The organism is Limnospira sp. PMC 1279.21 (assembly GCF_032349615.1).
Lineage (GTDB): Bacteria > Cyanobacteriota > Cyanobacteriia > Cyanobacteriales > Microcoleaceae > Limnospira > Limnospira fusiformis.
The window spans coordinates 1-57,671 of sequence record NZ_JARPLU010000003.1 but is presented as its reverse complement, the minus strand read 5'-3'; the positions used below and the strand labels follow the sequence as shown (position 1 = coordinate 57,671).

Below are 57,671 nucleotides of genomic sequence, written 5' to 3'. Positions count from 1 at the left end.
AAATAGGTCCTGGTGATTGTAGTTTATCCATAGAAGTCGCTCAACGAGTCAAACGAGTTTACGCAGTTGATGTATCAACTGAAATTACTAAACTACCGAATATTCCCGATAATATGGAAATTTTTATTTCCGATGGTTGTAATATTCCCGTCCCTAAAAATACAGTTAATTTAGCCTATAGTCATCAATTAATGGAGCATTTACATCCTGATGATGCCCTAGAACAGCTTGAAAATATCTACAATACTTTAGCTGCAAATGGTAAGTATATTTGTATCACACCTAATTGGTATTCAGGTCCCCATGATGTTTCTCGCCACTTTGATCAGCAAGCTACTGGCTTTCATTTAAAAGAATATAAACTCAGTGAAATGTATGATATTTTTAAGAAAGTAGGTTTTTCTAAGATAATTTGGGTGAAGTCTAACGGCAAAATTTACTTAGAAATTCCCATCAATAGTATATCAATTAATGTGATTAAGTTGGTAGAATATTTATTAAACATTTTTCCTTATAAATTGAGACAAAAATTAGCCAACACCCCCCTGTTATTTAGAGGTATGACTATCATCGGATATAGATAAATTTAGGGGGATAAAATAACCGTGAAAAATTACCCACAAAAATTGATGCTGTTTGACCTTTCGATTCGAGGTCATCATCCCAGTTATATTCGTCATTTAATTGAATATTGGCAAATCCATAAAATCCCCAAAAATCTGGAAATTGTGGTGTCTTGCCGATTTCTGGATGAACATCAGGATGTAGTTGAATTGAGTCAAGGTGATCATCATCAAGACATCCATTTTGTGCCAATTACCCAAGCCGAAGAAGAACATCTTAACTCCCGAAAATCTAAGTTAAAAAGACTAAGTCGCAATTTTAAAGAGTGGGAAATTTTCTGCAAGTATGCCACCAACTTGAGACCAGATCATTGTCTGATTATGTATTTTGATACCTGTCAAATTCCCCTAGCCTTTGGGGCAAAATCACCCTGCAAATTTTCGGGGATTTATTTTCGGCCGACCTTTCACTATCACCAATTAGATCATTACGATCGCACTTGGAAAAATTACCTGCAACAGTTACGCGAAAAAATAGCCCTAAAACGCATTTTGGCTAATCCTCAACTCCAAACAGTTTTTTGCCTTGATCCTTTCGCCGTCCCCCAACTTAATCAGTTTCCTAAGTTTCCGAGTCAACCTAAAGCTGTCTACCTTCCTGATCCGGTCAAATTGGATAATTTCAAACCAATTATAATAGATGATTGGCGCAAGAGTCTCCAAATTGATTCTCAGCGGCGAGTATTTTTATTATTTGGTGCTTTAACAGCACGTAAAGGCATCTATCAGCTACTGGATAGCATTGCTAGTTTACCAGCAGATTTGTGTCAAAAACTGTGTATTCTCCTGGTAGGAGAGTCTAGCATTGCTAATTCCCTAGACAGCCAAATTAGCGAAATTTGTCAAACTAAGCCAATTCAAATTATTAGATATTATCAATTTGTGCCGGAGTCAGAAGTTATGGCTTATTTTCAAATTGCCGATGTAGTTTTAGCACCGTATCAGCGCCATGTGGGGATGAGTGGTATTCTCTTATTGGCGGCGGCAGCTAACAAACCTGTACTATGTTCTAATTATGGATTAATGGGAGAAATGGTGCGACGGTATCATCTGGGATTAACTGTTGATTCTAGCCAACCCCAAGAAATTGCTAAGGGATTAATTAAGTTTTTAGAAATTTCTAATCCCCTGGAATTTGGCGATCCGCTGCCAATGCAAAATTGGGTTAAACAAAACTCAGCATCCGAGTTTTCCCGGATTATTTTTGAAAAAGTATAGTTAATATTTCGCCACCTGAACGCTGAGGTTAAACAGATGTCTGCCATCCTGATTTTACTTACACTTATATTTCTGTTTCTGATATTCCGTCAAACCGGACAAGGTTGGCGGAGTGGGATTTTATCAACTGGACTAACCTGGGGAACTTTAGTAGTATTAATTACAGAAGTACTTGGTTTGTTTGGTTCGCTAAAATTTACGCCATTATTTATGGTATTGATTATAGTTAATCTTATCTTAGGTTTTACCGTTATTAAAATTCTGATTAAAGGTCAAATTAGGTGGGTTAATTGGCAATTTTATGATATTTCAGTGTTTATCAAATTGGCGATCGCCAGCGTCACAGTTATTATACTCATAATTGGTCTAACTGCCGCGATCGCCCCTCCTAATAACTGGGACTCTATGACCTATCACATGAGTCGAGTAGTTCACTGGATGCAAAATGGTAGCGTTAATCACTATCCCACCTCAATTACTAGGCAAATATCCCTTGGTCCTTGGTCGGGTTTTGCTGTCACAAATCTGCAAATTCTTAGTGGTGGCGATCGCCTAGCTAATTTCGTTCAATGGGCTAGTATGGTAGGGAGTATTGTCGGAATATCGTTAGTTGCTAAACAACTAGGTGGGGGACTGCGATCACAAGTATTTTCCGCCGTTTTTTGTGCCACAATTCCCATGGGTATTTTACAAGCATCTAGCACTCAAACCGACTATGTTGGTGCATTTTGGATGGTCACTTTTGTCTATTATACACTCCTTTCTATTCAAGATAAAAAACGAGTTTCCTATCCCTTAGCCATTGGTGCAAGTTTAGGTTTAGCCGTATTAACTAAAGGAACTGCCTATTTTTATCTTTTTCCCTTCGGATTATGGTTTGGCTTAGTTAGTATCCAGCAATGTGGCTGGAAAGTATCGCGACATTTTATCGTTATTGGTGTCATCGCTTTAGCCATGAATTTAGGTCATTTTCAGCGAAATTATGAGGTATTTGGTTCAATTTTGGGAACCTCTGGAGACTACAAACTAGAAATTTTTAGCATACCCATTTTAATTTCTAATACCATCCGAAATATAGCCCTACACTTCAGCACTTTTTCTCGAGATATTAATCTACTGTTAATTAAGATTATTGCAGCCGTTCACAAATTTATTGGAGTTGATATTAACGACCCAAGAACCACTTTCCCCCCGGGTCAAAACTTTGATGTTCATACATTAATAAATCATGAAGATTTAGCAGGCAATACTATTCATATAGTATTATTTATGTGCTTATCTATTTTATTTATCATAAAATCCCATAAATTTACCAAACCACATCGCTACTATTTAGCCATTTATATGCTGTCGATTATAGTGAGCTTCTTGTTGTTCTGTAGCTTGATTGCTTGGTCCCCTTGGCGCAGTCGTCTACATTTACCCATCTTCGTTTTATCCTCAGCATTTATAGGAGTGATGATGGATAAATTACTCCAACCTAAAATAGCCAATTCAGTAGCAATAATTATGATTATTGCTTCCGGGTTTTTTCTGATGTTTAATGAATCAAGGCCTCTAATTTTTAACAGTAAAATTTTTTTAGAAAATCAGGTAAATAATCTTTGGAATCTTAGCCGTCAAGACCAATATTTTATTAATATCCCAGAACTGCAAGCACCCTATAGTCAATCAGTAGATTTTGTCCTAACTGAAAACTGTACAGATGTCGGATTGATTATTGGAGGTGACACCTGGGAATATCCTTTTTGGGTACTGTTTAAGCAAAAAAGCGATCGCCCTATCACCCTTAGACATATTATGATAGATAATGAATCTGCCATCAAAGCCAATATCTCCCCCCATCAAGACTTTTCTCCCTGCGCTATTATCGCCAGTGGTGTAGCAGAAATGAACAACCCTGAAATCATTATTGACCAACAAGTTTATCAACCCCAATGGTCAAAAGAGATGGTCACAGTTTTTCTTAAACAAAATTAATCAACATTCAATAACCATAAACTTATGACCAAGGTAATTATTCAAATCCCCTGTTTTAACGAAGCACCAACTCTCGGACTTACCCTATCAGAACTTCCTCGCCAAATTCCCGGCATTGATTGTGTAGAATGGCTAATTATTAATGATGGTAGTGTTGATAATACTGTAGAAGTTGCTAAAGCCTGTGGTGTTGATTATGTGGTAAATTTTGACCATAATCAAGGTTTGGCTAAAGCATTTATGGCAGGAATTGAAGCATCATTAAAAGCCGGAGCCGATATTATTGTTAACACCGATGCCGATAACCAATACTGCGCCCAAGATATACCGAAACTCATCGAACCAATTTTATTAGGTTATGCCGAAGTAGTCATCGGAGCCAGACCAATTCAGAATATTCAACACTTTTCTCCTACTAAAAAGTTCCTGCAAAAACTCGGTAGTCGTGTTGTGCGACTTGCCAGTAGCACTAAGATCGCCGATGCTCCCAGTGGTTTTAGAGCTTTTAGTCGCCAAGCAGCCATGCAGCTTAATGTTTTTAATGAATATACTTATACCTTAGAAACCATTATTCAAGCAGGTCAAAAAGGTATCGCTATTACATCCGTACCTATCCGTACTAATTCCTATTTACGACCTTCCCGATTAGTTAAAAGTATTCCTTCCTATATCCAGCGGTCAATTTTTACCATTTTTAGAATTTTCATGACCTATAGACCGCTGCGATTATTCACTTTTCTAGGAAGTTTTCCCCTGAGTTTAGGACTGATATTATGTATCCGTTGGTTAGTGCTATTTGTGGGAGAACCTACCCGCGCTCGCGCTCCTAGTTTAATTTTAGCAGCTATCCTAATTTTAATTGGTTTTCAGTTGTGGATGTTCGGTTTAATTGCTGATTTAATGGCAGTCAATCGAAAAATGCTAGAAGACATTCAACTGCGCCTGCGTAGGATGGAATATGACCATCACAAAGACAACTAAATTTTAGCCAGAGGATTCTTATCTATGAAGCGATTTATTTCCATTACAGTTAGCATGATTATCCTGTCAATTATTTATTCTAAAATTGACCTGCAAGCATTAGCAGATATCTTTCTCAATTCCCATCGTTTTTGGATGCCTGTAAGTTTAGCTATGGTAATTCCTATTACTTTATTTACCGCTTGGCGACTACAACAACTTATGCCCAAAAGCACCTATCTCGGATTTTGGGAAGCTAATCGCCTGATTCTAGCTGCTAGTGTTTTAAATATGGTTTTACCCTCAAAAATGGGAGATATTGCTAAAGCGTATTTTATGCGAGAACGGGGACATTTAAGCGGTTCTCTTTCCCTTTCATTGGTGGTATTTGAGAAATCATGTGATTTACTATCTTTATTGTTATGGTGTGTATTCGGTCTATTTTTATACCCTCGAAAAGATGTGATTTTTCTGACAATGACTTTGGGTGTAACCACGGGTTTAATTATCGGAATTTTGATTTTGAGTTCTCGGAATTTTGCAGATTTTTTGTTTTTCATTTTAGAGAAAATTACTCCGAAAACTATCGGAAAAAAAATCGCAAAGTTGCAGGAATCTTGGACAGCAATGCACGAACATTTTTGGAGTGATAAGCGCCAGCTTCTCAAAATTAGTGCTACTTCAATTTTTATTTGGTTTTTGCATTTACTACAAATTTGGTTTTTTATCCTTGCACTTAATGCCTGGGTTCCTTTTATTACGAATCTTGCTCTCTCTCCCTTAGCTATTTTAGCTGGATTAATGCCTTTAACTTTTGCGGGGGTGGGTACGAGGGATGCAGCCTTAGTGATTTTCTATGAACCTTATTTTAATGCTACAGTGGCAGCAGGGTTAGGGTTATTATGCACTGCTCGCTACTTTCTCCCGGCTGTAGGAGGCTTGCCATTTTTAAGCCAATATTTAACTACAGTCAGAAATCTGAAACAATCTGATATATAGAAAATCGAAAAATCATGAAAAATCTCCGTGTGGCTTGGTTACTTACTTCGGCTTTTTACTACTGGCAACCTTCCCTAAGTTGCTATAGTAAACAATTCCCGGATACTACGGTTTTCACCAGTCGCTGGCATGGTTTCGCACCGGGACTAGAGGATAGTTTTCGAGTGGAAATTTTAGGCGATCGCCAAATTATTTCTCTGAGAAAATCTACCAATAGCTATGGGGATAACTTTACCTATCTTCCCCTAAATATTGTCAAGCGATTACTCAAGTTTAAACCAGATTTAATTTTTTCTAACTCCTTTGGCGTGTGGACAATTTTAGCAATTGTATTTAAACCTATAGGAGGTTGGCGAGTTGTCATCGCCTACGAAGGAAGTTCTCCCGGTGTAGACTATCGTAACTCCCCCCTACGTCTAGCTATTAGACGAGTTATGGTGAAAGCGGCTGATGCTTGTATTACCAACTCTCACGGTGGCAAAAACTATCTAATAGAGGTTCTAAATGCCCAAGAAAATCAAGTTTTTGTTCATCCCTATGAGGTACCTTGGGTGCAGTCTTTGGGTACTCCTAATCGGGATTTTAAATCCACATCTTCTCAACAGCTAACCTTTTTATTTGTGGGGGGAATTATTCCTCGCAAAGGCCTGAGCTATCTTTTAGAAGCCTGTGCTATACTACAACAACAGGGAGAAACCAATTATCAGTTATGGGTGGTGGGTGATGGCCATCAACGACCGGAGCTAGAAACTTTTTGTCAACAAAATCAACTCACCAATTATGTGCGTTGGTTCGGTCGGGTAGAATACCATCAATTAGCCACTTATTTCACCCAAGCTGATGTTTTTGTATTACCAACTTTGGAGGATACTTGGGGAATGGTAGTATTAGAGGCAATGGTTTTGGGGCGACCTGTTTTGTGTTCTGAATTGGCGGGAGCATCTGAATTAATTACTGATGGAGAAAACGGTTATTGTTTTCATCCCCAACAGCCGGAATATTTAGCAGAATTGATGGCCAGGTTTATTCAAAATCCCGAATTAGCTAAGTTAATGGGAATGCGATCGCAAAAACTAATGGATAATTACACCCCAGAAGCCGCAGCTAATTTTCTCAATCAGGTTACATCTTTTATATTTCCGAATTACTAGAGCAAAGGAGGAGGCGTGGAACCTTTAAATATTCTAATTTCAGCCTACGCCTGTCGTCCTGGAGAAGGTTCAGAACCAGGCGTGGGTTGGAATACCATTCAGGAAGTAGCAAAATATCATAATGTTTGGGTTCTCACCCGACAAAATAACCGCCCAACCATTGAAGCCGAACTCAAGCAAAACCCCATAATTAAACTACAGGTAATTTACTGCGAACCTCCCTCCTGGGTGCGACCACTAAATCTCAAACAAAGGGTAGTTTACCTGCACTATTATTTATGGCAAATAGCAGCTTATTTTGTTGCCAAACAACTCCAGGAAACCATCAATTTTGATGTAGTGCATCATGTCACCTATGTTCGCCACTCAACCCCCAGTTTTTTAGCACTTCTTCCTATACCTTTTTTATGGGGATCTGTAGGCGGTGGAGAATCGGCTCCAAAAGCCTTCTGGCTAGACTTCGGTTGGCGGGGGATTATGTATGAAATAATGCGAGATATAGCCCGGAATTTAGGAGAATTAGACCCCTTCGTTAAACTCACCGCGCAACGCAGTGTTTTAGCCAGGGGAACCACAGCAGAAACCACCCAGAGACTCAGAAAATTAGGGGCGAAAAATGTAGAGGTTTTATCTCAATTAGGATTATCTGATTTAGAAATAACTCAACTCAGCCAGTTGGCTGACTCTCAACCTCAAGGGGTTAAATTTATCAGTATCGGTCGTCTGTTACACTGGAAAGGGTTTCATCTCGGACTCAAAGCCTTCGCCGAAGCGAAATTGCCTCCAGATGCCGAATATTGGATCGTCGGAGATGGGGCACAAAGGAGTAGATTAGAGACTTTAGCTAAACAGTTAAAAATTGACGATCAAGTGATATTTCACAATCAATTATCTCGACCAGAAACGTTGACAAAACTATCAGAATGTGTATCATTAGTTCATCCTAGCCTACATGAATCAGGGGGGTTAGTTTGTTTGGAGGCAATGGCAGCAGGTCGCCCGGTTATTTGTTTAAATTTAGGGGGACCAGCATTAATTGTTTCTGAGGATGCCGGCTTTAAAGTTGAGCCAAATAACCCCGATCAAGTTATCAATGATTTAGCTAATGCCATGACTATTGTAGCTAATGATAAGCATCTGTGGAAACAAAAAAGCGATCGCTCTCGCGCCAGAGTTAAAAACTTGTATAGTTGGCAAAAAAAAGGGCAAGAACTAGCTAACTTATATGCAACAATCCACAATTCTAATAATTCGGTATAATTACAGTGAATATCATTATTTTTAATAGTCTACTGCTTCCTCCCTCCCAAACCTTTATCCGAGATCCCGCCGAAAAAATTGAGAAATTTACCCCTTATTATGTAGGTTGTCGGCGGGTTAAGGGGTTAGATTTACCTGAAAAACGTACTTTAGTTATTAATCAAGGAAGACCTATAGATAAAGTAGCAGAACAGCTTTTTAAAATAACTGGATTTGCGCCGGAAATTTATGGAAAAGTCCAAAAATTAAATCCGCTGCTGATTCATGCTCAATTTGGCTTGAGTGGGGCGCTAGTGTTGCCTTGGGTGGTGCGGCTAAAAATTCCGCTTATCGTCCATTATAGGGGCGCTGATGCCACGGTAAAGGAACAATCATCTCGCTATAGCTCCCTCAACCATTGGGTTTATTTTCAGCGCCTAGCAACCTTGAAACAACAGACCACATTATTTTTAACTGTTTCTAAGTTTATTGAAAAAAAACTGCTAGAACAGGGATTTCCACCCGATAAAATTAAGACCCATTATCATGGTGTTGATGTTCATCAATTTACGCCTGATTTGGCTATTCAACGGGAGCCAATTGTTTTATTTGTAGGTCGGCTAACCGAAAAAAAAGGCTGTGAATATTTAATTCAAGCTATGGCTAAAATACAATCCCAACAACCTGCTCTCAAATTAGTGATCATCGGTGATGGCCCCCTACGAACCGCCCTCGAAACCTCCGCCGCCAATACCCTCAAAAATTATCAATTTTTGGGTGTACAATCTCCAGAAATAGTCAAAAATTGGATGAACCGCGCCCAAATTATGGCGACTCCCAGCATCACCGGAACCCAGGGAGACTCAGAGGGTTTACCGAATGTGGTTTTAGAAGCACAGGCGATGGGTCTCCCTGTGGTCAGCACCTACCACGCAGGTATCCCAGAAGCGGTGATTGATGGAGAAACTGGCTTTCTTTGTCCAGAAAGAGATATAGATGGTTTAGCTAACTCAATACAGCAATTATTAACTAATTTGGAAATGTGGCAAAAATTTAGTCAACAAGGGCGAAAATATATGCAGTCCAATTTTAATCGCGATCGCCAAACGCGAAGATTAGAAGAAATTTATACAACCGTTTTAGCGCCGCCTGAATTAGGGAAAGGAACATAGCCAGCATAATGAGAAAGTTTACGGTATAATGACTATAACAATTTACTGAGGTACTAACTCAATCTCAATGCGTATTTTGTCTATTCATAACAATTATCAAATTCGAGGCGGGGAAGACGAATCAACCCAAGCCGAAGCTAATTTGCTCAAAGCAAATGGTAATCAAGTTGATATTTATCAAGATAGCAATGAGCGAGTTGCCAGCCTTAATCGAGTACATTTAGCTTCTACAACCATTTGGTCTACAGAAGCCTACAAAATAGTTAAACAAAAGTTGCGAACCCACCCCACAGATATTGTTCATGTTCAAAACTTTTTCCCCTTAATCTCTCCATCAGTATATTATGCGGCTAAATCTGAGGGAGTCCCAGTAGTTCAAACCCTCCGAAATTACCGATTAATTTGCCCTAATGGATTGTTTTTTCGCTCCGATCGCATTTGTGAAGACTGTCTAGGTAAATTTGTACCCTATCCCGGAGTTATTCACGCCTGTTATCGAGAAAATCGAGCCGCCAGTGCCATAACTGCAACCATGTTAACCCTACACCGTATGGCTCGCACTTGGGTAAATCAGGTAGATATATTTATTACCCTCAGCCAATTTGCTCGCCAGAAATTTATTGAAGCCGGGTGGTCAGAAGACCGAATAATAGTTAAACCTAACTTTGTCTATCCCGATCCAGGAGTCGGCAGCGGGGAAGGGGGATATGCGCTATTTGTAGGTAGATTATCTGTAGAAAAAGGCTTAGATGTGCTGATTGATGCTTGGCAAAATCTCCGTCAACCAGTACCCTTAAAAATTGTGGGGGATGGTCCTTTAGTCCCCCGTGTCCAAGCCGCTGCTGAGAAATTACCTCACATTCAATGGTTAGGACGTAGACCCCTCCCAGAAGTGTATAAATTGATGGGAGAAGCCATGGTTTTAATTTTCCCTTCTAAATGGTATGAAACCTTTGGTAGAGTCGCTGTAGAAGCCTTTGCTAAGGGTACTCCTGTAATTGCTTCTAACTTAGGTGCGATCGCCGAATTAGTCGAACATGGTCGCACGGGACTGCAATTTAAACCCAGCGATCCCATCAGTCTTGCCGAACAAGTTGAATCCCTAATTTCCCATCCTGAAAAACTCCCTCAAATGCGCCGAGAAGCCAGGGCAGAATTTGAAGCCAAATATACAGCACAACAAAATTATGAGCAACTGAAATCAATTTACCAGTTAGTTTTGAGTAAACCCTAGTAGATTACATGATTAATGGAAACATACCCCAATCAATCAAGATTAATTAAACCTAAAAAGGGATATATTAAACTCTCGACACTGACTCTATTTGCCTTCATTTGCGCATTTTTTTCCCGCGTACTTCAGCTTTTAAAATTTCCCTCGATTGTTAACTTAGTGCATCTGGCAATAGTTCCCTGGCTGTTTGCTTTTGCTCTGTGGAAAACCAAGATCAAAGACCGACAACAAATTACCATCATTAAAGAAATGGTAGTGGCTCTATTTATTTTTCTGATTATTTCCGTAGCCAGTGCCTTATTAAATGCCGCTGGTTTAATTAATATTGCCGTTAATTTCTTGTTGTTATGTGAACATTTTTTATTTATTGTTATTATTCTGACTGTCCCGATTACTTTGGACAAGTTAAACCAATTGCGTGGCTATATTGTTTTTGCATCCTTCACTAATCTAGCATTTGCCTATGTGCAACAGTATGTTCTGCATCTCCATCTACGCCAGGGATTAGAAGACAATATAAAAGGTGTTTTTATTGCTCAAGGTGCGGGTCATGTCATCGGTGCTTCTGTATCATTAACCTTTGGTATTTACTATTTTTTGGCAGCTAAAAATCTGCCTATATGGTTGCGGGCTGCCGTGGTATTAGCAACTTTTTGGCACATGGTTATTTCTGATGCTAAACAGGTAATTTTAGTGTTTGGTATTGCTGGGGGATTTCTGCTATTAACTAAATTTAAAAATATGGCTGATGCTATTAAATTTGTAATTATTTTTGGGATATTATCTTATGTGTTTTGGTGGGCGATTCATAATGTACCTGAGATGAGTGCTTTTCAAACTTGGATGCGGCCGGAAATTTATGGGCCGGAAGGAGAAGCTACTTTACTGAAATCTGCTACTTTTCGCATTGTTCCGGCTTTCTATGAGTCTCCCCTTCATCCTTTGCTAGGCTTAGGTCCTGGTCACACTGTAGGAAGACTAGGAGGCTGGATGCTACGGGAATATGCGTTTATTTTAAGACCCCTTGGGGCTACTTCCCACCCCGCTACTAATACCATTTGGCAAGCGGTAGGAGCTAGTTGGTTAGGAGATCAATCGAGTATGTTTTCTCCCCTGTTTGGTTGGGCGGGAATTTGGGGAGATGTCGGATTTTTGGGACTGGCATCATTTTTGTATATTTGGTTTGTGGTTTGGCGTAGACTCTGTTTTGATGATATTTCTAAGTTTCTGGTTTTATGTCCCTTGTCTTTTGGGTTGATTTTTACTCAGATGGAGGAACCAGGTTATATGATTTATCTGGCTTGTATTGTGGTTTTGCGATGGCAAGAATATCACTTTAGTCGTCAATCTACTGAGATTCCTCAACCGCCACGATTAACTATTAAGACTCTTCTGAGACCTCAAGTTTTACTCCGCGCTTTATTGCTAATAGGATAGTGGGGTAATTATTACGGGATTATGATTAACTTAACTTTGAGATAATCTGGGGACTGATTGACCGCCTAGCAGTTGATGGGTTTCTCGCAATAATTGGGGGATTTTATCGGCGTGGGGACTATTTTTTAAACAGTCACTTAAATCTACTTGGTCAATAGTGGCGGCGTTTTGTCCGGGGAACCAATGACCACCATTTCCCAGTAAGTTATAGCGCATTTTACCATATTCGGTCATATCGTATGCGATCGCTAAATTTCTTAACCAGAGAATGATGGGAATATTAATATTATTGGGTGTATCTTCTGGGTTAGGTAAACCCTGATTCCATGTCTTGAACCAATCTTCCCCTAGGGCTTCTATAGCGGTTTTCTCTAGCTTTTCTAAAATGGGGGGTAAGATTTCATCCCAACGGTCTAGGAGGTCCATAGCCTGTAAATGTTCATCAAAATCTGTAGGTTTCGATGCGCCTAAACTGAGGGTATGAACTTGGGGATGAGATAAACAAAATAAGTTGTTAAATACAATGGGACTAATGGGAGAACATAGGTCTACTAACTTTTGAGGCGGATCATATAATTTCCCCCCTTTATCAGAAGGACTGATGATAAACACTCCCATATCATGACGGTTGGCGGCTTCAATGGCGCGCCAATTTAGTTGATTGATATAATACCAGTGTAGGTTAACATAGTCGAATTTATCAGTAGCGATCGCATTAACAATAACATCCGTTGGCGCGTGGGTGGAAAAGCCAATAAATCTGACTTTTCCTTCTTTTTGTAATTCTTGAGCGACTTCTAAACAGCCACCGGGTCGAATCGAATATTCTAACAGTTCCGGGGTATTAATCCCATGCAGACCCAATAAATCCACATAGTCTAACTGTAAATATTTCAGAGATTTGTCAAAGTCACGGCGAAACTCAGCCGGGTCTGGTTTTGGGGAAACTTTGGTTTGAATAATTAGCCTTTCGCGGGGTAGTTTTGGTAAAATCCAACCCAGTTGCATCTCCGATGTACCATAACCCCTAGCGGTTTCAATATGGTTAATTCCCGACTCTAGGGAACGGCGAATTACCGCTTCTAAATTCCGCTGACTTTCGGGGGGTATTTTTTCAGGAGAGGCATCTTGCCACTGATATTGATACCGCATTCCACCACAGGATAATACAGGCATCGGCAGTTCAGTTCGTCCAAACCTTCTATAGTGCATCATCAGCTATTTATATGGCAACAATTAGGGGAAACAGAAACCAGTGTTTGGGTTTCTATCCCCCAGTTTTTTTTGAGGATTAGGAAATCTCGCGGACAACAGGTTGACCGTCTTTGATTTCTCCCACTAGGATAACATCAGCCACACCCACAAACAAACCATTTTCTAAAACCCCAGGAATATTGTTGAGGGTTTTTTCTAATTCGGCGGGATTATCGATCGCATCAAATTTGACATCAATCACCATATTTCCCTGGTCTGTAATCACAGGTCCAGCTTTTTTGACTCCCATTCTCAGGGTAGGTTTACCCCCAAGTTTGGTAATGGCAGCCATTACCGGAGTCATCGCCATTGGCATAACTTCCACGGGTAATAAAAATGTAGAACCCAGACGATCTACGATTTTAGAACCATCTACAACTACAATAAACTGATCTGCTAAACAGTCTACAATTTTTTCGCGAGTGTGAGCGGCACCACCACCTTTGATTAAATTTTTGTGAGGATCAACCTCATCAGCACCATCAATGGCGATATCAATATGGTCAATTTCATCTAAAGTGGTGAGGGGAATGCCATATTCCTTGGCAAGTACAGAGGCTTGGAATGAGGTGGGAACGCCTTTAATATCTTTGATTTCCCCACTTTTGAGGCGTTCTCCTAAAAATTGAATTGTGTATGCTGTGGTTGACCCCGTTCCCAGTCCGACAATGGAACCGGACTTAACCCGGTCTGCTGCCGCTTTGCCAACCTGTTGCTTCATTAACTTAACGGGGTCTTGTTCTGGACTCATGCTAAATACTCCTAAAGGACAGTTTTGGATAACTGTAGTTTGATCAACAATTTTTACTTTATCGCGTTTTGTACCTTGGCAAACATCATATTTGAGTCAACACCAAAATTATCTGGGGTTGGATAAGTCGCCCTGGTGTTGTATTATATCATAGCAGAGCGGTGGTTTGAATAAGTGATAATTTGGGGTAACTGTTGGACGGTTGCCAATTCTACCTAATACGCTGACAGATTATTATTAGTTGTATCAACACGCATTTGAGGAAAGTTAGTGAATTCAGAGCAGATTAAGGTTTATTGTTGTCAGGGCCAGGTTTTTTTTAGTCGGGGTGATTATCCAGCTAGTATTGAGGCTTATATGAAGGCTTTAGAACTGGATATTAAAAATGCCGATGTTTATATCATGTTGGCAGAATCATATATTTATAATCAGGAAATTGATGCAGCTATTTCGGCTTTAGAAAAGGCTTTAAAATTACAGCCTGATTTGGCTGGGGCTTATATGCGAGTTGGCAATGCTCTGCAAATGTGTAATTGTCTGGATTTGGCTATTTGGGCTTATACTCAAGGGTTGGAAATTGAGCCAAATTATAGCATAGCTTATAGTAATTTGGGTGGTGTTTATTATCAGCAACAGAGATGGCATGAGGCGATTAATTGTTATCAGAAATGCCTGGGAATTGATCCTGATTTGGCGATTGTTCATTGGATGCTAGGAAATGCTTTGATTAAATCAGGGGATATGGCGGGCGCTATTACCTGTTATCAGCGGGCGATTAACCTACAAGACAGACCGGATTTTTATCGCAAACTGGCGGAAGCGCTAGAGAAAAATGGTCAGATTAATGAGGCGATCGCCAATTATAAAACCGCCCTCAAACTTGATGCTAATAATAGTGATATTATCGGGAAAATTGCCGAATTAAAATCCCGGCTAGAAACTCCGGTTTCCGGGTCTATCAGTGAATCGATGAATTTTATAGAAGATGCTACCGATAGTTTTGATGAACAGGGGGTAGATTTTTCGGGTCAAGTCTTAGAAGGGGAATTACACTATCAGGAAGAAACCCAGGAATCAGAGGATTTAGTTACCCCTCCCACTGAACAGTTATTAATTCAAGCAGATGCAAAATTTTGGGCACAAAAGCCGATAAATCCCAGGGTATTATCCTTACAAAAACAAGCAGAATTATATTTATCTCAGGGCAAATTAGAGGAAACTGTTGCCACCTGTCAGCAAATCTTAAAACTCGATCCTAATTTTTTATTTGTCTATGTAGTCCTGGGTAATGCCTTACATTTTCAAGGCAAAATATCCTCAGCCATTCGCGCCTACAATCAAGCCTTAGAAATTCATCCCGATTTTGCGGAAGTTCATGCTAATCTAGCGACCATGTATCTGCAAAATGGGCAGGTAAATGAAGCGATCGCCGCTTATCAAAAGTCCATTGAGATTAAACCGGACTTGGCGGCGGTACATTGGAATTTAGGGAGAGTTTATCAACAATTAGGAAATACAGAAGCCGCCATTAATTCCTGGAAAATCGCCTTAGAATTAAAACCCGATTTAGTAGAAGCCGACTTTCACTTTGAGTTAGGCAATATTCTGGCGCGACGGGGTGAATATGAACCAGCGATCGCCAGTTATAAACGGGCAATTTCCCGGAAACCCAATTGGGCGGAACCCTATGCTAATATCGGCTGTTTACGGGTGCAGCAAGACCGCTTAAAAGAGGCTTTAGACCAGTTACAAAAAGCCATTGCTCTCAGCCCCAAAATGCCGGAACTGTATCTACACACCGCCCGCATTTTTACCAAACTCCGCCGCCACCAAGATGCCATTAATCACTATCAAAAAGTAATTGAACTCCAACCCAATTTTCCCGATGCCTATGCTAATTTAGCGAATATGCAGGCAATCCTTGGACAACTACCAGAGGCGATCGCTAACTATCAAAAAACCCTACAATTAAAACCAGAATGGGCAGAAGTTTACTGTCGTCTCGCCCATATTCAAAAACAAAAGGAACCCAAAGAAGCCGTAGCCAACCTAGAAAAAGCGCTGGAACTTAAACCAGATTTTGCCGAAGCCTATCAACAACTCTGTGATCTTCTCAGCCATTCCACCAATTTAGGAAAAGCCAGAAAAGTAGCCGATCGCTACTGGGAAAACTGCGGTAAAACTCTACCCGTCTTATGCGCGATCGCCTATATTTTTTCCTATACTCAATCAGGCGCTTGTGAACAGGCATTAGCCAAACTAGAACACTTAGAAACCATCTGCAATAACAGCATGGCAACCCTCACAGAAATCGAAATCAGGCTAATTTATGAAATCATTTTATTTACAGTTCCCCACCTCCGGGATAACTTAGAAGGAAACGCCCAATTTTATCAGATAATTTGTCAATCTTATTACCAAGAACCCATAGCCACTCCCCCGTCTATTTATGCCGAACCGCGTTCCCCTTTAAAAATCGGTTTTCTTTCCAAACATTTTCGCCGCCATTCCGTGGGTTGGTGTGCCGAAGGAGTCATCAAAGAAATGTCCGCAATTACCCCCCATATTAATTTATATATTAGTGGCATACTGCACCCCGATGAGGTAACAGCCAGATATGAACAAACCGTCGCTAAATGCTATTGGCCGAAATCCTATCCCAATGGTTTTGCCTCCGCAGAAGAATTAAGTCAAGAAATCCGAAGCGATCGCATTGATGTATTAGTTGATCTCGACTCAGTAACCATTCCTGTAAACGTGCAAGTTTTGCATAAATCCCCCGCCCCAGTTTGTGTAACTTGGTTAGGATTTGATGCCCCCTATCTCACCAGTAACCATTATCTAATTTGTGACCAACATACTCACCCACCCGGAATAGAAAAACATTATCTCGAACGCCTAGTTAGGCTACCAGATACCGCCGTAGCCATAGCCGGACTTCCCACCCGTCCCGTAGATAGAAACATGGTGAGACAACAGTTAAATATCCCCCCAAATGCCGTAGCTTATCTATGCGTTGCGCCGGGGCGAAAAACCAATGGGGAGATGATCAAAGCCCAGGTTAATATTCTGCGATCGGTTCCCAATAGTGTATTAATTCGCAAAGGTCAAGGGGATGCCCAACTACTGCGAGAAATGTATAACCAAGCCTGCGAAGACCTAGGAGTTGACATCAATCGTTTAATCTTTTTAGGACTCACCAAAACCGAAGAAGAACACCGGGCGATTTATAAAGTTGCGGATGTCATGTTAGATTCCTACCCCTACAATGGAGGAACCCATAACCTAGAGGCATTATGGTCAGAATTACCCGTAGTCACCAGGTCAGGTAGACAGTATTTATCGCGGATGGGTTATGCTTTCCTAAAATCAGTTAACCTTGATATAGGTGTAGCTTGGAGTTGGGAAGAATACACCCAACTAGGGATTGAATTTGGTCAAAATGCCACATTAAGACAGCAAATTAGTAACCATTTAGCCAGAGTTAAACAACCAGAAACTCTCGCCCCCTTGTGGAATCCTAAACAGTTAGCCATTCAAATGTATCGAACCTTTGAACAATTAAGGCGCGTGACTAATTAGGAACATCTCGCCCAGAAACGTTATCATGGACGATAGCACAATTAACTGTTGAGTTGGACCACTAAGGTCGCTATCGTGGAACATCCCGTTTCATCTACTGTTCACTGTATTAACCCCAAATGCCCTAAACCCCATGGCCAGCCTTGGGGTAATAGGTTTTGTCAAAGTTGCGGTGCGCCATTGCAACTCAACGATCGCTATATTCCCTTAAACAGTCTAGGAAGTGGCGGCTTTTCCAGGCTGTACACCATTTGGGACTTGAAAACCCAATCCGAAAAAGTCCTGAAAGTCCTCGTGCAACCCGACCCCAAAGCCCTAGAATTATTTGAACAAGAAGCCAGAGTTTTGGCATCCCTACAGCATTCGGGAGTCCCACGGGTAGTCCCAGACGGCTATTTTTTCCTACGAAGACGCAACCGTAACCCCTTACAACTTCCCTGCTTAATCATGGAAAAAATTAACGGCCTTACTCTCGAGGAAATTCTCGCCGAATATCCCCAAGGCTGTCCTGAAGAGTTGGTCATGCTGTGGCTGCATCAGGCTTTGGATATTTTGCGGGAGTTACACAAACGGGGAATTGTACACCGAGACCTGAAACCGTCTAACCTGATGTTGCGTTTACCCCACCCGCAAACCCTCGACTACAGCCAGCTTGCGGATAGTCCCTTGGTGATGATTGACTTTGGCGGCGCGAAACAAATTGGGACTTTAGTCCATAGCGATCGAGAAACTACCCCCAGAAGCCACACCCGCCTAGTTTCTCCCGGTTATAGTCCCCCGGAGCAAATAGTTGGGGCCGCCATAACTCCGGCCACCGATTTTTATGCTTTGGGGCGAACCTGTATCCACCTGTTAACGGGTCTGTTTCCCGCCGAACTTGAAGACCCCATGACCGGAAAATTGCAATGGCAACATCGGGTGGCCGTGACTCCCGGCTTTGCCGAATTACTTGATTGTATGGTCGAAAATGATGTGAATGAGCGCCCCCAAAATGCTGATGATATTCAAACCTATCTATTCCGCATCGCCAGGATGAAAAGGCATCCCCGCCGGATGATGTCCTTTCCTCAACTGTTTCTTGATGTCATCAAAACTGCATTAATTGAAGTCGATCGCATTATCTGGGGGGGATTGAAATTGGTTGGGCGCAGCCTCCTGGCTATATCTCAGGCTATCACCGAAACCCTTTGGCAAATCGGGTTGGCTAGTTCAGGAGGAATGCTGGGGGCGGGGTTAGGGTTAATTTTAGCCTATCAATCTCCCCTCGGTCAAATATTAGGGGATTTACTCAAGCCTTCTTTACCCCTGTTGTTTAGTCATCTATCTAACAATTTGGGCGCGGAAATTATAGTGTTAAGTTTAGCCGGATTAGGCACAGGTTTAGGCTTGACCGATGGCGCAGGTTTTCAGCAACGCCGTCACTATAAATGGGCGGGCGTGATGGGTGTATTCGGATATTTAACGGGGGGGTTACTGTGGCGCATTATCAGTACCATCTCCCTAGTGCCAGGGTTTGGCAATTTGGCTATGGCGAGATGGTTTTGTATAGGAATGACTACCGTGATTTTAACCTGGGGATTGGATTGGAAAAGCCATCGCTCGGTTTATGCGATCGTTTCCGCCAGCGCCACCAGCGCTATTTTTTGGGGTTTAGCTAACTTGAATATCCTGCCCATTTATCTATTACAATTTCCCCAAGTCAGTCTGATAGCCGAGTGGGTACAGTTCAGGTATGCTATTACTTTTGTGGGTTTATTGGGCTGCACTATAGCTTTATCTTTGGCAGTAATTCACTATACAATTATCCCGATTTTACGCCTGATAGGATGGAAATAGACATCAGCAATAATCCCCCCGCTGAGAGAATTGTTTATCTGTATAGTTTATCATCAAATATAGGTAAAGTAAACCAGAATGTTGCCCCTTCCTTCGGAGTGGCGATCGCCCCGATTTTACCACCGTGGGCGTTGATAATTTGCCGACACAAATATAAACCCAAACCTAACCCTTGAATATTCCCCACAGTTCGCCCCCGTTTATATAAATCAAAAATCCCCTCTAATTCCTGTTCACTCATACCATTACCATTGTCTTGAACAGTGCATCGGACTAACTTAACCCGGGTATTTTTAGGGGAGATAACTTCTGTAATCAACTCCGCTGACAGAGTGATGATAATACCAGGAGGATTATATTTAATCGCATTAGATAACAGATTATCAAAAACCCTCCATAGCTGATTAGGGTCAGCGTTAACCGAGGGTAAATTTTCCGATATTTGATTATTAATTGCCGCCTGTTCTTTTTGTAAGATTAGCTCTAATTCCAGGGATAATCTGTTAGTAAAGTGACGCAAATTTAAGGATTGACAATTTAAATGAATCCCCTTTAATTCTATATTGCTGGTTTGCACTAGGGAATTAATCAAAGCCAATTGGCGAGTGCAACTGTTAGCCATACGCTTTAAAATTGATGGGGCTACAGGTAATTCATCATAATTTTCTGGTATTTTTTTGAGGAGATTTTGCAGCACCATTAACATTCCAGTAACCGGATTTCGTAAATCATGGGACATCGCATGAATATAAATTCGCAGGGCAGATTCTATCTTTTGGCGCTCCCTAATTTCTCGCTCTAATTGCTGATTTTGGGTGATTAATTGCTGTTTTTGTTGACTAATGGTTAATTGAGTTCTCACCCTAGCCAATACTTCCTGAACATGAAAGGGTTTAGTAATATAATCTACCCCTCCCACATCAAAAGCTAATACCTTATCCATAGTATCACTCAACGCACTCAGAAAAATAATAGGAATCTCCCGAGTTGTCGGGTCATCTTTTAAATATTTAGCTACCTGATAACCGTCTAATTCTGGCATCATAATATCCAGTAAAATTAAATCAGGTGTTTCCGCTTCTACAGCCTGTAGCGCCCGCTGACCATTGATAGCCTTACGGACTTTATAGCCCTGTTCTAGCAACATTTGGGAGAGGAGGCGGAGGTTCTCGGGAATATCATCAACAATCAAAATATCCGGTTGAAACTCGGAACTAATATCACGACTCATATTCGCAATCCCTATAATAAAACTATTACTATGACCCTAGGGCAGCATCGGATCTGCTTTCCGATCAAATCAAAGTTTTCGTAACATCATTTATTGTATCTAATCGAAAATTATTTACCAACTCCGTGAGAGTGGCCACTAATTCCGTTTCCGATTCGGGAATTTCAGTAATTAATTGGAATACCTCCGCATCATCCCCAGAAATTGCCGCCTTATGAAGCCGTTTTAGCCAATCAAAAGACATAACCATTAAAGCCTGCGGTGTCAGCGCGCGCAGTGATTGAGAAGAGACGCTAGGGGGGTTAGGTTCCATCAGATAACGGTAGCGCAGACCTAAATGAATTGCCATTTTTTCCAGTAAATCAGGATTCTGAAAAGGTTTGCGTAGGATATCATCACAGCCAGCATTGATAATATCTACCTCCTGTTCACTTAGGGCGCTGGCGGTGAGAGCAATTATTTTAACTGTATCACCAAAGGGGCGCGATCGAATTTGGCGGGTCGCCTCATAGCCATCCATAATTGGCATCCGCATATCCATCCAAATTAGTTGGGGTTTATGACTTTCCCAAGTGGCGATCGCCTCCCGACCATTTTCTGCTTCCAAAACCTCAAATCCTAAAGTTTCTATAATTCTAGCTACCAATAGTCGATTTTCTGGCACTTCATCCACTACCAAAATCCTGTAATTTTGACCATCAGATTCAATGGCAATTTTCCGGCTACACATAGGAGTAATAATCAACGGCTGGACTGTAGCTAAATCTAAGGGAATCTCAAAAATAAATTTACTCCCCACACCCATAGTGCTATCAACTGTAATATCTCCTCCCATCAACTGCACAAATTTTCGACTAATTGGCAACCCTAACCCGGTTCCTTCCTGAGAAGATTTACCCGTTTCTGTTTGCACAAAAGCATCAAATAAAGCATCGATTTCCTCCCTCGAAATTCCTGCCCCCGTATCTTCAACTATAAACTGCATCAGTACAGTATTAGAGTCTGTCTGAGCATCTTTAGGTGTCGGTAGAGTCTTAGTGTATAATGTCACTTCCCCTGCGGTCGTAAATTTAATAGCATTGGCGAGTAAATTGATTAAAACTTGTCGCAGCTTTTTCTCATCACCTAACAGATACCGAGGCAAATATAAGGGGCGATTAATATTTAATACAATATCTTTATGGGCTGCTTTTAATTTAAACATTTCTTCCAAGGTTTCCAGAAGCCTATGCAGGTCAAAAGGATGAAGTTCTAAAGTGATTTTTCCCGCTTCAATTTTGGATAAATCTAGAATATCATTAATGAGTTCTAGGAGGTGTTCCCCACTGCGATTAATAATTGCTAATTCCTGGGAACCTTCAGCAAATATGGGGTTATCAGACATCAATTGACTAAACCCCAGAATCGCATTAAGGGGGGTTCTTAATTCATGGCTCATATTGGCTAAAAATGTACTTTTGGCACGGTTCGCAGCATCGGCAGCGCGTCTGGCTTCTTCTAGGGCAATATTTTGGGTAGCTAGTTTCAGCCTTTGTTGTTTTTCTCGTTCTAATAAATTGGCTTGGGCGAGGGCTATTCCCATTTTAGCAGCTACTGATTCTAAAAGGTCGATTTCTTCATCTGTCCAGGTGCGACTGTTGCTACATTGACTTAGATAAATTGCGCCGTTGGGTTCACTATGATAGGATGTGCGGATAGCTAAAAGAGATTTGATCTCAAATTGCTGGCAAAACTCTAAGGCTCCTTGTAGGTTTTTATCTGTGTTAATATTTTCGTGAGTGATGGCGATATCCTGACTAAGAATCCTGTCAATATAGGGATAATCTTCGAGGGGATATTCCTGATTTAAAATCGGGGGATACTCGCATTTTAAATATTCGGCAACGGCTTTAATTTGGGGTGTGGGGCTAGATAAATAAGTGTAAATCGTACAGCGATCGACTCCGAAAGTTTGACCAATACGGTTGGCTGCAGTTTGAAAAATTTGCTGGGGATCTAGGCTAGATCTGAGTTCCTCGGTGATTTGTCGCAGCAGTCTTTCTCTCTCAAATTGGCGGCGGAGAGCTTCTTCCGCTCGACGGCGATCGGTGATATCATTACTGCTAGTAAGTAGACATTCTTGGCTGTTTAAATTAATGATATCTGCCGAAACTAATCCGCTTCTAATCTCGCCATTTTTAGTTCTAAATTCTAGTTCAAAGTTGCGGACTTGACGATTTTGGGCTATAATATCCAACATCTCTGACCGTTGATAAGAATATACCCATAGGTTGAGTTCGTCCAGGGTGCGATTGATAATTTCTTCCGCATTGTATCCGGTGACTAGGCAAAAACTTTCATTAACTTCTAGGTGAATACCATCATCAAGACGACTAATTGTAATGGGGTTAGGGGCTGCATGAAAGGCTGTAGAAAATTTTTGTTCTGACTCCCTAAGTGCAGCTTCAGCAGCTTTACGTTCTCGGACTGCGGCTTCGGCAATTTTAACTTTTTGCTCGAGTTGTTGAGTACGTTCGGCAACTTTTTGTTCTAATCTATAGGAGTATTCCTGAAGTTGACTATAGGAAAGTTTTAATTGTCCCCGCATTTGTTTAAAAGACCTGGCGAGGGTGCGGAGTTCTTGAGTGCAACTATTTCCAACTTTCTGATTCCAGTTACCCCTAGATAGGGCGTTAGCCGCTTTCGCTAAATCGATAATGGGGCGAGTAATCCACTCTCCGGTCATCCATCCTATGGCGATCGCTACTGCTAAAGCAATCACCGATAATCCCATGGTAAGGCGGGTATTATTTTGGATATTTTGCATAAAATCGGCTTCGGGAATCACCACCACAATCAACCATGTTAAACCTCGTTCATCCCGAAAAGGTAGCAGTTTTATATATTGAGTTTCACCATTAAATGGGATTTTTCTAAAATAAGAATTATCGATGCGATCAAATCTATCAAATTCATCTTTTAAATATTTACTGATTTCTTGAATTAAAGGGTTTGCACTAACTAAAGCAGCCTTTCTAATTATGCGATCGTCTTCCTGTGTAAACAGGGGTTCTGAGGTAGAACTTGCTACTAATAAACCCTCATGATCAATAATAAATGCCTCTCCGGTTTCTCCAATATCTAAACTCTTCAAAACTTGACTAATATAAGACAGACTGATGACAATACTCATGACTCCATCAGCTTCCGTGGAATCAGGGGAAGAATAAATAATTTGACTAGCACTAATTTGCAGAATTGGGGGGGGTTCAAACCGGGTATAAATTGGGCTCCAAACAGGTTGATCAGTGCCGATCGCCACCAGATACCAGGGTCGCTCATGGGGATTATAATCGGGATCAATATAATCTGGTGGTTGCCTATTAATTGCCTCTAAGCTATTGTAGCGATATAAATCAAAGTTGGTAGATGCCCCAGCAATTCCTACTTGTAATTGACCATCTTGAGTGCGGGCAGTTGAGCGATATTCTCCCTGCTTATTACCAATAGAAATAATATCAATTGATTCAAAAAACTTGGCTTTTCTCCAGAAATACAATTCCCATCCTGATAAATCTTCAATATCTAATAATCCCAAAGCTACGGTATCTTGAATATCCTGACCTACTATAAAAGGAATTTCTAAGTAGTGAGTTATATTTTCTTCAATGCGAGTTACAATTTCGACAATCAACCGATGGGCTAAATCATCAACGGCTTTCTGTCCGTTTTTGAAAGACAGATATCCCACGACACCAACAGTGGCAAAAATTTGGACGACAAAAGGGATAACTAACAGTCCCCGCAGCGATATTTTAGAGGATATCCCGGTAATTAAGCGACGACGGATAGACCACATTTTGGGGATACGCATCATAGCTAGGTGAGTGATTATATGATATAATAGGGGAAGTTGAGAGCTAATTTTAGTCCCAACTTCCCTATCTATAAACTATCAGGTTTTAGCCTAAACTGCATTCAAGCCTAACATTCCTTTGAGGGTAAAGTAGGTAAATAAGAAGACACTTATCAGTAAACCTAACAGGGCGATCGCTGTCACGGGACGGTTTAAAAGAGGTTTGAGACGTTCAAACAGGAAATAAAAAATCCCCAGAGTAAAGGTGATCAGGTAGCGGGGATAGCGGGATACATTCTGAAAAAAGTCTTGCATAGGTTAATCTAATTAAATGGCTAGGGAGTGACATCAGTATACCATTATAATTAATTAACTGGGCAACTGTTGCTAGTTGCCCCTAGGGATGTCGTCAAAAATTGGGTTAATTTAGGCGATCGCCTGATTCGAGATCAAACCAGTGCATCTGTTGTCGAGATAGGCTTAATTTTACCTGTTCACTTTCCCAAAGTAGGTCAGCCGGAATCACCGCCCGCAGAGTTTGTTCAGAGCCGTTAATGCGGACACTCAAAAGTTTTTCTTTCCCCAAGTCTTCAATTAAATAGACCTGTCCTTCAACTAGATCGGCATCGGCTTCTTCTCCTAAAGATACATCCTCTGGACGAATCCCAAAAACCACAGCTTTTGGGGAAGTTTGTAAATAAGGTAAAGTTAAACCAAACTCTCCTAAAATTGCCTGATTTTCGTGACAGTCTAAGGTTAATAAATTCATTTGAGGACTCCCCACAAATCCGGCTACAAACCGATTAGCCGGCTGCATATAAATCTCAGTAGGAGAGGCTAACTGCTGCAAATACCCATCATAAAGTACCGCAATTTTACTAGAAAGAGTCATGGCTTCCGTTTGGTCATGGGTGACATAAACCACAGGTTTTTGTTGAGATTCAAATAACTGTTTGAGGTCGGCGCGGACTTGTTCCCGCAACAGCGCATCCAAATTACTCAGAGGTTCATCTAACAGGAAAACATCAGGGTTACGGACTAGCGATCGGGCTAAAGCCACCCGCTGACGCTGACCCCCCGAAAGTTGTCCGGGTTTACGCTCTAATAGATGTTGAATTCCCAAACGGTTCGATACATCATTAACCCGTTTTTCAATTTCTATGCTATCAACTTTCCGCAATTTCAAAGAGGTTGAAATGTTTTCATAAACCGTCATGTGAGGATATAACGCATAACTCTGAAATACCATCGCCATATTGCGTTTACCAGGGGGAATATTGGTTAAATCTTCTCCCCCTAAAATTACCTGACCCTGGGTGGGTTCATCTAACCCAGCAATCATCCTTAATAGGGTTGATTTCCCACAACCAGAGGGACCCAGAAGAGTGAGAAACTCCCCATCATTAACATTAACACTTACATCTTTAACGGGGATGACATTATGAGCGAATTGTTTACGCAGGTTTTTGAGTTCTAATTTAGCCATGATTTCGATAATTACAGAACAGTGATTGAGGTGATTTTAGCCTTTGACAGCGCCGGCTGTGATTCCTTGAACAATACGACGTTGGAACATTAACACTAAAATAACCAGGGGAATAGTTCCAGTTACGGTAGCAGCAGCAATAGGACCATAGGGGATTTCAAAAATAGATGCACCTCCAATTTGTGCAACGGCTACCGGAATGGTATACATTTCTTCGCGGCTGATAAAGGTGAGAGCAAAAATAAACTCATTCCAGGCGAAAATAAAGGTGAGAATTCCGGTGGTTACTAAAGCAGGTATGGTCATGGGTAGAACTATCTGTAACAGCATCCCAACGGTTCCATATCCGTCAATTTTGGCGGAGTCTTCTAGGTCTTTTGGTAGTTGTTGGAAAAAACTTCTCAAGACCAAAATTGTCAGGGGTAAATTAATGGCAGTGTAGGGGATAATTAGGGCGATGTAGTTGTTACCTAATCCCATAAATTTGACAATTTCCAGCAACCCTAAAAATAGGAGAACATAGGGAAACAAACTGATAATTAGGACAAAGCCGAGGATCACATTTTCTCCGGGTATTTTTAATCTAGTTAGGGTGTAGGCGGCGGGGGCCCCAACTCCTAAACATAGAAAGGTTGAAATGAGCGAAACTAAAGCACTATTAAACACATAGCGCAGAAAGTGCCAGCCTAAACTTTGATAGTGTTGAAAGGTGAGTTGATCCAGACTGGGAAAATAAACATTGGGAATGGTGGAAATAGATTCATTGGTTTTTAAAGAAGTTAGCAACTGCCATAACACGGGCGCTAGACAAAATATGATGGTGAGAATCACACCTATCCACAGAAAAATCCGACCCCAGTTGATTTGGCTTTTGCTATCAGTTTCTGAGGATTGATTAGCAACGGTCATTGATTATTTACCTCCCATAACATTTAAGCGAGTTCTTGATAGGAAAAAGGCAGCGATCGCCACAGCTAAAATCAGCAGTAAAAAGGTGACTACAACCAAGGCAGCACCATAGCCAAAATCCAGATATCGGCGCACCGTAGCATAGATATAAATAGACACGGTTTCTGTAGCCCCACCGGGTCCCCCGCCAGTCATGACTTGCACCAAGTCAAAAATACCAAATGCTTGGGCAAACCGAAACAGTAAAGCAATGATAATTTGAGGCATAACTAAGGGGATGGTAATTTGCCAAAAACTCTGCCACTGGTTAGCGCCATCAATAGCATGGGCTTCGTATAAATCACTAGAAATCGACTGCAAACCAGCTAGGAGAATAATGGCAATAAAAGGGGTGGTTTTCCACACATCAGCGATAATCATAGCTAACATGGCGCGGGTAGGATCGCCTAGCCAAGTAATGGGGCTATCAATGAATCCTAAGCGGGTCAGAATATCATTAACTACCCCATACTGATCATTAAAAATCCACGCCCAAGCTAACCCCATCACGGCTGTAGGTAACGCCCAAGGAATTAGGGAAGATGTGCGGACAAAACCTCGCCCAAAAAAGGCTTGATTTAGCACTAATGCGATGCCCATACCAATCACCAATTCTAAGAAAATAGAGATGATGGTAAAAACGCTAGTATTCCACATGGTTTGCCAAAATCGACCATCTCCAATTAGGCGCTGATAGTTGGATAATCCCGCAAAAATTGGTTGTAATTGAGTGCCTAAATTATTGGTAAATAAACTCAACCAAAATGCCCTACCTATCGGATAAATAAACACAAAGCCAAGAATTATCAAAGCTGGTGCTATTAAGATCCATCCGGTGAGTTTCTCTTGGCGTTCCATCTGATTGTTAATTCTTTCATTCATGATTAATTAGTTATCGATTCAACAAGGCGCGGGTTTCATTGGAGGCAGCTTGCATGGCTTGTTCTGGGGTTCTGCTTCCGGTTAGGGCGGCGCTGAGATACCGTTGCAAAATATCAGAAGCCTGGGCATATTGAGCGATCGGAGGCCTTAAAACTGGGTTCTGCACTACTTCCAATAAGTTGGGAAGATAGGGAAACTTCTCGACTAATGGCGGGTCATTAAATAGAGATATTCTGGAGGGAACATAACCAGTTTCTAAAAAATATTTGCGCTGAACTTCTGGTTTATTAAAGAAGTTGATAACCGCCCAGGCTTCGTCTTTATGGCGAGAAGTGGAGGCAATGCCAAATCCCCAACCTCCTAAACAAGCACCACTATTTTTACCGGGGGCGTGTACCATTGGTTTAATGGCAAAATTTCCGGCTATGTCTGAGTTGGAGGCGAGGGAATAAACATAAGGCCAGTTTCTTAAAAAGGCAGTATTACCACTTTCAAATAGGCGGCGGGTTTCTTCTTCGGCGTAGGTGGTAACTCCAGGGGGAGAAATGTTTTTGGTAATGGTATCTCGGAGAAATTGCACAGCGGCGATCGCTTCCGGTTTATCTAACCCGACTTCTTGGGTATCTGGGTCGATCCAAAATCCTCCAGAACCTTCTAAAATTTCGGTAAACATAGCCGATAAACCTTCATATTGTCTACCTTGCCACAAATAACCCCATTGGGCTAAATCTTCTTCTTGTAGCCTTTGGGATATCTCTATTAATTCATCGAAAGTGTCCGGAGGTTCTGCGCCAATTTTTTCTAATAAATCAGTCCGATAATACAGCATTCCTCCGTCTGTACGGAAAGGCATTCGGTAAAGTTTATCTTGATAGCGTCCCCCGTCAATATCCCCTTCTAAATACGCCTGTAACTGTCCTGGAGTCACCCGATTCGATAAATCAGATAACCACCCGGCTGCTGCAAACTTTTGTACCCAAACGATATCCATATAAGCGAGATCGTAGGGAGAATCTCCGAGTAAAAAAGCCGAGGTATATAGGTCTTCGACTAAATTGGTGTTATTGGGGCCGCTGATGACTTCTAGGCGGATATTTTCGTGGTTTTCATTAAAGTCTTTAACCAGGGGTTGCCATTGGGCTGCTTCCAAGGCTTGGACTAACACCCTCACGGTTACGGGTTGTTGGCTAAAGGCGGGAATAATAACGCACAATACCGCTAATAAACTGGCGATCGCTAATCCCAAATTTCGCCAAAATCTCGAATATTTTAGATGAAGTAAGCGGCTATTGATTTGACGATTAATTCTGTGTTTCTGTAACATTACTAAATTTTTGCAATTGACAACCGGAAACAATCCCTATATCTGGAGATAGACCTGATTTACCCTGGTATCAAATGCAGGTTAGAGTTCACTTGGGTTATGATTATACAAATTTTTGAGGATTATGGCAAGGCAACTTTAGATTACTTAATATTTAGGGGGTGGCCATCGGAAAATTTCTGTATAATCTGACACACATCAGATTGATTGATGCTATTAATCTTTAAGGTAAGATAATATCACCTAATTAAAAAATATTTTTAGCCATTAATTATCATCTGGCGATCGCTGACCCAACCACTAGAATAAAAATTAGATTGACTTATAGACACGAGGCTAGTAAAATCTTCTGAAGATTAATTAATCAGACCTTGATAATTTAGGAAAGACCAGTGTTAGACATTAAACTGATTCGGGAAAATTCACAAGAGATTCAACAACGCCTCAACCGTCGAGGAAACTATGACCTAGAAGCCATCTTAGAATTAGATGAAAAACGGCGGGAACTTGAACAGCAACGCATTCAACTAGAAACCCGCAGCAACGAGATCGGTAAACTTGTAGGAGAAAAAATCAAATCTGGAACCGACCCCAAAGGGCCAGAAATTCAAGCATTGAGGGAAGAAGGACAGCAAATCAAGTCCCAGTTAAGTGACTTAGAACCCCAAGAAAAAGACCTAGAATCGCAAATTATTAGCCTATTACTTCCTTTACCAAACCTTCCTAGTGACACCACCCCAGAGGGAAAAAGTGAAGCCGAAAATGTGGAAGTACGCCGCTGGGGAGATGAATATAAACTCCAAAATGCCGAGATTTTACCCCATTGGGAAATCGGAGAAAAGCTAGGAATTCTTAACTTTGAACGAGGGGTAAAGATTGCCCAAAGTCGTTTTGTTAGCTTAGTGGGGGCTGGCGCGGCATTAGAACGCGCATTAGTTCAATTTATGCTGGATACCCACACAGCTAATGGCTATTTAGAAGTTATACCACCCCTGCTAGTGAATAGTATATCTTTAACTGCTACAGGTCAATTACCTAAATTTGCGGAAGAAAGTTTTAAATGTGCTGATGACGATTTATGGTTAATTCCTACTTCAGAAGTTCCGGTAGTTAACCTATATCGTGATGAAATTTTAGAAAGTGAACAACTCCCCATTTATCACTGTTCATTTACTCCCTGTTTTCGGCGGGAGGCGGGAAGCTATGGAAAGGATACCAGAGGTCTAATTAGACTGCATCAGTTTAATAAAGTGGAATTGGTGAAATTAGTACACCCAGAGACTTCGGAGTTAGAACATGAAAAATTAGTGGCGGATGCTGAAGGTATTTTACAGGCTTTAAAATTACCCTATCGTGTGATAGAATTGTGTACGGGAGATTTGGGATTTGCAGCAGCTAAATGTTATGATTTAGAAGTATGGCTACCTTCAGCAGGAACTTACCGAGAAATTTCGAGTTGTTCTAATGTTAAAGATTTTCAAGCCAGACGTGCCAATATTCGGTTCCGGGAAGCCAAAGGCGACCCCAAGAAAAAGAAAAAGAAAACGGAGTTTGTTCATGCTTTAAATGGTTCGGGATTGGCGGTTGGACGAACTATGGCTGCCGTTTTAGAAAACTATCAGCAGCCGGATGGAAGCGTTAAGGTTCCGGAGGTTTTACAGCCTTATTTGGGGCGAGAGGTTTTGTAAAATTTGGCTGGTATGTTAACTTAAAAAAAAGAGTGGGGTTTTGCTTAGGCTTAACCCCAAGATAAAAATTAACTTGTTTCTGAATATCAGCTATTGGTAAAATTTGGTTAGTGAATTGTAAAGATCACCATGAATTTTAAAACACGAATTAGCGAATTTACAGGTTCAATTAATTCTTTAACCATAATCTCAACCATAGACATTCTTCAGCGAGACATAATAATGATACCAGTAAAAATTAGGGAAAGTCCGATCCACTGATTCAAATCAAATCTTTCACCAAATAGTAAATTTCCGGCGATCGCAATTAAAGTAAAGCTAATTCCGGCAAAAATTGGATAAGCAGTCGAAACCGGAAGCTGATCTAATGCTTTCGCAAATAAAATCACATTAACTCCATAGACCATAATGCCACCGATAAACCAGGGAGAAAGCAACAGAGTTAACAAACTTGGATCGGTAGCTACCAGTCGCGATTTTTTTAACAGCAGACTACCGACACAGTTATTAATTGCTGCCAAAATCAAAAATCCCCAACCACTTAAATAAAAATTCATAGGATACCATTTAACCTAATTTATTCTAGCCATTTAGTGTTAATGACTCTGCCGCCAGAGTAATAACCTACTTCCCCAGGTTGAATCCTGTCTTTTATTTGAATGCGAAAAGATTGCATAGTCTGAAAATCCACATCAGAAATTATAAAGTTTTGGGTTTCTAATCTTTGGTCAAAGGGAATATGCACATTCATAAAATAAGTACCGGGTGATAATAGTTTAACCCAGTATTCTCGATCGCCAATGCGGTTAATATTTAAAGCATTCGAGGGATTAATCAAATTGTTAAATGTGGCATTGTTGAGTAATTCAATTTCTGACTCTGCAAAAAGTTGGCCAGCAGCATATAAGCCATTGCGATAAATATAGACTCCATTTAAGTTGTCTGGTATATTAATTAAAAACATTCTGCGTCCTTGGATTTCCTGATCAATGCTTTCAATTACTTGTTTAGCTATGTTCCCGGCTAAATTCCAGTTTTGATTAAAGCTATACAAATAATAAGATAAAATGATTGATATAATCATGAATTGAATAGCTAAAAGTACACGAAATCTAGCCAGAGAAACACCAATAACTAATACCAATAAAATCACCAAAAATGCCGATGGTAAATATAGGAGTCTTTCCCCTTCTGTATTGGACAAGGAAATGCGAATATTAATCACAGGTAATAAAGAAGTGCCAAATAATCCTAACAAAAGAATTGCTAATTTTGCAATTAATATATAAACCCCTTGTCGGCACAAACAGACGACCACAAAAGTACAAATAATGGTCATGAATATGGCAAAAAATATCACCCAGTTTTCTTCTGGAATATTAGGAAGTGGGGGAATGATAATTCTGAGGCTAGAAGCCAAACCTCGCTGGATAATGTCAAGATTAAAGTTGGTGTGAACCCCGCTTCCGTAGCCTCCTAAAAATTGTCTAATTCCCAAGTATCTTAGCCCCAAATAAATTGGCAAAACCGAGGCATACATTAGCGGCAAATATAGTATTTTTAATAAATTAATATAATTGTTTTTATTCAGGTAATTATATAATTCATATAACAATACTAATCCTGGGTAAATAATGACTGATTCTTTGGATAGTAAACCCAGAAAAAATAGGATATATGATATAAAAAATAATCGGTTATTGTCGGTTTCTTTATATTTAAGATAACCACAAAATGCCGCCAAGCCAAAGCAAGTAGCGACGAGATCGGATCTGGCTGATATCCAGGTAACAGCTTCAACATGACTATGAAGAATAATGAAAATAAAGCCGGAGACTAGGGAGAAAATATTAATTAATTTTCCGGCTAGATCTGCACCCCTAAACAACAGCCGAGACATTGCATAAACCAGAAAAGCATTTAAGCCATGGAAAAATAAGTTGGTGAGGTGATAACCAAGGGGGTTCAGTTCCCACAGTTGATAATCAGCAAATAGAGTTAGGGAAATTAGGGGACGAAAAAACACATCTGGTGGGGTTGTCCAGACACCAAATACACCTCTGGTTTTGATTTGATAAATCCAGTTAAAATCATCCGATAAGAAAAAAGAGTTGATGATGTTTCCATAGGCGATCGCTGTTAAAATCCAGCCAGAAATTAAAGTGATTGCGTGCCATTTTAACCAGGAATCCGTCTGGTTTTGGGATTTTATCATTTTGTTTAAAACCAATTAGAACTTTATTTTAACATCAAATTCATGGTCAGTATACCCATAAAAATTGACGGCAAATTACCCCGATAGCCAGCTATTAAGATATTAATAGTTCCAGCCAATTCTACTGACTAAAATTAATAGAAAATCGCTGTCCTTCGATAGTTCCAGCCACAAAAATAGAACTAATCTCATTGTGGGAATTATAGCGAATATTGGCAGTTCCGATAACTCCGGGAATTGTCGCCCCAGTAATTGTCATCTCCAAACCAGAAGCCGTTTCGCGGGCTATATTACCCGTTAACTTGACCGGATTTTCCCGACTATCCCAAAAGGTTAGTTCAGCATTACCACTGCTATCAACATTAATAGAGGCGGCGGTAATAGATTCTTGAAAGCGACTATTAACGGAATAAATCCCACTACCAGTTTGACTAAGTTGCAATTCTCGGCGGGTAGTTTGGGCGCGCGCCATAGGTGTTGGCATCACGGTTAAAGACCCAGGGGATACCCCTACCAAAATTCCTAGCATAATTAGCCAAAATCGGTGAATATTCATGGTTATTTTTTTCTGCAAAACTTACCCAACAAGCGATCGCCATTAGGGACAGAACCCCTAATCATCAGATCCATTTATTGACCACTATCTGTCAATCTATTTTATACTGCATCAACCTCAAATGATAAAATTTGCGGTATGATATACAATTTAGCACTGGTAGGACATCAGATGATTGACCAACTTTTAGATGGACGGTATCAGATCCTAGAGATAATCAGGTCGGGGGAATTTGGGAGTACCTATCTAGCCAAAGATACCCGTCGCCCTGGGGAACCTATATGCTTTGTCAAGCATCTACGATTTTTGGTAGAAGATCCCCAATTATTTAAGAATACTTACCGTCGCTTTCAACAGGAAGCCGAGGTTCTAGAAAAGTTATCCCACCACGACCAAATCCCCCAACTGCTGGCTTATTTTGAACAAAACCAGGAATTTTATCTGGTCGAATCCTATATAAATGGACAGTCCCTAGCCCAGGAAATTTTACCCGGTCAACCTTTATCAGAAAATTCGGTAATTGCCATCGTCTCAGAAGTTCTAGAAATCCTGAATTTTGTTCATGATCAAGGAGTAATTCACCGGGATATTAAACCTAGTAATCTGCTGAGGCGGGATGCAGATCAAAAAATTATGTTATTAGATTTTGGGGCGGTTAAAGAAATTGGTTTTCACCAAAATAATAATCCTCCTACGGCGAGAATTGGCACTTTAGAATATATGCCCATCGAGCAATTCGAGTGTAATCCTCGCTTGAATAGCGATATTTATGCCCTGGGAATGATTGCTATTCAAGCATTAACTGGAATGGCAGCTTATGAATTACGAAAAATTCGAGAAAATCATCCGACCAATGCTGGGGAATTATTCTGGCGAGATTTAGCCATTGTTAGTCCTGAGTTTGCCGAGATTATCGATCGCATGGTTAAACCAGACTACCGAGAAAGATATCAGTCAAGCGAGGTAGTTTTGGCAGATATTAATAATCTCAGTAATCCTTCTCAAACTGATGCCAATAAACTCGAAAGATACCGAGAAGAAGTTAAGCGCATCGGCAATTATGAAGGGGAAATATCAGTAGTAGGTCGCCAAATTTTAGAAGAGCTACGAGTGAGTTTACAAATCTCCGAACCCCAAGCCAAAGCCATGGAAGACGAGATTCTTAATCCTTACCGTCGAGATCACCAGAAAGGCGATCGCTATCAACAAGCCCTGACCGAAGCCATTATACAGCAATATCCATTAGCCAAGAAAACCAGAGCAGAATTAGACCGACTGCAAAAAATGTTGGGAATTTCTGATCAGGATATGGCTATCATTGAAGCCAATATTTTACAATACCCGTTAACCAGAGAAACCAGAGAAGAATTAAGGCGACTTCAGCAGTTATTAGGTCTTTCCGATGATCATGTAGCTTTGATAGAGGCTCAAATTTTACCGGAATCTTGGTTAAATCAGATTTTAAGCAAATTAAATCCCGATCGCGATCGTCTTCTGTCCTGGCGTTGGGGATTTGTCATTAGTGGAATTATCATAGCTATTATCGGTTTAGGTTGGGGATTATATCAATATAATAACTGGATACAATCCCGAGCACAAGCCGATATTAAAGAACAACTTGATACCGAAAAAATTGACTATATTCAGTCATTATTAGCCGCCAATAACTATCAAGATTGTATTACCGCTGCCCAAACTTTTCCAGAGTCTTCACCTCAGTATGCTGTCGCCCAGGAGTTACTCAGCCAATGTCAAGATGTGATTAGCTGGAAACAAGCAAAAGTTAACACATTCCCCATTCATACAGCCGCCGTCCAGTCAGTTGCTGTCAGTCCTGATGGCAGGATAATTGCTAGTGGCAGCCGAGATAACACCACCAGACTTTGGCATATAGAAACCGGGGAAGTGCTGCAAAATTTTGTAGGCAATTCATCAGCTATTCTCTCCGTAGATTTTAGTAACGATGGCTTATCATTAGCAGCCGGAACTCAACTATCTCAGGTGATAGAATGGAATCTGGAAACCATTGAATGGTATCCCCCATTAGTCGGAGGCTCTCCCATTGAAGCTATACAAATTAGCCCTGATAATAGAGCGATCGCCACCGGAAGTGCCGATGGTAATGTGCGAGTGTGGAATCGGAGAACTGGGTTAATTTTATATAACAACAATCAGCATTCGACTATTGTGTATTCCGTCGCCTTCACCCCCAATGGTCGTTGGTTGGTTACGGGTTCAGGGGATGGCAATATTCATATTATTGATTGGCAGATAGATCAGTTACGCCATAGATTCCCAGCACATACCGGAGAAGTGCGATCGCTTGCGATTACTCCTGATGCTCTGCAAATTATCAGTGGTGGTACAGATAACAATATCAAAATTTGGAACCTAAGAACAGCAGAAGAAGTGATAACTTTAACAGGTCATAGAGGCGCAGTTCTTTCCGTAGCTGTCAGTCCAGATGGGACACAAATTGCTAGTAGTAGTCGGGATAGAACCGTCAAAATTTGGAACTTAAAAACTGGGGAATTACTTAATACTTTAACTAACCCTCAAGCCGTAGTTAATTCTCTAGTTTTTGGTATTAACTCCGCCACCTTAATCGGAGGCACTCAGGATGGAACAGTTGTAGTCTGGCAGCGATAATCTGGCGTTATGGGGGGGTTCACCATCAGGATTTTAGCCCTGGGGGGGGGTGGCAACGACAGACCATTACCCGTAGGGGTATCCAGTCCCCTATACCATCTGAATTGTTGCCGGAAACCCAAGCATTGAAGAGGATTGTAGGCTGCCAAACTTTTTGGTATAAGTCTCTCAAAAATTTGCCACAATTTTAGATGTAAATTTTCTCATCAATATGATATTGTAGTAACAGAACTAGTATATTTGAGATAATCAGAACATCAGGGCGTCTACTTACTACATATCTATCTGAGTCTACTAGACCCGGATAAACTATCGGAAAACGGTTGTAACAATTATAGTGTTACTGTCTACCGGTTGAATTTACATCAGTATTTATATGGATCATGATTGACCAACTTTTAGACAGACGGTATCAAATCCTAGAAGTTATTGAGTCTGGGGATCTAGGTAGTACGTTTTTAGCAAGAGACACCCGTCGCCCAGGGGAATGCCTCTGCTTTATCAAACATTTGCGACTTTTGGTAGAAGATATCAAGCTGCTGAATATTGCCCGTCGTCGGTTTCGCCAGGAAGCCAAGATTCTGGAAAAATTATCTAGACATGATCAAATTCCGCAACTTTTAGCTTATTTTGAGGAAAACGAAGAATTTTATCTAGTGGAGTCTTACACTCCTGGTCATCTCCTCTCTGATGAATTTTGGCCCGGTCATCCCCTATCAGAAAACCTGGTAATTCAGATAATTTACGATGTCCTAGAAATCCTGACTTTTGTCCATAGATTCGGAGTAATTCACCGAGATATTAAACCTAGTAATTTACTCAGGCGAGACTCGGACGGAAAGTTAATGCTATTGGATTTTGGGGCGGTTAAAGAAATTAGTTTTAGCCAAAATCATAACCCCCCCACAGGTCCGATTGGAACCATAGAATATATGCCTATTGAGCAGTTCGAGTGTAACCCCCGCCTCAATAGCGATATTTATGCCGTGGGTATGGTCGCTATTCAAGCCTTAACCGGACTTCCTAGTTATGAATTATCACAACTGCGAGAAAATTATCATACTAACCCAGGACAGTTGTTCTGGAGGCATTTAACTATTGTTAGTTCCGAATTTGCCGACATTATAGATCGCATGGTGCAGTTGGACTATCGGGAAAGGTATCAATCGGCGGAAGAGGTTTTAACTGCTTTGCGAACCATGGGCGATCGCAGTCCCACCGATTTTAGTAAACTCCAAACTTACCGAGAAGAAATACAACGCTGCGCTAGTCATAAAGGTGATATTTCCGTAGTTGGTAGGCAAATTTTGGAGGAACTGCGAGTCACTTTAGAAATATCCAAGGAAGAAGCAGAAGCCTTAGAAGATGAAATACTTAATCCCTATCGTAAGTATCGTGAGAAGGGAGAACGTTACGAACAGGCATTAATAGCAGCAGTTAAACAGCAATATCCTTTTAGTGCTGAAACGCAAAGTGAACTAGATAGACTCAAGGAATTGTTAGGTATTTATGATGAAGATGTCGAGGTGATTAAATCTCATGTCTTACCCAAATCTGGGTGGAGTAAAATCTTAGATATCTTTGGAGATAATCCCCGTACTGAAGTGGCTAATAAACAGCCTAAATCATCCGTCGCTTTTCGTCCGCGCCCGTCTTTTTGGTTGGTGATTGGGGGTATTTCTTTGGCGATCGCTATGTTACTTTTCCTGTTGTATCAATATCAAAGATGGCAACAGTTACAACTAACCAGAGCCAATCAACAACAACTTTATAGCCAACAGTTTGAGACAGTCGCCGATTTGGTACAAGCGGGAAACTACCAAGGTTGTATTACCCAAGCCCAACAAATTCCCGAATCTTCTAGCTATCATCCCCAAGCACAGACAGTGCTTGAACAATGCCAAAGTGTGGTTAATTGGAAACAGGCAGACCTAACGACTTTGGCAGGTCATACAGCCCCTGTAATGTCAGTAGCAGCTAGTAATGATGGAGAAATAATTGCTAGTGGCAGTCGGGATAATACTATCAAACTCTGGAATACACAAACCGGGGAAAATATCTCCACACTCACCGGAGATGGATCGGCTATTCTGTCCGTCAACTTTAGTAGTGATGGCATTGAATTAGCATCAGGGACGGAATTTTGGCGGATTCTGGAATGGAATTTACAAACCCGAGAATTGTATTTACCATTGGAACACTCAGCCCCAATTTTGACAGTACAAATTAGCCCTAATAATAGAAATATTGCTTCTGGCAGTGCTGATAATACTGTGCGAGTTTGGGATCGCCGTACCGGACAAGTTTTGTATAACCATACTCAACACTCAGAAACAGTTTATGCGCTGGCTTTTAGTCCTAATGGTCGCTGGCTGGTGACGGGTTCAGGCGATCGCACTGTTCATGTTATTGATTTAGAAATGCGTGAGTTACGCCACCGTTTACAAGGACATAACGGAGAAGTCCGAGCCGTGGCTATTACTCCTGATGGTCAAAATATCATCAGTGGTAGTAGTGATAATACCATAAAAATTTGGGACTTACAAACCGGACAAGAAACCATAACCCTCACAGGTCATCAAGGGGAAATTCTCTCCGTAGCCGTCAGTCCCGATGCCTCTCAAATTGCCAGTAGTAGTGGCGATCGCACTGTCAGAATTTGGAACCGAGCCACCGGAGAGCTACTGAATACCTTAACAGATATTCCCGCCGTCATTAACTCCGTATTTTTCCTTAATGATGACACCTTAATAGGAGGCAGTCAAAACGGAACCGTTGCTATATGGAGGAGACAGCAATCATGAAAAGACTACCCATTGATGATGGGCTATCAACTATCAACTTAATCCTTGATATATGGCAGTTAACTTAGCTTCTAGTTCCGGCGATTTTGCCGTGAAATGAATGTAAAAATGACCTGGTTCTGCTGGATATTCTAACACCTTAGCATAGACATCTTCCGCACCAGAACCGCACATATCACTACTAAAATTCAGCTTAATGTTAGTCATAGGTAAAGGTAAATAAGCCTCATCCTCTGACTCAGCTTGAACCTTAGCTTCCCGCGCCGACAATTCCACAATAGTACCAGAAAAGACATTTTCCCCGACGTGCTTTCCTTCCAAAACCGTATATTGTAAAGAGATGGGTTCTGGTAGGACCACAAATAACTCTTTTTCCCTTTTTAAATACAAGTTATAAGGTACACCCACTCCTCCCAATTCATAAATGGTAATCGGTTTTTGTACCCCCTTGGGTTGCACCTGTTTTTCTCCGGTAATTCTCGCCATTCTCCCTACCGCTTCTAGGGTAGATTCAGAAATCAGAATTTGTCCCCCCGTGGTGTAAGATTCAATCCGATAAGTTAAATTAACATTCTTACCCACCACCCCATATTTAGTTCGTTTTTCTGAACCAATATTACCAACTACCACCTCTCCCGTATGCACCCCAATTCCCATCTCTAAATTAGCATAACCCCAAGCCTTCATAGTTTGGTTAATTGACTCCATAGCCAACTGCATAGCCACCGCACAGGCGATCGCTCGCTGCGGGTCATCTTCCCGGACATTAGGCGCACCAAATAGCACCAAAATCCCATCACCCATAAACTCATCAATGGTCCCATTATAATGAGTAATAATATCCGCCATAGTTGACAGATAAAAATTCAGAATCTTGACGACTTCTTCAGGATTTAAACGTTCAGAAGTTGCCGTAAATCCTCGCAAATCCGAAGTTAAAATCGTGATAGTCCGTCGTTCTCCCCCCAACTGCAAACGCTCATGACTTTCTAGCAAATTTGCCACCACTTCATCAGTTACATATCGCCCAAAAGTCTTGCGGATATGAGCCTTTTCGGTGCGTAGTTTTTTAATGCGAATGTGGGTTTTAATCCGCGCCAGCAACTCCTCTTTATTCAGCGGTTTAGATAAATAATCATTCGCGCCTAATTCCAGTCCCACCACTAAATCAGAAATCCGATTTTTCGCCGTTAACATCATAATTGGCAGTTGATGAGGTGGCCAATCTTCCCTAATTTTTTCCGTCACTTCATAACCAGTCATGCGAGGCATCATCACATCCAATAAAATCAGATCGGGAATAAAACCGGACTCTAAAATTTTCAGGGCTTCCATACCATTAGTAGCCTGAGTAACAGCATAATTTTCCAAATAAAGATAATTCGCCAAAACCTGTAAATTAATCGGGTCATCATCAACAATCATAATTTTAAACTGATTGTTATCTGGAGCCAACTTAGACCCCGCCATAGATTGATTATTTTCAGTTTCTGGTATAGCAGCATCCCACAATACATCAGCATTCACCAGCGCCGCCTCATTAACCAGTAGTGAGTCCGCCTTAGCAGTAGTTTCTGGTATTTCCTCACTGATAGGAAGAGTAAAGGAAAAAGTAGAACCCGACCCCACCACCGAATCTAACCATATTTTACCCTGGTGTAATTCCACCAACTGTTTAGTGATGGCTAAACCCAAACCCGTGCCGCCATATTGTCGCGCCGTTGAACCATCACCCTGTTCAAAGGATTCAAAAATACGATGATGTTTTTCTGGGAGAATACCAATACCAGTATCAGAAATATTAATCACAGCCATGGAGTTATTCGCGTCTGTATCTAACACCGAGGCGGTAATTTTCACAGTTCCCGAATCGGTAAACTTAATGGCATTACCAATTAAATTATACAGAATCTGTTGGAGGCGATTTTCATCAGCATTAACCGCCGGAAAATCATCAGGTATTTCATTAATTAACTCAATATCTTTATTGCCAATCAGAGGTTTACTTAGCACTACAACAACTTCGACAATTTCCCGCAGACCTAAAGGTTGCAGTTGTAGTTCTAAGGTTTGATGGCGCAATTTGGAGAAGTCAAGAATATCATTAACTAGAGTAGATAAACGATGTCCACTTTTAGCAATCATAGACAAGTTTTGGCGCTGAAGTTCTGTTAAAGGTCCCGCGACACCATCCAGCATTGATTCCGACAAGCCAATCATACCATTAAGAGGAGTACGCAGTTCATGGGATGTATTAGCGAGAAACTCATCTTTGAGTTCATCCATACGCTTGAGAGCATCGTTTTTCTCTTTCAATTGCTTGGTAAAGTTTTGGCGTTCAATCTCGGCTTGTCGGCGCTGAGTAATATCTTCAAAAACTCCAATTCCATAAACAATATCTTCTTCACTATCAAAAATTGGTGTAGCCATCAGGGAACAGCAAATAGTTTGATCTGGGTGACGAATTTCGATATTTTCAATGGGAACAGTTTTGCCTTTTAATGCCCTAACTAACGGCAATGCTTTGGTGGGATAAAGCTGGTCTGTGCTACTTAAATATAAATGATTTATCTCGGCAAATTCTTCTAAAGAAACCTCTGGGATATGTTCAGCCCTGAATAATTTTTTTAACTTTTGATTGGCATAGTATATCTTGCCATGTTTATCATAAACTAAAACGCCAACTGGCAAGGCTTCTAGGAATTGTTTAAGCCAATATTCTCGGTCAGAAAGCTGGCGATTTAATGCTTCACTGAGGCTGTTTTGGGCTTCTAATTCACTAAAAGATTGCCGAATTTGTGCGGCCATTTGATTAAAAGATTCAGCTAATTCTCCGACTTCTTGACAACGGGAAATATGGACGGTATGTTCCCAATCACCTTGGGCAAATTTCCGGGCTGCTTTATTTAAGTTAACTATCGGTCTAGTTACCCGACTAGCCATGAATATACCGATACAAATCGTAATAGCTAAAGCCACAAGAGATAGCATAAAAGTGATTTTGGCATTATGATTAATTCTGCCCATAAAATCTGACTCTGGCATGACGACGACAATCAGCCAATTTAACCCCCATTTATCCTGATAACGCACGACATCAAGAAACTGCTTTTCTCCGTTGATATAAAAGCTACTTTGATGGCTGGTTTTAATCTGGCTTAAATGTTCAAAATTTTGGCTAAAATATGCTGCTGTGCCGCTAATTATGGGGTGATTAACCTGGGAAATATGCAGGCGTTGGGCTACATTTTGATCATCCATTGTATAGGGGGGAAAATTAGTGGAGGAAGCCACTAATAAACCGGAGGATTCCACAATAAAAACTTCCCCATTTGGGCTAACTTCCAAACCTCCCAAAAAATCATTAATTAAAGTTAGCACAAAATCCACCCCAATCACGCCGATCAATTGACCTTGACTGTCAGAAAGTGGATGGGATGCAGTAATCCCTAATTTACCATTGGGAAAGGCATAAATTGGACTCCAATTTGGTGCATTTAAGGCGAGAGTTTTAGTGTACCAAGGTCGGATTCGCGGGTCATAGATAGTTTGATTATAAAAATCACCTCGCGCGCCTTCTGGTGTGATCATATAATATAAGCGATTCGGTGATTCTTCGACACTTTTGGCTCGAAAAGAACCATCAGATTCCCGACTCACATAAATAAATTGCCCTTGTTCATTGCCAATATAGACAGCATAGACATTCTCAAAAAGTTGTATAATTCTCCATAAGAAGTTTTCGGATCTTTCAATATCATCAAAGCTAATATCTCCTTGAATAGTATCTTTAATCAGAATTTCAGATAAAAGATGGGGACGTTGTAACAATTTGGCTAGATTACTTTTGACGCGATTAGTTGCTTGCTCACTCAGTTGGTTAGCTATATCCATAACCGCCTGCTGACCGTTGCGCCAAGATAGATATCCTGTGACTCCCACTGTGGCGAATAGCTGAAGCACAAAAGGAACAATAATTATCTGTTTGAGAGGGACTTGCTCAAATAGGTTAGAGGTTCTCTGCTTTAATAATTTGATTAACATAGGTTCAGGTTACAAAGGGGGTGAAATCACAGTATGGATGATCAACTCTGATTGATTACTCATCATCCCAGTTAGTTTTGAGGTGGCTACCCTCGATGATTCGATGAACCCCAAATTATGGCTACAAGATGTCATTGGCATGATTTTTTCCCGGTTATTGAGGGTCGGAAAGTTCCATAACGCCAGGTTTCAAGGGAGTAAATATAATCATATCAGATCCAATGACGGCATTACGAGCTAAAAGCTGACGATCGCGATCTCGGATTTCCAGACGAGTAAAATCGAGCGATCGCACTTGCTTAAATAATTGATTAGCCAAACGACTTTGATATTTAGATTCTAGCTGATACCATCGATCGCTAACCTCAACTTCTAATAAACTCCCGGCAAAATTCGCTTTAACTGACCCAATAAAATCCTCGCCATAGGCTGTAGTTAGTTTAGCAAGGCGATCGCGAATTGAGTTGGTTAAAGAAGGTTCCACAGTCAAAGTAGAAGCAATCAAACCCACAGGTTCCGCCGCCTTCGGGGTAATTAGTTCTGGAGGTAAACGACCCGGCTCTATTTCGGTTTCCGGGTTAGGGGGTTCGCCTTCAGGAACTTCTGGGGTTTCTGGTTCGGCTGGTGGTTCGGAAATAGTTTCCGCAGTGACGGGGACCTGTGGTGGTGTCTCCGTTGTGGTCACTGGTGGGATATCCTCAACTCTCTGATAATTGGTAGCGGTTTCCGGTCCAGACTTCGAGAACAGCAGCAGTCCTACACCAAATATGACTAATAAAATTGCACCCCACCACCAAACATAACCACGGCCACGACGGGGAATTTGAGGGTCGGCTTCCAATTGGTCAATGGTGCCTTCCAAAATTTTAATGATTTTCCGTAATAATGCGATCGCCAAATCCCGCCAAGGGTGACGTTGAGACCTAGGCGGTGGTGAATAGGGTAATGGTCGCTTGGGTTCAGAAGACTGCGATCGTTCCGTGGACATATTGGAGTTTCCATCAAGGCTGCTGCATAGTAGCTATCGCTCAATTTACCTTAGCGATCGCCACTTAATCAATTTTCTGGAAAATTTGCCAATACCCTCGTGATTAGTTGGAGTTGATGATTTTGCTCATGGAGTGATATGGTCATGACCCTGCGAGGGTATATTGCAGCCTTTGTGTAGATAGAAACCGGATTTAGCCAAAAGGTATCGTATATACAAATATACAAGTTAGGCATTTTACTGCCTTTTAGTCGGAAAAACTAAGCCAGCACTGGCATTTCTAGGTTAGTTTCCTCAAAACTCAGAGCCACAAGGGGGCTAGATATCCGACTTGCAGATCGTTGGAGACTTACTATAAAAGACAGGTTAGGCATTTCTTCGTGGCAGTGTTGGCAGTACCAATAAATTCGGTTATGGTTGATATGCCTTAACATAGGTGAACCACAGCAAGGACAGGTACTCATAATTTAAAACTCCAAGTTGATCAAAGTTGATGGTTAACGCGGATTTATTAAGCTCTGTTTACCCAGTCTAGGTAGCCTTTGTGAATAAGTTGTGAAGTATTATCTACATTTTCTGATGCGCCATATTACCGATCGCAATTGCTAATTGATTTCAAAATATGCTAACAAGATTTGTATTCAATTACACCAATCTATCAATTTCCCTATTCCCAAAAATTTCTGGTACATTCGCGATCGCTCACTGTTATAACATTATACACAAATTGCCTGGAATTAAGTTAAGGAAAAACTAAATCTATCCTATCAACAGGTTAAAATCCCTGATCCCCGCATGACTCTGGGAGGCTATGGCCTGGGGGTTACAGTAGAAAATCAGTGCTTAACTGTCTACCTAGCCAACATTCCCCCAACCACATAGCGATCGCTATCTTTAGAAAAATTTAATCAAGTTTTTTTTATCGAGTTATGGTAAAATATTATGGGTGTCGGAATCATGGATTTGGGCAGCCAACTCGCTGATATTTAACCTAGTTTTGCTGGGGATTAATATCAATAAAACATGAAAATCAACGGAGTTTCCCTTAGTTAAGCGATGTTTTCTGTTACCCCTGTTAAGGACCTGGTACTAATTGGAGGGGGTCACAGCCATGCGATCGCTCTCAAAGAATTAGCCATCAATCCTATTCCCAGACTACGCCTCACCCTAATTTCGGATGTGTACCATACTCCCTATTCGGGGATGCTACCGGGATATATAGCGGGACTATATAAGTTTAACGATTGTCATATAGATGTGCAAGCCTTAGCCAATTTGGCGAAAGCCAGACTATTGATAGATCGCGCCATTGGTTTAGACCTACAAACGAATCAAGTCCTGTGCGCCAACAGTCCCCCCGTCCCCTTCGATATCCTATCCATAGATATAGGTAGTACCCCCAACACTATCACGGTCCCCGGTGTCCAACAACAGGCCATTCCGGTGAAACCTATTGCTAAATTTCTGAACCACTGGGATAAAATTGTGGAAACGGTGAGGGAAAACCGGACGCAGAAAATGCGATTAGCAGTGGTTGGCGGCGGCGCGGGGGGAGTGGAATTAAGCCTAGCCATATTTTCCCGTCTCCAACAGATTTCTGGTCTCGACAGCACACTACCAGAAAATCACCTAGAGTTACATCTATTTCAAAAAGGCGATCGCCTAATTCCCCAACACCACCGGGAGGTTAGTCAGCGTTTGCAAAAACTTTTCAGCGAGAGAGGTATCAAACTACACCTAGGGGAAACCGTGACGGAAATCGAAGGAAAATCCCCCCATACTATTCATTGTCAATCAGGATTAACCCTAAAATGCGATCGCCTGTTTTGGGTGACACAAGCCAGCGCCGCCACCTGGTTAAAAGACGCAGGACTAGCGACGGACGAACAAGGATTTATCCTAGTTAACGATTACCTTCAGTCTATCTCTCACCCTGATATTTTCGCGACTGGAGATATCGCCACCATGTTAAACCATCCCCGACCCAAAGCCGGAGTTTTCGCGGTCCGTCAAGGAAAACCCCTGGCGGAAAACCTGCGACGCAAAGCCAACCAACAACCCCTACAAGCCTATCGACCGCAGAAAGAATTTTTAATCCTAATTAGTACAGGGGACCAACAGGCGATCGCCTCACGCGGCTGTTTTCGTCTGGGTCCCCATCCCCTAATTTGGCAATGGAAAGACCATATTGATCGGCAATTTATGAGCCACTTTACCCAGCTTGGTTAAACCGGGTCAATTAACCCATCCAATTCTATCACCAACTCCCCCATGGGAATCAATTTAATTTGGCGATCGCCTTGGGGAGTATGACTCAAAATAATCTGCAAATAATCAGCCGGACGATAGGGGAGACGTTCGGACCACTCCACCGCCACCATACCCGGTTCCACCTCCACCCCCTCCCAATACAATGAAATATTCAACCCCTCAATTTCCGACTCATTCAGGCGATATAAATCCAAATGATACAGAGGAAGCCGTCCGCTTGTATACTCATTAATCAAAGTAAAAGTCGGACTATCCACTGATTCGGAAATCCCCAAACCTTTAGCGATACCTTGCACTAAAGTAGTTTTACCTGTCCCTAGATTACCCTCTAGCAGAATTAAACTATTAGCACCAAGCGATCGCCCCAATTTCACCCCCACAGCTTGGGTGGCGATCGCATCAGCCAGAGATAATATAACCGCATCATTCATCGGCTCACTCCTTGCTCAATTCTACTAATTCACCCACCCAGAAAACTCCTTTATTTGTTTCCATGATTTTTTTTAAAGTCAAACTCCTTCTCAAGTTCCTTATTCAGGAAATAGTTTAAAAACGTCCTAATCACAGCAATCACCCCCAATTTAATTAGAGTTTCCTCCGTCGGCGCTACCGTAGTCGCCAGAATATCAGCCCCCAGTTGAAATTCTAGGGCTAATGCCAACCACACCCCAAACCTAATCCGTAACTCAATAAACAGAAACTCATCATATTTAAATTGAGAAAATCGAATCGCCAGTTGTCCGGTTTTCGCCACGCCAAATAACACACAAAAAACCGAAATGGTCTCTAATAAAAACTTCGCCAAATCAACTAGCAGTTTGAGTCCAGCCTCAGCCGTATATAACCATTCCATAAGCTTTTCATGCTAGGTAGAGTGACCCCGGCTATGTTAGTAGTGCCAGCCAGATCAGAATCAGCGATCGCGATTTGGGCAAGGCTACCACTAGACAGACCCACCGGGTTTCAGGTTATTATATATATAGAATTCTGGGAATCAAGTGCCAGCCAAAATTGGACTCCCCCCTGAACCCAGGGGAAAGATTGACCCCGACAGTGACAGTTACCCAAATGTCATATTGATACCAAACTGCCACTATCCAATAGGTCATAATTAAATGGAAGCCAGATTTTTTTGCCGATCATGTCACAACTACCAGTAAAGTTTTAAAGACCGTGCCAGTAAGCAGTCGCTAATCTTCAGATCGAGGGTCATCAATGATCACTTCTAACTTAAATTGGACGAACTTAGCCAAAAGCAAAAGCCTAATGGCTGAACGCAACCATGATCCCAAAGCGATCGCGATTTGGGCCTGTGGGATTGAAATGATTTATCAATCTGGACGGCAAAGTTTTAAAGTCCTCAAAGGCATTGACCTGCAAGTTCGCTCTGGGGACATACAACTTTTGATGGGACCAAGTGGGTCTGGTAAAACCACATTACTCTCAATTTTAGCCGGACTTCTCACCCCCACAGCCGGGCGAGTCATGTTGTTAGACGAAAATATTACCCAAATGTCTCGCCAACAGTTGGCACAGTTTCGGCTAAGGAATATTGGCTTTATTTTTCAGGGATTTAACTTGTTTCCAGCACTCACGGCCGCGGAAAATGTGGAAGTTGCCCTAAATATCAAAGGCATTCGTGGACGGAGAGCGCGTCAGGAAGCCCAAATACGGCTCGATCAAGTGGGTTTGGCTGATAAGAAGCATTTGCGACCCCGTGACCTTTCTGGGGGGCAAAAACAGCGGGTAGCGATCGCTCGCGCGTTGGCGGGAAGTCCTAAACTGATTATGGCTGATGAACCTACAGCAGCCTTAGACTCTACCAGCGGTCACGCGGTTATTGATGTCTTGCGGAAGTTGGCTAAGGAAGACGGCGCGACGGTGTTAATGGTGACTCACGACCCCCGCATCATTGATGTGGCCGATCGCATTCTACATCTCGAAGATGGCAAAATTCAGCACTAACCATGGATAGCCAGTTACCAGTTAACTTTAACGCAGTTGCTGCCGCCTCCGCACGTCTCCAGGGCTACATTAAGCCCACCCCAGTGGTTACATCTACCACCGTGAATCGACTAACTGGGGGGACGGTTTTTTTTAAGTGCGAGAATTTCCAACGTACCGGATCATTTAAGTTTCGTGGTGCTTTCAATGCCCTATCTTTGCTAGATCCGAAACGGCAACAGGGCGTGTTTACCTATTCCTCCGGCAATCACGCCCAAGCGATCGCACAAGCCGGGTCAATTCTAGGAATCAACACCACTATCATTATGCCAGACAATGCCCCCGCTGTCAAGCGATCGGCTACAGCCAATTATGGCGCGGAAATTGTCCTGTATAATCCCTCGGAAGTAGTGCGAGAAAAATATTGTCAACAACTAGCCGAGGAAAGAAATGCTACCATTATTCCCCCCTATAATCATCCCGATATTATCGCCGGACAGGGAACTACAGCATTAGAGTTAATTGAGGATGTAGGAGAATTGGATTTATTGTTAGTTTGTTGTGGCGGCGGTGGCTTGCTTTCCGGTTGTGCGATCGCTACTCGCCAACTTTCTCCGGCTTGTCAAATTATCGGCGTTGAACCCGCTTTAGCAGACGATGCTACCCGGTCATTTAAGACTAAAATTCTCCAGACTATTCACAACCCCCAAACTATTGCTGATGGCGCGAGAACACCTTATTTGGGAAGTCTCACCTTTCCGATTATCCTAGAGACTGTTGATGATATGGTAACGGTTTCCGAAACTCAAATTATTGAGGCGATGCGGTTTTTATGGGAAAGGTTAAAATTGGTGGTAGAACCCACCGGAGCATTAGCCACAGCCGCTTTACTTTCGGGAATTGTCCCCGCTGCTAATCGTCGTGTTGGGGTGATTATTAGTGGCGGTAATGTGGATTTAAAAGAGGCGATCGCTTTATTTCAATAATTGGGTAGGTTAAAATCAGGATCGCTTTTTAATAAACCTTCAAACTGAGCAGCCGTCAGGGGGGGACTGAAAATATAACCCTGAATTTCATCACATAAATTGTCATAAATAAACGCCAGTTCTTCTTCCGTTTGTACCCCTTCCGCCACCACCTTTAAGTTAAGTTGTTTGGTCATCATAGTAACCGCCTTCACAATAGCTTGAGTTTTCGGATTTTTATCAACATCCTTCACAAAGCAACGGTCTAGTTTCAAAGTATCAAAACGAAACTTATTTAAATAGTTAAGAGAAGAGTAACCCGTCCCAAAATCATCAATGGCAATTTTTAAACCCAGAGAATTTAATTCCTTTAACTTCCGGATAGATAACTCCTCATTTTTCACCAAGATACTTTCGGTTAACTCTAGTTCCAAATAAGCCGGATCTACCCCTTCACTTTGTAAAATTTCCCTTAAATGGTGGCAAAAATCAGGATGATTAAACTGATCAGCTGAAACATTAATCGCTACCGGAATTAACAGGCCTAAATTTGCCCAATTTTTGATTTGATTACAAGCCGTTTTAACTACCCATTCTCCAAGAGCTTGAATTAAACCTGTTTCTTCAGCCAAAGGAATAAATAACGCCGGTGGGACTAGACCATTATTGCGCCTATTCCACCTCAGCAAAGCCTCAGCACCCACAATTTTACCAGTTTTTAAGCAGACTTTTGGCTGATAATAAAGTTGTAACTCATTCCTGGCGATCGCTTTTTGCAAATCCGCTTCTAAAGCCAGACTATCCGCTGAGATCACCTGTAAACTATCTCGATATACTGTACAGCGGTTTCCTCCATAACTGCGACTCGAATTTAAAGCAATTTGACTATTTTTTAACAGCGAATCAATCTCCTGACCATGAAGAGGATACAGAGCAATTCCCATACTAGACATAATCACAATTTCATGACCCCTAATTAATAAGGGTTCAGCCACAGCATCCCTGAGTAGTTGGGCTTGCTCATGGACTTGATTTTCCGAGCCAGTGAACTCACCAATAATCGCAAACTCTCCACTGGTCAAATAAGCTACAGTCCCCTGATTATCCATAGCTTTAACCAGTCTTTCTCCCACCGCTTTAAGTAGTGCTTCCGCCGACTCATAACCAAGGATGTCATTAATCCGCTTAAATCTATCTACACTCAAACAGACAATGGGAATTAATCCCGAATCGTAACTTGGTAAATTCTCTAAAATTTGTTCAAAGCGATCGCGCAAAGCCAAACGATTCGGTAAATTAGTGATTCCGTCCCAGTCCAACAGTTGATTCAGTGGTGATTCTGTAGATACAATTTGACTCTGATTATTTTGATAATACCGTTGCATATTGGAATATTTTTCTAAACGCACGGTAATTGATCGCATTAGCTCCGCTGCTGAACAGGGTTTAGTAATATAATCATCAGCACCCAACTCCATAGCCTTGCGGGTATTCATGCGATCGGCTAAAGCCGTCATAAAAATAAACGGAATAATTGCCGTTTTCGGGTTCTGTCGAAGCTGTGCGAGAACCCCATAACCATCAAGTATCGGCATCATCACATCACACAAAATCAGATCAGGTTGCTCCTGTTCAGCCAGTTTAACACCCCGCAGACCATCGGTAGCTTCCAACACTTGGAAATTCTCAAATGTTAGCAGTTCCACCAAGTTCTCTCTGACCAATCTTTCATCTTCAATAATCAGAATTTTTTTCATTCCTCTAATTTAGATGGCAAGATAACTGTACAAGTTGTTCCTATTCCTTCTTCACTTTCCACCCGAATTTCACCAAGCTGTAAATCTACCGCTTTTTTCACCAAAGGCAACCCCAGTCCTGTTCCTGATATATTCCCCACATTGCTACCACGGTGAAACGGCTCAAATAGGTGTTTGAGATCCAACTTAGGAATGCCAATACCTGAGTCCTTAATCATCAAGATAACCCGATCATCCTCACAAGTCAAGTCTATTTTAATATCCCCCCCCGCCTGGGAATACTTAATCGCGTTAGAAATCAGGTTAGTTAGTATTTGTGAGATTAAATACTCATCAAGTCTGGTATCCGGGAAACTGCTAGGACAGGTAAAAATTAAATTGTGTTTATCCGTGGTTAGTTGAATTTCCGCAATTAAGTTAGCGCAAAACTCTTTCAGATTCACCACCACGGGATGGGGGATTAACTTGCCAGATTCCGCTTTTTCAATGATGAGAATATCATTTAAAAGTTCTGTCATTTGCTGGATTCCTACCCTGATTCTCTGAAAATGGGTGCGTTTTTTGTCATCGGAAATTCTCTGACTATAACTTTCTAATAATCCAGCCGAGAAAGAAATAGTAGTTAAGGGAGTCCTTAACTCATGGGAAATTGTCGTAATTAAACGAGTTTTTAGGTCTTGAAATTCTGCCTGTATTTGGTCTATTTGTGCTTGGGTCTCATCCCGCCAATCATCATTGTCACTTTGCAGAATATCAAGCTGTTCTTGGAGTTGATAAACTGATTGATATAATATGGGATTGTTCAGAATTTGTAAAAGTCGGTAACTCGAAATTAATCCCAATAAATGATTTTCGTCATTAACTACGACACAAAAATCAGTTTTAGCATTATTAAATAATGAAATTAGGCTAGAGATATTCGGCAAATGTGACTTTTTGAAGACCAGTGGTAATTCCTTCATTACTTCTGCCACTTTAGTCTCATTTAGATCTATTTTTTTCGACACGACATCGACTACCTCCTTGGCGCTGAATGAACCAATCGGGGTACTGTCATTGACAACCAAAACAACTTGTGCGTCCAACTCCTTCATTAGAGCGATCGCATCAATTATTTTAGTCTCCGGTCCAACAATAATAGGTGAAGTATCTATAATAATTTTCTCTGATGATAAGAGTGCTAAGTGAAACTGAACCCACTAGCCATCAAAGCCAGGGTTTTCCGAGTTCAACAACTCCCCCTCACTGAAAGGGTTTACCATATTCAGTTATCGGGAACCCGTTGACCCCAATTGGCAATTGTGCTAGACCCTGGGAATACCCTGATAGCTCAAGGGATTCCTGCACTACAACATTCTAGCACAATGAAAATAAGATCTTACTTCTGCGATCGCCCCTCTCGTCTTAGAGTCCACCACCAAAAAAGCCTAATTTCCTTAGAAACCAGGCTTTCAATGATTAGTTTGAGTTAGGAAGACTACCACTTTAACAAGTTAAACTCTTCCATATCGACCGTATCACGGTTACGATAAATTGTCAAGACGATCGCCAAACCGACCGCCGCCTCCGCCGCCGCCACGGTAATGACAAACACCGCAAAAACTTGACCCTTAATACTCCCAGAGTCCAAATAGTTAGAAAACCCCATCAAATTGAGGTTAACAGCATTAAGCAGTAACTCAATAGACATGAGAACCCGGACCGCATTACGGCTAGTAATCAATCCATAGATACCAATACAAAACAAAGCCGCCGCGACCAATAGAAAATATTGAAGTTGCAATTCCATAAACAATTTTTAAGATTTCCAAGTGTCTGTGTAATGCCATCGGGATCACCACAGCGAAGGCCTAACCCAGGGTTAAATAGCCTCGCTGTAGATTAACCGATCGCTACTCTAGCCATTATTCGGAGGAATCCTCAGAGCTACCAGAAACGGAGACCAGTTCCCGGGGGCGCTCGGTGAGCATTAAAAGAGGTGTAGTTGTAGTTGGCGCGTTAGAAGCATCGGGGAGAAAATCCCGACGAGCGAGAACAATAGCTCCCACCATAGCCATTAGCAAGAACACAGAAGCTAACTCAAAGGGTAGCAAAAAGTCAGTAAAGAAATGTTCACCAATAGCGATCGCCGAACTTTCAATGGTCACCACTGTAGTCGTAACCGACCATGGCGTTGATAACACCATAGTAGACAACAGAGCAAATAAGCCCACACAGACCACAGCCGTAGCAATTTGGCGCAGCCCAGCATTAGGTAAAACCCGAAAATCCTGTTGTTTGTTAACCAACATGATCCCAAACAGGATCAAGACATTAACAGAACCGACATAAATCAAAACTTGAGCCGCAGCCACAAAATCCGCATTGAGTAGGAGATATAATCCAGCCATGCTCATAAACACGCCTCCCAGCAAAAATGCCGAGTAAACGATATTTTTGAGCAAAACCACACCCAAAGCGGAGCCAATCATCATGATGGTTAGCAGGCCAAAGGAAACGACCTGAACCCCTTCTGCTAAATTCACGGGCATATCCTAGAGTTATCAAAGTTTGGGTAATGGAGACATTACCCCTGCCAAAGTTATTAAAATCAGGCTTTTTCTGCCTTAGCTTGGGATTCCCCATCCCGTTGTTGTTCCATCTTATCGAGAATTTCCTCTGGACGCAAACCAGAACGACGGGAATTTGGGGGAAGATCGTGGGGGTCCATAACTCCCTTGGGTAAATAGGCAAGTTCCCGCAGGGGAGTCACCATCGGATCATCAGTCACCTTGTAGGGTAACCGTCCCAGTGCCACACTATCATAGTTCAACTCATGGCGATCGTAAGCCGCCAGTTCGTATTCTTCCGTCATTGACAGACAATTAGTCGGACAATATTCGACACAATTACCGCAGAAGATGCAAACGCCAAAATCGATGCTGTAGTGTTTGAGTTTCTTTTTCTTAGTTTCCCGGTTAAATTCCCAGTCTACGACGGGGAGGTTAATGGGGCATACCCTGACGCAGACCTCGCAGGAGATGCACTTATCAAACTCAAAGTGAATGCGACCCCGGAACCTTTCGGAAGGAATCAGTTTTTCATAGGGGTATTGAACAGTAATGGGTCGCCGCTTCATGTGGTCAAAGGTGACAGATAGACCCTGACCGATATATTTAGCGGCTTGAATGGTTTCCTTGGCGTAGTCGCCAACTTGGTTAAGAAACTTGAGCATAGTGTTTTCGGAGTGTCTTAGCTTGGGTTAACTTAAGTTTAGGGATTAGCCCCCTTTAATATTTATCCCCCAAAAGCTATGGGAAATGCTAGTTTTAAGGCGGCTGTTAGCAAAAGATTTACCAAAGCCACGGGGAGTAAGAATTTCCAACCCAGGTTAAGCAGTTGGTCAATACGAACCCTAGGGACGGTCCACCGGATCAGAATAGCAGTAAATACCAGTAGATAGGCTTTCAGGATAGTCATGGTAATGCCGAGACTGGCGGTTAGCACCTGTAACCAAGGGGTGGTTTCACTCACGCCCAAAAGTCCTGCGATCGCCACGACGGGAATCGGAAAATTCCAACCCCCAAGGTACAAAACTGATACCAACAGGGCAGATAGTACCAGGTTGACATAGGAAGCCAGGTAATACAGAGCAAATTTCATCCCGGAATATTCCGTCTGATATCCAGCGATCAACTCTTCCTCAGCTTCTGGTAAATCAAAAGGTAATCTTTCACACTCAGCCAAAGCGGCAATACAGAAAATCGCAAAACCCACAGGTTGTCGCCAGACGTTCCAACCCAGGATGCCATAGCCGGACTGTTGTTGCACAATATCAAGGGTACTGAGGCTATTAGACATCATCACCACGGCCAACACGGCTAGGGCGAGGGGAATTTCGTAACTGATGGACTGAGCGGCGGCCCGTAGCCCTCCCAGTAGGGAGTATTTATTATTGGAAGCGTAGCCGGACATCAGTAGACCAATAGGCTGAATACTCGATAGGGCGATCCACAAAAATATTGCTGTCCCCAGATTAGCGATCGCCAAATTTTGTCCAAACGGCACAATCAGGTAAGACAAAAACACCGGAATCGACACAATAATCGGGCCGAGAGTAAATAATAGCGGATCTGCCTTAAACGGGACAATATCTTCCTTTAGCAAAAGTTTCAGGCCATCTGCCAGGGGAGCCAAACTCCCCATCGGGCCAATATATTCGGGTCCGATACGTTGTTGAGCGGCGGCGGATATTTTTCGTTCCAACCAAACCGATCCTAATACTCCTACGGTAGCACCAACTAGCATTAATCCCATGGGAAATGGCATCCACAGAATTTTAGCCACCCCTGTTGGTATACCCAAATCTAGGAGGACTTGAATGAAACTTCCTTGTATATCAATTCCTGGATTCATATATTATTCGCATTCAAAACGGCTGCAATTCCCCTGATCAGTATAACCGCTGGAGGGACTCAAATCTTCACGAGCGGGGGAAATTTTCACCGCCGGGGGAATTTCTGCCCCCAAAAAAAGGAAATGGGGGGGGGCTATTGCCCTTTCCCCCAATCCCAATCTGTAGTGGTTCAATACCTATTTAATCACTGGACCTTGCAGGTCGATCGCACAGTTGCGGTCATGAATGGGGATATAAGTTTCCGCATGATTTCCCGTGTAGATCTGGGTGGGTCGATAAATGCGGTTCTTGACCAATTGTTCTTTCCAGTGCGCTAACCATCCAGCTACCCGAGCGATCGCAAAAATCGGAGTAAACAAGTCCGAGGGAATACCCAATTTCCGGTACACCAAACCAGAATAGAAGTCCACATTGGCATAAATACCCTTATGTCCCAACCGTTCCTGAACCACCTTTTCTAATTCCACCGCCACTTCATAGTATTGGTCGGAACCAAACTTCTCAAACAGTTGCTCTGCCAAATTCTGAAGAATAGTTGCCCTCGGGTCTTTGACTTTATACACCCGATGACCAAAGCCCATAATTTTGGCTTTTTTCTCCATCAAGCTATCTAGGTAGGGCCGGACATTTTCCACAGAACCAATTTCTTCGAGCATTTCCAGAACTTCCTCGTTAGCACCCCCGTGCAGTGGACCTGCTAAAGTTCCCACCGCCGACGCGATCACCGCATAGGGGTCAGTTAACGTCGAAGCTGTCACCATTGCCGAAAATGTCGAAGCGTTGATGGTGTGTTCTGCATGGAGAGTTAAGCACACATCAAAAACACGAGCTGCTAACGGGTCCGGTTCCATTTCACTCAGCATATATAGGAAGTTGGCGGAGTAGTCCAAATCGTCCCTGGGTTGTACCGGATCATTCCCTTTCCGCATCAGTTTAAAAGCTGCTACCATCGTCGGAATTTTCGCCAGCAGTCGCACTACCGCTTGGCGAATGTACTCGGGATTATCTAAGGCGCGACGGGAGTAGAACAGCCCTAAAGCAGCCGCTGAGGTTTGCAGAGCATCCATGGGGTGACCGGTTTCGGGAAAGCATTTCATCATGTCCCGAATCCGATATTTAATCCGACGGTGATAGCGGATTTCATGCTCAAAATCTGCGAGTTCGTCTTTCGTTGGCAGTTTTCCCCAGATCAACAAATAGGCAGTTTCCAAAAATGTGCTTTGTTCAGCCAACTGCTCGATGCTGATCCCTCGGTATTCCAGGAGTCCTTTTTGTCCATCAACGTAGCTGATGCTTGACAGCGTAGCGGGAACGCCCTCTAAACCGGGCTTAAACTCACTCGTTGTAGTCATAGGAGCTTTTCTATATGTGTAGAATGTACAGGTATTACATTACCAGACACATTGAAACAAACGCCATTTTAAAATAATTAATTAACAAATGGCTGTTAATAAAAGTTAACGTTCATTTAGTCCCAACAAAAATTTAGGAGCTGTCAACCAAAACAGACGGGAATTCCCTTGTATCATACCCTGTTTGGGAATTTTGATTCCAATTATACCAGCTTTTTTCACGATTAAAACATCTGCAGATTTTTGCCAGATTAGATATTCTGCCCAATTGCCTAAATCCGGTTGGTGTCCGACTAGCGCCCAATCCTTATCCCTAGTTTTGTCATGGTTTCCGTACCAATCTAACCATTGTTGAATGTCACCATCAGGGGCTAGGGCTGGCAAGATTTCTAACCGGGAACTCAGTCCGGTTGATTGGAGAATTTCGGCGGTTTGTCTGGCGCGCACAAGAGGACTGGAAAGTATACAATGAAACTGAATTTTGAGCTGTTTCAGTGTAAGGGCTACTTGACGGGTTTTGCGATCGCCTTCTGGGGTGAGGGGACGTTGTTCGTCCTTTTGGTAAGTACCGCGATCGGCGGCGATTCCATGACGAATTAAATATAAGTTACTCATCTCAAAATTCCCGAATTGATTGCTAAAGATACATTGAACGTGGAAAAATCTGGCTATGGCCCAAAATTTCCGGGTATGCGACAATCTTCCAGAGGGCGGGTTAATTAATCTTGTCGCCCCCTTCTGTAATTAACGGGGGGTATCAGAGGGCGGGTTAATTAATCTTGTCGCCCCCTCTTCCTTCTGTAATTAACGGGGGGTACAGCCTGTTCAGAAATCATCTGATCACTTCTCAAAGTCCCTCTCCCTCTCTGGGATCCAGATTTAGGGTGAGGGCAATGTATT

The 57,671-nt window shown here is 41.8% G+C and carries 43 protein-coding genes (1 of these 43 running past the window's edge); 18 read left to right on the top strand and 25 right to left on the bottom strand.

The annotated features are described in order from the left end of the window. From P5683_RS01010 to P5683_RS00965, 10 genes are all read left to right on the top strand, one after another. Positions 1 to 584: the 3' portion of a bifunctional 2-polyprenyl-6-hydroxyphenol methylase/3-demethylubiquinol 3-O-methyltransferase UbiG gene (locus P5683_RS01010; RefSeq protein ID WP_006621597.1), read on the top strand. 313 nt of this gene lie to the left of the window's left edge; the window shows 584 of its 897 coding nt (coding positions 314-897); its start codon lies beyond the left edge, outside the window; the stop codon is at positions 582 to 584. 21 nt (positions 585 to 605) lie between these two features. Continuing rightward, on the top strand, positions 606 to 1,841 hold the full coding sequence (locus P5683_RS01005) for a glycosyltransferase family 4 protein (protein WP_231296435.1): 1,236 nt from the start codon (positions 606 to 608) through the stop codon (positions 1,839 to 1,841). Between the two features lie 36 nt (positions 1,842 to 1,877). Beyond that, a complete protein-coding gene (locus P5683_RS01000) occupies positions 1,878 to 3,821 on the top strand; it encodes a glycosyltransferase family 39 protein (RefSeq protein WP_315638810.1) in 1,944 nt (647 codons plus the stop codon). Between the two features lie 24 nt (positions 3,822 to 3,845). Continuing rightward, positions 3,846 to 4,802: a glycosyltransferase family 2 protein gene (locus P5683_RS00995; protein WP_315638811.1), complete on the top strand. Its 957-nt coding sequence runs from the start codon at positions 3,846 to 3,848 to the stop codon at positions 4,800 to 4,802. Positions 4,803 to 4,826: 24 nt separating this feature from the next. Then, entirely contained in the window at positions 4,827 to 5,780 is a 954-nt protein-coding gene (locus P5683_RS00990) for a lysylphosphatidylglycerol synthase transmembrane domain-containing protein (RefSeq protein ID WP_006667887.1), read from the top strand. 14 nt (positions 5,781 to 5,794) lie between these two features. Further along, positions 5,795 to 6,931, top strand: a complete 1,137-nt coding sequence (locus tag P5683_RS00985; protein ID WP_315638812.1) for a glycosyltransferase family 4 protein — start codon at positions 5,795 to 5,797, stop codon at positions 6,929 to 6,931. 15 nt (positions 6,932 to 6,946) lie between these two features. Beyond that, positions 6,947 to 8,191 carry a glycosyltransferase gene (locus P5683_RS00980; RefSeq protein ID WP_315638813.1) on the top strand — a complete coding sequence of 415 codons (1,245 nt, stop codon included), beginning with the start codon at positions 6,947 to 6,949 and terminating at the stop codon, positions 8,189 to 8,191. A 5-nt stretch (positions 8,192 to 8,196) separates the two neighbouring features. Beyond that, complete coding sequence (locus P5683_RS00975) at positions 8,197 to 9,342, top strand: glycosyltransferase (RefSeq protein ID WP_315638814.1); 1,146 nt, start codon at positions 8,197 to 8,199, stop codon at positions 9,340 to 9,342. Positions 9,343 to 9,409: 67 nt separating this feature from the next. Continuing rightward, complete coding sequence (locus P5683_RS00970) at positions 9,410 to 10,576, top strand: glycosyltransferase family 4 protein (RefSeq protein WP_315644818.1); 1,167 nt, start codon at positions 9,410 to 9,412, stop codon at positions 10,574 to 10,576. A 15-nt stretch (positions 10,577 to 10,591) separates the two neighbouring features. Next, positions 10,592 to 12,013 carry a hypothetical protein gene (locus tag P5683_RS00965; RefSeq protein ID WP_006621608.1) on the top strand — a complete coding sequence of 474 codons (1,422 nt, stop codon included), beginning with the start codon at positions 10,592 to 10,594 and terminating at the stop codon, positions 12,011 to 12,013. 30 nt (positions 12,014 to 12,043) lie between these two features. Here the strand turns inward: P5683_RS00965 and P5683_RS00960 are convergent, their stop codons facing one another. Next, the gene (locus P5683_RS00960) at positions 12,044 to 13,225 is read right to left on the bottom strand and encodes an aldo/keto reductase (RefSeq protein WP_315638846.1); all 1,182 of its coding nucleotides are present in this window, start codon (positions 13,223 to 13,225) and stop codon (positions 12,044 to 12,046) included. 79 nt (positions 13,226 to 13,304) lie between these two features. Then, complete coding sequence (gene rpiA, locus P5683_RS00955; protein WP_006621611.1) at positions 13,305 to 14,018, bottom strand: ribose-5-phosphate isomerase RpiA; 714 nt, start codon at positions 14,016 to 14,018, stop codon at positions 13,305 to 13,307. Positions 14,019 to 14,288: 270 nt separating this feature from the next. Between rpiA and P5683_RS00950 the strand changes: the two genes are divergently transcribed. Then, positions 14,289 to 17,600 carry a tetratricopeptide repeat protein gene (locus P5683_RS00950; RefSeq protein ID WP_006621612.1) on the top strand — a complete coding sequence of 1,104 codons (3,312 nt, stop codon included), beginning with the start codon at positions 14,289 to 14,291 and terminating at the stop codon, positions 17,598 to 17,600. A 75-nt stretch (positions 17,601 to 17,675) separates the two neighbouring features. Further along, positions 17,676 to 19,436: a serine/threonine-protein kinase gene (locus P5683_RS00945; RefSeq protein WP_006621613.1), complete on the top strand. Its 1,761-nt coding sequence runs from the start codon at positions 17,676 to 17,678 to the stop codon at positions 19,434 to 19,436. A gap of 34 nt (positions 19,437 to 19,470) precedes the next feature. On the opposite strand, the gene P5683_RS00940 is transcribed toward P5683_RS00945, so the two are convergent. The 7 genes from P5683_RS00940 to P5683_RS00910 form a co-directional block, all read right to left on the bottom strand. Then, positions 19,471 to 20,667 carry a hybrid sensor histidine kinase/response regulator gene (locus P5683_RS00940; RefSeq protein ID WP_006621614.1) on the bottom strand — a complete coding sequence of 399 codons (1,197 nt, stop codon included), beginning with the start codon at positions 20,665 to 20,667 and terminating at the stop codon, positions 19,471 to 19,473. A gap of 64 nt (positions 20,668 to 20,731) precedes the next feature. Continuing rightward, a complete protein-coding gene (locus P5683_RS00935; RefSeq protein WP_315638821.1) occupies positions 20,732 to 24,523 on the bottom strand; it encodes an ATP-binding protein in 3,792 nt (1,263 codons plus the stop codon). A gap of 90 nt (positions 24,524 to 24,613) precedes the next feature. Continuing rightward, positions 24,614 to 24,817, bottom strand: coding sequence for a DUF751 family protein (locus P5683_RS00930; protein ID WP_006621616.1), 204 nt, complete (start codon positions 24,815 to 24,817; stop codon positions 24,614 to 24,616). A gap of 106 nt (positions 24,818 to 24,923) precedes the next feature. After that, positions 24,924 to 25,988 carry an ABC transporter ATP-binding protein gene (locus P5683_RS00925; protein ID WP_315638823.1) on the bottom strand — a complete coding sequence of 355 codons (1,065 nt, stop codon included), beginning with the start codon at positions 25,986 to 25,988 and terminating at the stop codon, positions 24,924 to 24,926. A 36-nt stretch (positions 25,989 to 26,024) separates the two neighbouring features. Then, positions 26,025 to 26,897 (bottom strand): carbohydrate ABC transporter permease, encoded by an 873-nt coding sequence (locus tag P5683_RS00920; protein WP_006621618.1) that lies wholly within the window; start codon positions 26,895 to 26,897, stop codon positions 26,025 to 26,027. 3 nt (positions 26,898 to 26,900) lie between these two features. Next, positions 26,901 to 27,818, bottom strand: coding sequence for a carbohydrate ABC transporter permease (locus P5683_RS00915; protein ID WP_006621619.1), 918 nt, complete (start codon positions 27,816 to 27,818; stop codon positions 26,901 to 26,903). A 10-nt stretch (positions 27,819 to 27,828) separates the two neighbouring features. After that, a complete protein-coding gene (locus P5683_RS00910) occupies positions 27,829 to 29,142 on the bottom strand; it encodes an ABC transporter substrate-binding protein (RefSeq protein WP_006621620.1) in 1,314 nt (437 codons plus the stop codon). 392 nt (positions 29,143 to 29,534) lie between these two features. On the opposite strand from P5683_RS00910, the gene serS reads away from it, so the two are divergent. After that, positions 29,535 to 30,830, top strand: a complete 1,296-nt coding sequence (gene serS, locus P5683_RS00905) for a serine--tRNA ligase (RefSeq protein ID WP_006621621.1) — start codon at positions 29,535 to 29,537, stop codon at positions 30,828 to 30,830. A gap of 206 nt (positions 30,831 to 31,036) precedes the next feature. Here the strand turns inward: serS and P5683_RS00900 are convergent, their stop codons facing one another. The 3 genes from P5683_RS00900 to P5683_RS00890 form a co-directional block, all read right to left on the bottom strand. Continuing rightward, a complete protein-coding gene (locus tag P5683_RS00900; RefSeq protein WP_006621622.1) occupies positions 31,037 to 31,387 on the bottom strand; it encodes a multidrug efflux SMR transporter in 351 nt (116 codons plus the stop codon). Positions 31,388 to 31,407: 20 nt separating this feature from the next. Next, positions 31,408 to 32,988 carry a hypothetical protein gene (locus tag P5683_RS00895; RefSeq protein ID WP_369076477.1) on the bottom strand — a complete coding sequence of 527 codons (1,581 nt, stop codon included), beginning with the start codon at positions 32,986 to 32,988 and terminating at the stop codon, positions 31,408 to 31,410. A 178-nt stretch (positions 32,989 to 33,166) separates the two neighbouring features. After that, entirely contained in the window at positions 33,167 to 33,601 is a 435-nt protein-coding gene (locus tag P5683_RS00890; RefSeq protein ID WP_006621624.1) for a hypothetical protein, read from the bottom strand. 171 nt (positions 33,602 to 33,772) lie between these two features. Between P5683_RS00890 and P5683_RS00885 the strand changes: the two genes are divergently transcribed. After that, a complete protein-coding gene (locus P5683_RS00885) occupies positions 33,773 to 36,250 on the top strand; it encodes a serine/threonine-protein kinase (RefSeq protein ID WP_006667897.1) in 2,478 nt (825 codons plus the stop codon). 383 nt (positions 36,251 to 36,633) lie between these two features. Next, positions 36,634 to 39,054, top strand: coding sequence for a serine/threonine-protein kinase (locus P5683_RS00880; protein WP_006667898.1), 2,421 nt, complete (start codon positions 36,634 to 36,636; stop codon positions 39,052 to 39,054). 33 nt (positions 39,055 to 39,087) lie between these two features. On the opposite strand, the gene P5683_RS00875 is transcribed toward P5683_RS00880, so the two are convergent. The 3 genes from P5683_RS00875 to P5683_RS00865 form a co-directional block, all read right to left on the bottom strand. Then, positions 39,088 to 43,098: an ATP-binding protein gene (locus tag P5683_RS00875; protein WP_315638831.1), complete on the bottom strand. Its 4,011-nt coding sequence runs from the start codon at positions 43,096 to 43,098 to the stop codon at positions 39,088 to 39,090. Between the two features lie 154 nt (positions 43,099 to 43,252). Beyond that, a complete protein-coding gene (locus tag P5683_RS00870; protein ID WP_315638834.1) occupies positions 43,253 to 44,086 on the bottom strand; it encodes a hypothetical protein in 834 nt (277 codons plus the stop codon). A gap of 260 nt (positions 44,087 to 44,346) precedes the next feature. After that, positions 44,347 to 44,550, bottom strand: a complete 204-nt coding sequence (locus tag P5683_RS00865) for a hypothetical protein (RefSeq protein ID WP_006667902.1) — start codon at positions 44,548 to 44,550, stop codon at positions 44,347 to 44,349. Between the two features lie 592 nt (positions 44,551 to 45,142). On the opposite strand from P5683_RS00865, the gene P5683_RS00860 reads away from it, so the two are divergent. After that, positions 45,143 to 46,315 carry an FAD-dependent oxidoreductase gene (locus P5683_RS00860; RefSeq protein WP_046320274.1) on the top strand — a complete coding sequence of 391 codons (1,173 nt, stop codon included), beginning with the start codon at positions 45,143 to 45,145 and terminating at the stop codon, positions 46,313 to 46,315. Here P5683_RS00860 and P5683_RS00855 read toward each other — a convergent pair. Next, a complete protein-coding gene (locus P5683_RS00855; protein ID WP_006667904.1) occupies positions 46,312 to 46,788 on the bottom strand; it encodes a bifunctional alanine racemase/tRNA (adenosine(37)-N6)-threonylcarbamoyltransferase complex ATPase subunit type 1 TsaE in 477 nt (158 codons plus the stop codon). The two genes, P5683_RS00860 and P5683_RS00855, sit on opposite strands and share 4 nt — an antisense overlap. 50 nt (positions 46,789 to 46,838) lie before the next feature. Then, on the bottom strand, positions 46,839 to 47,210 hold the full coding sequence (locus P5683_RS00850; RefSeq protein WP_006621634.1) for a DUF1622 domain-containing protein: 372 nt from the start codon (positions 47,208 to 47,210) through the stop codon (positions 46,839 to 46,841). Between the two features lie 362 nt (positions 47,211 to 47,572). Between P5683_RS00850 and P5683_RS00845 the strand changes: the two genes are divergently transcribed. Further along, the gene (locus tag P5683_RS00845) at positions 47,573 to 48,322 is read left to right on the top strand and encodes an ABC transporter ATP-binding protein (RefSeq protein ID WP_006621636.1); all 750 of its coding nucleotides are present in this window, start codon (positions 47,573 to 47,575) and stop codon (positions 48,320 to 48,322) included. Positions 48,323 to 48,324: 2 nt separating this feature from the next. Next, the gene (locus tag P5683_RS00840; protein ID WP_006621637.1) at positions 48,325 to 49,287 is read left to right on the top strand and encodes a threo-3-hydroxy-L-aspartate ammonia-lyase; all 963 of its coding nucleotides are present in this window, start codon (positions 48,325 to 48,327) and stop codon (positions 49,285 to 49,287) included. Here the strand turns inward: P5683_RS00840 and P5683_RS00835 are convergent. From P5683_RS00835 to sixA, 8 genes are all read right to left on the bottom strand, one after another. Further along, positions 49,281 to 51,023, bottom strand: a complete 1,743-nt coding sequence (locus P5683_RS00835) for an EAL domain-containing response regulator (protein WP_006621638.1) — start codon at positions 51,021 to 51,023, stop codon at positions 49,281 to 49,283. The genes P5683_RS00840 and P5683_RS00835 overlap by 7 nt on opposite strands. Continuing rightward, positions 51,020 to 52,117: an ATP-binding protein gene (locus P5683_RS00830; RefSeq protein WP_006667905.1), complete on the bottom strand. Its 1,098-nt coding sequence runs from the start codon at positions 52,115 to 52,117 to the stop codon at positions 51,020 to 51,022. The genes P5683_RS00835 and P5683_RS00830 overlap by 4 nt, the downstream gene beginning before the upstream one ends. A 383-nt stretch (positions 52,118 to 52,500) precedes the next feature. Further along, positions 52,501 to 52,806 carry an NADH-quinone oxidoreductase subunit NuoK gene (nuoK, locus tag P5683_RS00825; protein ID WP_174447153.1) on the bottom strand — a complete coding sequence of 102 codons (306 nt, stop codon included), beginning with the start codon at positions 52,804 to 52,806 and terminating at the stop codon, positions 52,501 to 52,503. A gap of 121 nt (positions 52,807 to 52,927) precedes the next feature. Continuing rightward, entirely contained in the window at positions 52,928 to 53,548 is a 621-nt protein-coding gene (locus tag P5683_RS00820; protein ID WP_006621642.1) for an NADH-quinone oxidoreductase subunit J, read from the bottom strand. Between the two features lie 65 nt (positions 53,549 to 53,613). Further along, entirely contained in the window at positions 53,614 to 54,237 is a 624-nt protein-coding gene (ndhI, locus tag P5683_RS00815; protein WP_006621643.1) for an NAD(P)H-quinone oxidoreductase subunit I, read from the bottom strand. Between the two features lie 62 nt (positions 54,238 to 54,299). After that, positions 54,300 to 55,418: an NADH-quinone oxidoreductase subunit NuoH gene (gene nuoH, locus P5683_RS00810; RefSeq protein ID WP_006621644.1), complete on the bottom strand. Its 1,119-nt coding sequence runs from the start codon at positions 55,416 to 55,418 to the stop codon at positions 54,300 to 54,302. A gap of 177 nt (positions 55,419 to 55,595) precedes the next feature. Next, the gene (locus P5683_RS00805) at positions 55,596 to 56,771 is read right to left on the bottom strand and encodes a citrate synthase (protein ID WP_006667909.1); all 1,176 of its coding nucleotides are present in this window, start codon (positions 56,769 to 56,771) and stop codon (positions 55,596 to 55,598) included. Positions 56,772 to 56,876: 105 nt separating this feature from the next. After that, positions 56,877 to 57,386, bottom strand: a complete 510-nt coding sequence (gene sixA, locus P5683_RS00800; protein WP_006621647.1) for a phosphohistidine phosphatase SixA — start codon at positions 57,384 to 57,386, stop codon at positions 56,877 to 56,879. Between the last annotated feature and the right edge of the window lie 285 nt (positions 57,387 to 57,671).

Bases quoted from the DNA above. Each gene is read 5' to 3' on its own strand.
- P5683_RS01000 (WP_315638810.1), top strand. From the start codon at position 1,878: ATGTCTGCCATCCTGATTTTACTTACACTTATATTTCTGTTTCTGATA.
- P5683_RS00995 (WP_315638811.1), top strand. From the start codon at position 3,846: ATGACCAAGGTAATTATTCAAATCCCCTGTTTTAACGAAGCACCAACT.
- P5683_RS00990 (WP_006667887.1), top strand. From the start codon at position 4,827: ATGAAGCGATTTATTTCCATTACAGTTAGCATGATTATCCTGTCAATT.
- P5683_RS00985 (WP_315638812.1), top strand. From the start codon at position 5,795: ATGAAAAATCTCCGTGTGGCTTGGTTACTTACTTCGGCTTTTTACTAC.
- P5683_RS00970 (WP_315644818.1), top strand. From the start codon at position 9,410: ATGCGTATTTTGTCTATTCATAACAATTATCAAATTCGAGGCGGGGAA.
- P5683_RS00965 (WP_006621608.1), top strand. From the start codon at position 10,592: ATGGAAACATACCCCAATCAATCAAGATTAATTAAACCTAAAAAGGGA.
- P5683_RS00960 (WP_315638846.1), bottom strand. From the start codon at position 13,225: ATGCACTATAGAAGGTTTGGACGAACTGAACTGCCGATGCCTGTATTA.
- rpiA (WP_006621611.1), bottom strand. From the start codon at position 14,018: ATGAGTCCAGAACAAGACCCCGTTAAGTTAATGAAGCAACAGGTTGGC.
- P5683_RS00940 (WP_006621614.1), bottom strand. From the start codon at position 20,667: ATGAGTCGTGATATTAGTTCCGAGTTTCAACCGGATATTTTGATTGTT.
- P5683_RS00935 (WP_315638821.1), bottom strand. From the start codon at position 24,523: ATGATGCGTATCCCCAAAATGTGGTCTATCCGTCGTCGCTTAATTACC.
- P5683_RS00930 (WP_006621616.1), bottom strand. From the start codon at position 24,817: ATGCAAGACTTTTTTCAGAATGTATCCCGCTATCCCCGCTACCTGATC.
- P5683_RS00925 (WP_315638823.1), bottom strand. From the start codon at position 25,988: ATGGCTAAATTAGAACTCAAAAACCTGCGTAAACAATTCGCTCATAAT.
- P5683_RS00920 (WP_006621618.1), bottom strand. From the start codon at position 26,897: ATGACCGTTGCTAATCAATCCTCAGAAACTGATAGCAAAAGCCAAATC.
- P5683_RS00915 (WP_006621619.1), bottom strand. From the start codon at position 27,818: ATGAATGAAAGAATTAACAATCAGATGGAACGCCAAGAGAAACTCACC.
- P5683_RS00910 (WP_006621620.1), bottom strand. From the start codon at position 29,142: ATGTTACAGAAACACAGAATTAATCGTCAAATCAATAGCCGCTTACTT.
- P5683_RS00900 (WP_006621622.1), bottom strand. From the start codon at position 31,387: ATGAATTTTTATTTAAGTGGTTGGGGATTTTTGATTTTGGCAGCAATT.
- P5683_RS00890 (WP_006621624.1), bottom strand. From the start codon at position 33,601: ATGAATATTCACCGATTTTGGCTAATTATGCTAGGAATTTTGGTAGGG.
- P5683_RS00885 (WP_006667897.1), top strand. From the start codon at position 33,773: ATGATTGACCAACTTTTAGATGGACGGTATCAGATCCTAGAGATAATC.
- P5683_RS00880 (WP_006667898.1), top strand. From the start codon at position 36,634: ATGATTGACCAACTTTTAGACAGACGGTATCAAATCCTAGAAGTTATT.
- P5683_RS00875 (WP_315638831.1), bottom strand. From the start codon at position 43,098: ATGTTAATCAAATTATTAAAGCAGAGAACCTCTAACCTATTTGAGCAA.
- P5683_RS00870 (WP_315638834.1), bottom strand. From the start codon at position 44,086: ATGTCCACGGAACGATCGCAGTCTTCTGAACCCAAGCGACCATTACCC.
- P5683_RS00865 (WP_006667902.1), bottom strand. From the start codon at position 44,550: ATGAGTACCTGTCCTTGCTGTGGTTCACCTATGTTAAGGCATATCAAC.
- P5683_RS00860 (WP_046320274.1), top strand. From the start codon at position 45,143: ATGTTTTCTGTTACCCCTGTTAAGGACCTGGTACTAATTGGAGGGGGT.
- P5683_RS00855 (WP_006667904.1), bottom strand. From the start codon at position 46,788: ATGAATGATGCGGTTATATTATCTCTGGCTGATGCGATCGCCACCCAA.
- P5683_RS00850 (WP_006621634.1), bottom strand. From the start codon at position 47,210: ATGGAATGGTTATATACGGCTGAGGCTGGACTCAAACTGCTAGTTGAT.
- P5683_RS00845 (WP_006621636.1), top strand. From the start codon at position 47,573: ATGATCACTTCTAACTTAAATTGGACGAACTTAGCCAAAAGCAAAAGC.
- P5683_RS00840 (WP_006621637.1), top strand. From the start codon at position 48,325: ATGGATAGCCAGTTACCAGTTAACTTTAACGCAGTTGCTGCCGCCTCC.
- P5683_RS00835 (WP_006621638.1), bottom strand. From the start codon at position 51,023: ATGAAAAAAATTCTGATTATTGAAGATGAAAGATTGGTCAGAGAGAAC.
- P5683_RS00830 (WP_006667905.1), bottom strand. From the start codon at position 52,117: ATGAAGGAGTTGGACGCACAAGTTGTTTTGGTTGTCAATGACAGTACC.
- ndhI (WP_006621643.1), bottom strand. From the start codon at position 54,237: ATGCTCAAGTTTCTTAACCAAGTTGGCGACTACGCCAAGGAAACCATT.
- nuoH (WP_006621644.1), bottom strand. From the start codon at position 55,418: ATGAATCCAGGAATTGATATACAAGGAAGTTTCATTCAAGTCCTCCTA.
- P5683_RS00805 (WP_006667909.1), bottom strand. From the start codon at position 56,771: ATGACTACAACGAGTGAGTTTAAGCCCGGTTTAGAGGGCGTTCCCGCT.
- sixA (WP_006621647.1), bottom strand. From the start codon at position 57,386: ATGAGTAACTTATATTTAATTCGTCATGGAATCGCCGCCGATCGCGGT.